This window comes from Nonomuraea sp. NPDC049141 (assembly GCF_040648415.1).
In the GTDB taxonomy this organism is placed as follows: domain Bacteria; phylum Actinomycetota; class Actinomycetes; order Streptosporangiales; family Streptosporangiaceae; genus Nonomuraea.
This window is the reverse complement of the sequence record NZ_JBEZDR010000011.1, coordinates 1-57671: the sequence shown is the minus strand read 5'-3', so window position 1 is coordinate 57671 and position 57671 is coordinate 1. Positions and strand designations below refer to the sequence as shown.

At 71.1% G+C, this 57671-nt stretch carries 46 protein-coding genes and 4 pseudogenes (1 of these 50 running past the window's edge); 34 read left to right on the top strand and 16 right to left on the bottom strand.

What is annotated here, in order from left to right; translation table 11 throughout:
- The 8 genes in view from AB0B91_RS31365 to AB0B91_RS31330 are tightly spaced (at most 17 nt apart) and all read left to right on the top strand, a layout consistent with a single transcriptional unit that may run on beyond the window.
- On the top strand, positions 1-1089 hold the 3' portion of the coding sequence (locus AB0B91_RS31365) for a S8 family serine peptidase (protein ID WP_358327181.1). The gene continues 951 nt to the left of window position 1, outside the view; only the last 1089 of its 2040 coding nucleotides appear in the window; its start codon lies off the left edge, out of view; the stop codon is at positions 1087-1089.
- A complete protein-coding gene (locus AB0B91_RS31360) occupies positions 1086-3026 on the top strand; it encodes a S8 family serine peptidase (RefSeq protein WP_358327179.1) in 1941 nt (646 codons plus the stop codon). The genes AB0B91_RS31365 and AB0B91_RS31360 overlap by 4 nt, the downstream gene beginning before the upstream one ends.
- Positions 3023-4996 carry a S8 family serine peptidase gene (locus AB0B91_RS31355; RefSeq protein WP_358327177.1) on the top strand — a complete coding sequence of 658 codons (1974 nt, stop codon included), beginning with the start codon at positions 3023-3025 and terminating at the stop codon, positions 4994-4996. Before AB0B91_RS31360 ends, AB0B91_RS31355 begins: the two co-directional genes overlap by 4 nt.
- Before the next feature lie 17 nt (positions 4997-5013).
- Positions 5014-9609 carry a DUF6603 domain-containing protein gene (locus AB0B91_RS31350; protein WP_358327175.1) on the top strand — a complete coding sequence of 1532 codons (4596 nt, stop codon included), beginning with the start codon at positions 5014-5016 and terminating at the stop codon, positions 9607-9609.
- Complete coding sequence (locus AB0B91_RS31345) at positions 9606-10790, top strand: kelch repeat-containing protein (protein ID WP_358327173.1); 1185 nt, start codon at positions 9606-9608, stop codon at positions 10788-10790. The genes AB0B91_RS31350 and AB0B91_RS31345 overlap by 4 nt, the downstream gene beginning before the upstream one ends.
- Complete coding sequence (locus AB0B91_RS31340; RefSeq protein ID WP_358327171.1) at positions 10787-13870, top strand: hypothetical protein; 3084 nt, start codon at positions 10787-10789, stop codon at positions 13868-13870. The genes AB0B91_RS31345 and AB0B91_RS31340 overlap by 4 nt, the downstream gene beginning before the upstream one ends.
- Positions 13867-19092, top strand: a complete 5226-nt coding sequence (locus AB0B91_RS31335) for a hypothetical protein (RefSeq protein WP_358327169.1) — start codon at positions 13867-13869, stop codon at positions 19090-19092. The genes AB0B91_RS31340 and AB0B91_RS31335 overlap by 4 nt, the downstream gene beginning before the upstream one ends.
- On the top strand, positions 19085-20881 hold the full coding sequence (locus AB0B91_RS31330; RefSeq protein ID WP_358327167.1) for a hypothetical protein: 1797 nt from the start codon (positions 19085-19087) through the stop codon (positions 20879-20881). The genes AB0B91_RS31335 and AB0B91_RS31330 overlap by 8 nt, the downstream gene beginning before the upstream one ends.
- A 306-nt stretch (positions 20882-21187) precedes the next feature.
- On the opposite strand, the gene AB0B91_RS31325 is transcribed toward AB0B91_RS31330, so the two are convergent.
- Positions 21188-22498 carry an MFS transporter gene (locus AB0B91_RS31325; RefSeq protein ID WP_358327165.1) on the bottom strand — a complete coding sequence of 437 codons (1311 nt, stop codon included), beginning with the start codon at positions 22496-22498 and terminating at the stop codon, positions 21188-21190.
- A gap of 133 nt (positions 22499-22631) precedes the next feature.
- Here AB0B91_RS31325 and AB0B91_RS31320 point away from each other — a divergent pair, with 133 nt between their 5' ends.
- Genes AB0B91_RS31320 through AB0B91_RS31270 form a run of 11 tightly spaced genes read left to right on the top strand, consistent with a single transcriptional unit; the run spans position 22632 to position 32774 of the window.
- Positions 22632-23426 (top strand): alpha/beta fold hydrolase, encoded by a 795-nt coding sequence (locus AB0B91_RS31320; RefSeq protein ID WP_358327163.1) that lies wholly within the window; start codon positions 22632-22634, stop codon positions 23424-23426.
- Positions 23427-23475: 49 nt separating this feature from the next.
- On the top strand, positions 23476-24438 hold the full coding sequence (locus tag AB0B91_RS31315) for a PDR/VanB family oxidoreductase (RefSeq protein ID WP_358327161.1): 963 nt from the start codon (positions 23476-23478) through the stop codon (positions 24436-24438).
- Between the two features lie 38 nt (positions 24439-24476).
- Complete coding sequence (locus tag AB0B91_RS31310) at positions 24477-25661, top strand: Rieske 2Fe-2S domain-containing protein (RefSeq protein ID WP_358327157.1); 1185 nt, start codon at positions 24477-24479, stop codon at positions 25659-25661.
- Entirely contained in the window at positions 25651-26502 is an 852-nt protein-coding gene (locus tag AB0B91_RS31305; protein WP_358327155.1) for an alpha/beta hydrolase, read from the top strand. The genes AB0B91_RS31310 and AB0B91_RS31305 overlap by 11 nt, the downstream gene beginning before the upstream one ends.
- Complete coding sequence (locus AB0B91_RS31300; protein ID WP_358327153.1) at positions 26492-26641, top strand: hypothetical protein; 150 nt, start codon at positions 26492-26494, stop codon at positions 26639-26641. The genes AB0B91_RS31305 and AB0B91_RS31300 overlap by 11 nt, the downstream gene beginning before the upstream one ends.
- A complete protein-coding gene (locus AB0B91_RS31295) occupies positions 26641-27951 on the top strand; it encodes a hypothetical protein (protein WP_358327151.1) in 1311 nt (436 codons plus the stop codon). Before AB0B91_RS31300 ends, AB0B91_RS31295 begins: the two co-directional genes overlap by 1 nt.
- Positions 27948-28889, top strand: coding sequence for a hypothetical protein (locus AB0B91_RS31290; protein WP_358327149.1), 942 nt, complete (start codon positions 27948-27950; stop codon positions 28887-28889). The genes AB0B91_RS31295 and AB0B91_RS31290 overlap by 4 nt, the downstream gene beginning before the upstream one ends.
- A gap of 2 nt (positions 28890-28891) precedes the next feature.
- Positions 28892-29740 (top strand): alpha/beta fold hydrolase, encoded by an 849-nt coding sequence (locus AB0B91_RS31285; protein WP_358327147.1) that lies wholly within the window; start codon positions 28892-28894, stop codon positions 29738-29740.
- Complete coding sequence (locus AB0B91_RS31280) at positions 29737-30780, top strand: LLM class flavin-dependent oxidoreductase (RefSeq protein WP_358327145.1); 1044 nt, start codon at positions 29737-29739, stop codon at positions 30778-30780. Before AB0B91_RS31285 ends, AB0B91_RS31280 begins: the two co-directional genes overlap by 4 nt.
- Complete coding sequence (locus AB0B91_RS31275) at positions 30777-32036, top strand: MmgE/PrpD family protein (protein ID WP_358327143.1); 1260 nt, start codon at positions 30777-30779, stop codon at positions 32034-32036. Before AB0B91_RS31280 ends, AB0B91_RS31275 begins: the two co-directional genes overlap by 4 nt.
- Positions 32037-32084: 48 nt before the next feature.
- The gene (locus AB0B91_RS31270) at positions 32085-32774 is read left to right on the top strand and encodes a TetR/AcrR family transcriptional regulator C-terminal domain-containing protein (protein WP_358327141.1); all 690 of its coding nucleotides are present in this window, start codon (positions 32085-32087) and stop codon (positions 32772-32774) included.
- Between the two features lie 29 nt (positions 32775-32803).
- Here AB0B91_RS31270 and AB0B91_RS31265 read toward each other — a convergent pair whose 3' ends face one another.
- From AB0B91_RS31265 to AB0B91_RS31255, 3 genes are read right to left on the bottom strand one after another with little or no spacing between them, the layout of a single operon-like run.
- Positions 32804-33325: a hypothetical protein gene (locus tag AB0B91_RS31265; protein ID WP_358327139.1), complete on the bottom strand. Its 522-nt coding sequence runs from the start codon at positions 33323-33325 to the stop codon at positions 32804-32806.
- A gap of 27 nt (positions 33326-33352) precedes the next feature.
- Positions 33353-33478: a hypothetical protein gene (locus tag AB0B91_RS31260; RefSeq protein ID WP_358327137.1), complete on the bottom strand. Its 126-nt coding sequence runs from the start codon at positions 33476-33478 to the stop codon at positions 33353-33355.
- A gap of 50 nt (positions 33479-33528) precedes the next feature.
- A complete protein-coding gene (locus AB0B91_RS31255) occupies positions 33529-33750 on the bottom strand; it encodes a Tn3 family transposase (protein ID WP_358327135.1) in 222 nt (73 codons plus the stop codon).
- Between the two features lie 57 nt (positions 33751-33807).
- Here AB0B91_RS31255 and AB0B91_RS31250 point away from each other — a divergent pair.
- Both AB0B91_RS31250 and AB0B91_RS31245 read left to right on the top strand, forming a co-directional pair.
- Positions 33808-34434: pseudogene (locus AB0B91_RS31250) on the top strand (Tn3 family transposase); the annotation flags it as partial.
- A gap of 221 nt (positions 34435-34655) precedes the next feature.
- Positions 34656-35453 carry a maleylpyruvate isomerase family mycothiol-dependent enzyme gene (locus AB0B91_RS31245; protein WP_358327133.1) on the top strand — a complete coding sequence of 266 codons (798 nt, stop codon included), beginning with the start codon at positions 34656-34658 and terminating at the stop codon, positions 35451-35453.
- A gap of 172 nt (positions 35454-35625) precedes the next feature.
- Here the strand turns inward: AB0B91_RS31245 and AB0B91_RS31240 are convergent, their stop codons facing one another.
- Both AB0B91_RS31240 and AB0B91_RS31235 read right to left on the bottom strand, forming a co-directional pair.
- Positions 35626-35859 (bottom strand): Tn3 family transposase, encoded by a 234-nt coding sequence (locus AB0B91_RS31240; RefSeq protein ID WP_358327131.1) that lies wholly within the window; start codon positions 35857-35859, stop codon positions 35626-35628.
- Between the two features lie 271 nt (positions 35860-36130).
- Positions 36131-36883 (bottom strand): DUF6461 domain-containing protein, encoded by a 753-nt coding sequence (locus AB0B91_RS31235; RefSeq protein WP_358327129.1) that lies wholly within the window; start codon positions 36881-36883, stop codon positions 36131-36133.
- A 331-nt stretch (positions 36884-37214) separates the two neighbouring features.
- Here AB0B91_RS31235 and AB0B91_RS31230 point away from each other — a divergent pair, with 331 nt between their 5' ends.
- Entirely contained in the window at positions 37215-37376 is a 162-nt protein-coding gene (locus AB0B91_RS31230; protein WP_358327127.1) for a hypothetical protein, read from the top strand.
- Between the two features lie 181 nt (positions 37377-37557).
- Here AB0B91_RS31230 and AB0B91_RS31225 read toward each other — a convergent pair whose 3' ends face one another.
- Positions 37558-38487 carry an alpha/beta hydrolase gene (locus AB0B91_RS31225; RefSeq protein ID WP_358327125.1) on the bottom strand — a complete coding sequence of 310 codons (930 nt, stop codon included), beginning with the start codon at positions 38485-38487 and terminating at the stop codon, positions 37558-37560.
- Positions 38488-38600: 113 nt separating this feature from the next.
- On the opposite strand from AB0B91_RS31225, the gene AB0B91_RS31220 reads away from it, so the two are divergent.
- Positions 38601-39014: a MarR family winged helix-turn-helix transcriptional regulator gene (locus tag AB0B91_RS31220; protein WP_358327123.1), complete on the top strand. Its 414-nt coding sequence runs from the start codon at positions 38601-38603 to the stop codon at positions 39012-39014.
- 110 nt (positions 39015-39124) lie between these two features.
- On the opposite strand, the gene AB0B91_RS31215 is transcribed toward AB0B91_RS31220, so the two are convergent.
- The gene (locus tag AB0B91_RS31215) at positions 39125-39652 is read right to left on the bottom strand and encodes a recombinase family protein (RefSeq protein ID WP_358327121.1); all 528 of its coding nucleotides are present in this window, start codon (positions 39650-39652) and stop codon (positions 39125-39127) included.
- A 446-nt stretch (positions 39653-40098) separates the two neighbouring features.
- Complete coding sequence (locus AB0B91_RS31210; RefSeq protein WP_358327119.1) at positions 40099-40395, bottom strand: hypothetical protein; 297 nt, start codon at positions 40393-40395, stop codon at positions 40099-40101.
- Between the two features lie 343 nt (positions 40396-40738).
- Here AB0B91_RS31210 and AB0B91_RS31205 point away from each other — a divergent pair, with 343 nt between their 5' ends.
- Entirely contained in the window at positions 40739-41584 is an 846-nt protein-coding gene (locus AB0B91_RS31205) for a sugar phosphate isomerase/epimerase family protein (protein ID WP_358327117.1), read from the top strand.
- 28 nt (positions 41585-41612) lie between these two features.
- On the opposite strand, the pseudogene AB0B91_RS31200 reads toward AB0B91_RS31205, so the two are convergent.
- The 5 genes and pseudogenes from AB0B91_RS31200 to AB0B91_RS31180 form a co-directional block, all read right to left on the bottom strand.
- Positions 41613-41912, bottom strand: a pseudogene (locus AB0B91_RS31200) (phosphotransferase); the annotation flags it as partial.
- A 35-nt stretch (positions 41913-41947) separates the two neighbouring features.
- Positions 41948-42058 (bottom strand): annotated as a pseudogene (locus AB0B91_RS31195) (phosphotransferase family protein); the annotation flags it as partial.
- A 73-nt stretch (positions 42059-42131) separates the two neighbouring features.
- A complete protein-coding gene (locus AB0B91_RS31190; protein ID WP_358327115.1) occupies positions 42132-43868 on the bottom strand; it encodes an iron ABC transporter permease in 1737 nt (578 codons plus the stop codon).
- A gap of 3 nt (positions 43869-43871) precedes the next feature.
- Entirely contained in the window at positions 43872-45029 is a 1158-nt protein-coding gene (locus AB0B91_RS31185) for an ABC transporter ATP-binding protein (protein WP_358327114.1), read from the bottom strand.
- Positions 45030-45126: 97 nt separating this feature from the next.
- Complete coding sequence (locus tag AB0B91_RS31180; RefSeq protein WP_358327112.1) at positions 45127-46188, bottom strand: extracellular solute-binding protein; 1062 nt, start codon at positions 46186-46188, stop codon at positions 45127-45129.
- A 135-nt stretch (positions 46189-46323) separates the two neighbouring features.
- Here AB0B91_RS31180 and AB0B91_RS31175 point away from each other — a divergent pair, with 135 nt between their 5' ends.
- From AB0B91_RS31175 to AB0B91_RS31160, 4 genes are all read left to right on the top strand, one after another.
- The gene (locus tag AB0B91_RS31175; RefSeq protein ID WP_358327110.1) at positions 46324-47145 is read left to right on the top strand and encodes a glucose 1-dehydrogenase; all 822 of its coding nucleotides are present in this window, start codon (positions 46324-46326) and stop codon (positions 47143-47145) included.
- 67 nt (positions 47146-47212) lie between these two features.
- The gene (locus AB0B91_RS31170) at positions 47213-47836 is read left to right on the top strand and encodes a TetR/AcrR family transcriptional regulator (RefSeq protein WP_358327108.1); all 624 of its coding nucleotides are present in this window, start codon (positions 47213-47215) and stop codon (positions 47834-47836) included.
- A gap of 30 nt (positions 47837-47866) precedes the next feature.
- Entirely contained in the window at positions 47867-47998 is a 132-nt protein-coding gene (locus tag AB0B91_RS31165; protein WP_358327106.1) for a hypothetical protein, read from the top strand.
- A 6-nt stretch (positions 47999-48004) separates the two neighbouring features.
- Positions 48005-48181 carry a hypothetical protein gene (locus AB0B91_RS31160; RefSeq protein WP_358327104.1) on the top strand — a complete coding sequence of 59 codons (177 nt, stop codon included), beginning with the start codon at positions 48005-48007 and terminating at the stop codon, positions 48179-48181.
- Positions 48182-48213: 32 nt separating this feature from the next.
- Here the strand turns inward: AB0B91_RS31160 and AB0B91_RS31155 are convergent, their stop codons facing one another.
- The gene (locus AB0B91_RS31155; RefSeq protein WP_358327102.1) at positions 48214-49254 is read right to left on the bottom strand and encodes an NADP-dependent oxidoreductase; all 1041 of its coding nucleotides are present in this window, start codon (positions 49252-49254) and stop codon (positions 48214-48216) included.
- A gap of 228 nt (positions 49255-49482) precedes the next feature.
- Between AB0B91_RS31155 and AB0B91_RS31150 the strand changes: the two genes are divergently transcribed.
- From AB0B91_RS31150 to AB0B91_RS31135, 4 genes are read left to right on the top strand one after another with little or no spacing between them, the layout of a single operon-like run.
- The gene (locus AB0B91_RS31150) at positions 49483-50655 is read left to right on the top strand and encodes a thiolase family protein (protein WP_358327100.1); all 1173 of its coding nucleotides are present in this window, start codon (positions 49483-49485) and stop codon (positions 50653-50655) included.
- Positions 50645-51055, top strand: coding sequence for an OB-fold domain-containing protein (locus AB0B91_RS31145; RefSeq protein ID WP_358327098.1), 411 nt, complete (start codon positions 50645-50647; stop codon positions 51053-51055). The genes AB0B91_RS31150 and AB0B91_RS31145 overlap by 11 nt, the downstream gene beginning before the upstream one ends.
- The gene (locus AB0B91_RS31140) at positions 51052-51840 is read left to right on the top strand and encodes an enoyl-CoA hydratase-related protein (protein WP_358327096.1); all 789 of its coding nucleotides are present in this window, start codon (positions 51052-51054) and stop codon (positions 51838-51840) included. Before AB0B91_RS31145 ends, AB0B91_RS31140 begins: the two co-directional genes overlap by 4 nt.
- On the top strand, positions 51825-54029 hold the full coding sequence (locus AB0B91_RS31135; RefSeq protein ID WP_358327094.1) for an acetate--CoA ligase family protein: 2205 nt from the start codon (positions 51825-51827) through the stop codon (positions 54027-54029). Before AB0B91_RS31140 ends, AB0B91_RS31135 begins: the two co-directional genes overlap by 16 nt.
- Before the next feature lie 8 nt (positions 54030-54037).
- On the opposite strand, the gene AB0B91_RS31130 is transcribed toward AB0B91_RS31135, so the two are convergent.
- Positions 54038-55147 (bottom strand): NAD(P)-dependent alcohol dehydrogenase, encoded by a 1110-nt coding sequence (locus tag AB0B91_RS31130; RefSeq protein ID WP_358327092.1) that lies wholly within the window; start codon positions 55145-55147, stop codon positions 54038-54040.
- A gap of 69 nt (positions 55148-55216) precedes the next feature.
- Here AB0B91_RS31130 and AB0B91_RS31125 point away from each other — a divergent pair, with 69 nt between their 5' ends.
- Both AB0B91_RS31125 and AB0B91_RS31120 read left to right on the top strand, forming a co-directional pair.
- On the top strand, positions 55217-56677 hold the full coding sequence (locus tag AB0B91_RS31125) for an aldehyde dehydrogenase (RefSeq protein WP_358327090.1): 1461 nt from the start codon (positions 55217-55219) through the stop codon (positions 56675-56677).
- Positions 56678-56793: 116 nt separating this feature from the next.
- Positions 56794-56980, top strand: a pseudogene (locus tag AB0B91_RS31120) (GTP-binding protein); the annotation flags it as partial.
- Positions 56981-57671: the final 691 nt, after the last annotated feature.

Genomic DNA, 57671 nt, shown 5'->3' with positions numbered 1-57671 from the left:
ATCAGTACGGGTTTCCTGGCCTTCAGCCTGGAGACCCTGCTGAAGGCGGCGAGCGACGAAGGTGCGCGCGTCCACAACCTGAGCTGGGGGACCGGCAAGGTGGCGGCCTACGACGTGATCGCCCAGGACGCGGACAAGTTCAGCTTCGAGCACGAGGAGCAGTTGCTGGTCGCGGCCGGCCAGAACGTGGAGGACGGGCCGGAGAACCTGCCGCCCGGGATCGCGTTCAACACGCTCTGCGTCGCGGCCACGAAAGCCTTCCCCGACCACATGTCGCGGGGAAACGGGGTGAACGGGCCGACGCCCGACGGCCGCCGCAAGCCGGACCTCATGGCGGTCGGCTGCGGCATCACCACCTCGACGATCCCTACGCCCCCTCCCAAAGGCCCGTTCTGCGACGTGGAAACGATCGCGTGCGGCTGCAGCGCCGCGACGGCGAACACGTCGGCCGCGGCCGCGCTGGTGCGCCAGTACTTCCAGAGGGGCTTCTACCCGGCCGGCGAACCGCGCCAGGACAAGGTCATCAAGCAGCCGTCAGGAGCGCTGATCAAGGCGGTGCTGCTCAACTCGACCGTCCGCATGACCGATCATCCCGGCTACCCGAACGACATCACGGGCTGGGGGATCATCCAGCTCGACCGGACGCTGTTCTTCAAGGACTCCTCCACCCGCAGGCTGATCGTCAAGGATGTCCCGAAGAGCGCCGGCCTGCGGATGGACGAGACGCGTACGTCCCAGTTCTTCGTCAACAGCGGCACGGAGCCGCTGAAGATCACTCTGGTGTGGGTCAACCGGCCGTCGTCCGACCAGAACATGCCGCATCCCCGGGTGGACGCCATCAGGTTCGAGGTGGAGGACTCCCAAGGCAACTTCTACATGGGCAACGACTTCGACGGGATCGCCGGGGTCTCGCGGAAGCTGGCCACGGCCCCGGCCAACCCGCCGGACGCGATCAACAACGTCCAGATGGTCATCGTGCAACAGCCCACTCCAGGGACCTGGAGGATCAGGCTGCGCCAGTCCGGGCACCGGGAGAAACAGCGCTACGCGCTCGTGGTCTCCGGTGACGTCCTCGTGGACGAGCTATGACGGGCCGGAGCCCCGACTTCCGGCTGCTGGTGGGGCCGGAGCCGTTCGATCCCGCGGAGCTCGCACAAGAGAGCGCGACCGCCGGGGCGCGGGCGACGGTTGTGCAGGTCGCGGCGTCGCTGAGCGAGCCGGACATCGCCCGGCTCAAGGCGGCGTACGGGCTGCGGCTGGACCGGTTCGTCCCGAATCTGGCCTACCTCGAACGGCTGGACACCGCGACCGCCGACCGGGTACGCGCGGACTTCCTGGTCCGGGCGGTCACCCCGTTCCCGCAGGCGTCCAAGCTCTCGCCCGACATCCCGGCGACTGGGCCGCTCACCCTGGTGGCGGTGCTGTTCGACGACTCGGACGCCGATGCCGTCACGGCGAGTCTGACCGCCATCGGCGCACACGACGTCGCGACGAGCGACGCCCGCGAGTTCGGCGGCAGGCTGCGCCTGGTCTTCGGGCTCGACGACGCGACCAGGCTCGCCCAGGTCGCGGCGCTGGACGACGTCACGTGGCTCGAACCGGCGCCCGCGGTCGAGAACCAGGACGTGCCGTCCGCCCAGACGCTCCAGTCCGGCGACCCGGCCCGGGGCACCGTGTGGGATCAGCACCTGCACGGCGAGGAGCAGGTGATCCAGATCATCGAAGAGGGCACGCTCGACCTCAACCACTGCTTCTTCGCCGACACCGCCCCGAACAGGCCAGGCCCGGGTCATCGCAAGGTACGCGCGCTGTTCAAAAGGGCCAACACCGCGCTCGACAGCCACTTCATGAAGGTCGCGGGCATCCTCGCCGGCGACGAGATCGGCAACTCCGGCCAGCACCAGGACCGCGGCGGCGCCTGGGCCGCGAAGATCGTCGGCAACGACAGCGCCGCGCTGCGCGACCTGGGCCCGGATCACCGCAGTGTCCACCAGTTCCTGGAGGACGGGAGGGGCGTCGGCGCGACCATCCACAACTTCAGTTGGGTCAACGCCATCACCGTCCGCTACGAGTCCACCGCCCGGGACGTGGACGCGTTCTGTTTCGCCCACGAGGAGCAGGTGGTGGTCGCCGGCGGGCCGAACACGCGGCCGAACGCGAAGAACCTGCCGCCCGGCATCGCGCTCAACGCGATCTGCGTCGCGGCGGCCAGGGCCCACCCCGGCCACATGTCGCGGGGCAGCGGCGTGGACGGGCCGTCGTTCGACAGCCGCCGCAAGCCGGACCTGATGGCCGTCGGCTGCGGCATCAGGACCTCCGTCCTGCCGCCCGCGCCGCCCCAGGGCCTGTACTGCGACACCGCCCTCCAGGCGTGCGGCACCAGCTTCGCGACGCCGAACGCGTCGGCCGCCGCCGCCCTTGTACGCCAGTACTTCACGCAGGGCTTCTACCCGAACGGCAAGGCCGAGCAGGACAAGGTCGTCAAGCAGCCGTCAGGCGCGCTGATCAAGGCGGTGCTGCTGAACGCGACCGTCGACATGACCGGCCACCCCGGCTATCCGAGCGACATCGAGGGCTGGGGGCTCATCCAGCTCGACCGGGCCCTGTTCTTCGAGAACGGCACGCGCAAGCTGATCGTGCACGACGTCCGGCGCGCCGCCGCCCTGGGGACGTCCACGACCCGCTCGTACGGCTTCACCGTCGACAACGCGGGCGAGCAGTTGAAGATCACCTTCGTCTGGACGAGCAAGGCGATGACCGAGGTGGCGCCGTTCACCCCGGACCCCATCCGGTTCGAGGTGGAGGACCCCGCCGGGGGCTTCTACGTGGGCAACGACTTCGACGTGCCCAACGGCGTCTCGCGGAAGCTGGCGGCGCCCCCGAAAGCGCCGCCCGACATCGCCAACAACGTCCAGATGGTCGTCGTGAACAACCCCGCTCCCGGCGCCTGGACGATCCGGCTCCGCCCCGTGCTCACGCGGGCGCCGCAGGGCTTCGCGCTGGTGATCACGGGGGGTGTGCGATGAGGAGTGAGGGACAGGACTTCCGGCTGCTGGTGGGGCCGGAGCCGTTCGATCCTGTAGAGCTCGCACAAGAGAGCGCGGCGGCCGGGGCGCGGGCGACGGTCGTGCAGGTCGCGGCGTCTCTGAGCGAGCCGGACATCGCCCGGCTCAAGGCGGCGTACGGGCTGCGCCTGGACCGGTTCATCCCGAATCTGGCCTACCTCGAACGACTGGACACCGCCACGGCCGACCGGGTACGCGCGGACTTCCTGGTCCGGGCCGTCACCCCGTTCCCGCAAGGGTCCAAGCTCTCCCCGGACATCCCGGCGACCGGGCCGCTCGACCTGGTGGCGGTGCTGTTCGACGACTCGGACGCCGACGCCGTCACGGCCGCGCTGACGACGATCGGTGCGCACGACATCGCCACGGTCGACGGCCGGGCGTTCGGCGGGCGGCTGCGGCTGCGTCTCACGTTGGACGACGCGGCCAAGGTCGCCCAGGTCGCGGCGCTGGAGGACGTCACGTGGCTCGAACCGGTGCCTGCGATCGTCGACGCGGACGTGCCCTCCGCCCAGACGACCCAGTCCGGCGACCCGGCCCGCGGCACGATCTGGGCGCACGACCTGCACGGCGAGGGGCAGGTGATCCAGGTCATCGAACGGGGCACGCTCGACCTCAACCACTGCTTCTTCGCCGACGCCGCGCCGAACAAGCCGGGGCCGGGTCATCGCAAGGTCCGTGAGCTGTTCAACCCGAGAGGGGCCCCGCCCCGCGACCACTTCATGAAGGTCGCGGGCATCGCGGCCGGTGACGAGCTGGGCAACTCCGGTCAGCACCAGGACCGCGGCGGCGCCTGGGCCGCGAAGATCGTCGGCCACGACGCCAACCTGATCCTCGCGCCGCCGGACAAGACCTCGCCGGACAAGGACCGCCGCCCGCGCAGCCTGCAGGAGCTGCTGGAGGACGGGAGGGGCGCCGGCGCGACCATCCACAACCTGAGCTGGAGCACCAATATCCGCTACGACGTCGCCGCCCGCGACCTGGACGCGTTCTGCCTCGCCCGCGAGGAACAGGTGGTCATCGTCGCCGGCGAGAACACGGGGGTGAGTCCGAAGAACGCCTCGCCCAGCGTGGCGTTCAACGCGCTCTGCGTGGCGGCGGCCAGGGCCCACCCCGACCACATGACGCGGGGCAGCGGCGTGGACGGGCCGTCGTTCGACGGCCGCCGCAAGCCGGAGCTGATGGCCGTCGGCTGCGACATCAGGACCTCCGTCCTGCCGCCCACACCGTCCACGGGCCTGTACTGCGACACCGCCGTCCAGGCCCGGTGCCACACCAGTTTCGCGACGCCGAACGTCTCGGCCGCGGCCGCCCTCGTACGCCAGTACTTCACGCAGGGCTGGTACCCCAAGGGCAGGCCGGTGGACGGCAACCGCATCCCCAGCCCGTCAGGAGCGCTGATCAGGGCGGTGCTGCTGAACGCGACCGTCGACATGAGCGGTCATCCCGGCTACCCGACCGACACCGAGGGCTGGGGGCTCATCCAGCTCGACCGCACGCTCTTCTTCGACGGCGCGGGCGCGAGCACCCGTTCGATGGTCGCGATCGACATCCCGAGCCGAGCCGGTCTGCGCATGGCCGAGAACCGCACGTACCGCTTCTTCGTCCATGACGCCCACGAGCCGTTGAAGATCACCTTCGTGTGGGCGAACCGGCCGCCGTCCGAGAACCAGACCACTCCCACCGTGCAGACGATCAGGTTCGAGGTCGAGGACCCCGCCGGGAACCTCTACGCGGGCAACGACTTCGACGTGCCCAGCGGCTTCTCCCGGCAGCGCAAGACCAGCCCGCCCGTTCCGCCAGACATCACCAACAACGTCCAGATGGTCGTCCTGCCGAGCCCCGTCATCGGTACGTGGATGATCCGGCTCCGCCCGTTCCTGAATCTTGACACCCAAGGTTACGCGCTGGTCATATCCGGCGGCGTGATCTAGACCGGAGGTATCCCGCGATGGCATTGTCCGTCGAATCCCTGATGCTCGAGGTGGGCAAGGCGTTCGCCCCTCTGGAGCAGCGGCTGCGCGGTGACGAGATCCCGCTGCTGTTCGCCGAGATCGGCCTGCCGGCGCCCGGCGTCGTGCTGGCCGCGCAACCCGTACGCACTGCCGTGGAAGGCGCGGCCACGGCGCTGAGCGGGCTGCCCCGCTCGCTGTCCGACCTGGCCGCGGCGATCGAGGCCGAGGACGCGGACCGGATCGCGGAGAGCGTGGCCGCGATCAGCAAGCTGGTCACGACCGTGGCCGACGCGGTCGGGGTGGTGGCCGGCGCGATCCGGGCGGCCGCGGCGGCGGCCGGGCCGAACCGGGCCGAGGTGGAGGCGTTCGCCGGTGAGCTGGCGGAGCGGCTGTTCGGCTTCGCGCTGATCACCTACCTCCAGGACAGGAAGCCGATCGTGGCGAACGTGCTGGAGCTGATCGGCGTCCTGGAGTCGACGCCGATCGCCGCGACCCCCGCGGCGCCCACGCACGTGCGCCGGGTGCTGCGCCTGGACCGGCTGAGCGGCTTCCTGCGCGACCCCGTCGCCACCCTGACCGAGCTCTACCGCTGGGGCGGCCCGGACTTCGACTGGGACCTGCTGCTCCAGCGCCTGTCGATCTTCCTCACCACGGTGTCGCACTTCGCCTTCCCGCAGCCGGGGCCGCCGCCGTTCCTGCGGGTCGCCGGCGTGGACATCGGCAGGACCGATGACCAGATCCCCGGCGTGGCGGCCACGCTGCGGCTCGACGCCAAGGACCATCTCGAGCTCATCGTGCCGGTCAACGACTCCGTGGCGCTGGTCGCGACGGCCGACGCGGCGATGGAGGCCGGGGCGGCCGTCGAGCTGCTGCCGCCCGCCGGCCTGCGGATCGTGCCGCCGTCCGGAGAGGTGCGCGGCTCGGTGCGGTTCGGCGTCCAGGCGCCGCCCGCCGCCGGCGGCCCGCCGCTGGTCATCCTCGGCACCGCGGGCAGTTCCCGCGTCGAGGCGCGCTCCCTGCGCATCACGGGCGGGGCGGACCTCGACTGGAACGCCGCCGCCGGCCGCGCCGAGGGCGAGCTGGTGCTGGAGGCCGCCGTCGAGGGCGGCAAGATCGTGCTGAACCTGGCGGACGCGGACGGCTTCCTCGGGACGATCCTGCCGTTCGGCTCCATCGAGCTCGACGCCGACGTGGGACTGTCCTGGTCGAGCGCGACCGGGCTGCGCTTCCGCGGCACGGGCGGGGTCGAGGCCGACATCCCGGTCGACCTCCAGGTCGGCCCGGCGGAGATCCGCTCGCTCCACCTCGGCCTGCGCCTGACCGACGACGGGGTCGCCCTGGAGGTGTCCGGCACGGTCGGCGCCCAGCTCGGCCCGATCGCGGCCGTGGCCGACAGGATGGGAGCGGTGATCAAGCTGTCGCGCGAGGACGGCGCCCTCGATCTCGACGTCGGCTTCAAGCCCCCCACCGGGGTCGGGCTGAAGATCAGCGCGAACGGCGCGTCCGGCGGCGGGTTCCTGTCCTTCGACCCCGACCGCGGCGAGTACGCCGGCGCGCTGGAACTGGAGATCGTCGACCTCATCGCGGTCAAGGGCATCGGGCTCATCACCACCCGCCAGCCGGACGGCTCGCCGGGCTTCTCGCTGCTCATCGTGCTCACCGCGGAGTTCCCCTCCGGCATCCAGCTCGGCGCCGGATTCACGTTGCTGGCCGTCGGCGGGCTCCTGGGACTCAACCGCAGGATGGACCTGCAGGCGCTCATCGAGGGCGTGCGGACCGGGGCGATCGAGTCGGTCGCGTTCCCGAAGGACGTGGTCGCGAACGCGCCGCGGATCCTGTCCGACCTCGGCCGGTTCTTCCCCGCCCAGCAGGGAACGTTCCTCATCGGCCCGATGGCCAAGATCGGGTGGGGCACGCCGCCCCTCATCACCGCCTCGGTCGGCCTGATCATTGAGGTGCCGGGCAACATCGCGATCCTCGGCGTCGTACGGGCCGCGCTGCCCTCTCCCGAGGACCCCCTGCTGCTCCTGCAGGCCCAGTTCCTCGGCGCGCTGGAGCGGGACAAGGGACGGCTGTGGTTCTTCGCCAAGCTCGTCGAGTCGCGCATCGTGGGGATGACCGTCGAGGGCGGGATGGGCCTGCTGGTGGCCTGGAGCGGCGACCGCGAGCTGATCGTGACCGTCGGCGGCTTCCATCCCGGTTTCCGGCCGCCGCCGCTGCCCTTCCCCACGCCGGCCCGGCTCGCGGTGGACCTGCTCAACCGGGGCGGGCAGCTCATCCGGGTGACCGGCTACTTCGCGCTCACCCCCAACACCGTGCAGTTCGGCGGCGGTGTCGAGGTGCGGCTGGGGTTCAGCTCGTTCGGGGTCGAGGGCCATCTCACCCTCGACGGGCTGATCAACCGCGACCCGTTCCGCTACAAGGCGCACAGCTCGGGGCACGTCTCGCTCAAGGCGTTCGGCGTCGGCGTGTTCAGCCTCAGCCTGGACCTCACGCTGGAGGGCCCGGCCCCGTGGCGGGTGCACGGGCGCGGCTCGATCGGCTTCCTGTTCTTCTCCATCTCCGCCGACTTCGACTTCTCCTTCGGCGAGGAGCTGGCGCTGTTCGTGCCGACGGTTCTCGGGCTGCCGCTGCTGGTCTCGGAGATCGCCAAGAACGAGAGCTGGGAGACCCGGCTGCCGGGCGGCGGCGTCCGTACGCTGGTCTCCCTGCGCAGCCTCCCGGCGGGCGAGGACCTGGTGCTGCACCCGCTCGGCACGCTCGTCGTCCGGCAGCGGGCGCTGCCGCTGGGCGTCCGGGTGGACCAGGTCGGCGGGCAGCCGATCACCGACGGGCGGCGCTTCACCCTCACCACGCCGCAGAACGGCGGGTTCGTCGAGAAGTCGGTCACCGGCGAGAAGTTCGCGATGGCCCAGTTCCAGAAGATGTCCGACGCGGCCAAGCTGTCGCGGCCCTCGTTCGAGACGCAGGACGCCGGGCTGGAACTCACCTCCGACCAGGGCAATCTCGCGACCGCCCGGGTCGTGCGCCGCGCTGTCCGGTTCGAGCTGCACCTCATCGACAGCGCCGCCGCGCAGCCGGCCGGAGTCGCGCTCGCAGCCGCCACCAGCGCGCCGGTACAGCGCTTCCACAGCGTCAGCGAGCCGGTGTTCGACGAGCTGCTGCGCGGTTCGAGCACCAGCCGGTCGGGGCTGTCGGCCCGGCAGGCCAGGCAGCGGCAGCCGTTCCTGGCCGAGGACACCGTGCGGGTCGACGAGCAGCGGTTCGTGGTCGCGTACGTGAAGAGCAACCGCCAGGCATTCCCCCCGAGCCGCCCGGGCACGACCACGCGCCGGGTGCCCTCGACGTTCCGCAGCCGCGCGACGGCCGAGGACGCGCTGGCCGGATTCGTGACGATCGACCCGAACCTGGCCGGGCAACTGCACGTGATCCCGGCGGCCGAGGCGGCCGTCACGCCGGGCGTGCCCGGCACGTGGTCACCCGCGGGCGTGCTGCCGGCACCGGTGTCCGAGGTGGACCTCGTGCCGCTGCAGAACGGCCGCGTCCTGATCGCCGGGGGCACCGCCCCCGACGGCTCGCCCATCCAGGTCACCCAGTTGTTCGACCCGGCGGGCGACTCGTGGTCCACCGGACCCGCGCTCGGGGCCGCGCGCAGGCGGCACGCCACCACGCGCCTGCCCGACGGCCGCGTGCTCGTCACAGGCGGGCAAGGCGGCGGGCAGGGCGGCGGGCAGGGCGGCGGGCAGGGCGGCGGGCAGGGCGGCGGGCACACGCCGCTCGCCTCCGCCGAGCTCTTCGACCCGGCCGCGGGCCGGTGGACCCCGGCTGCCGGCATGGCCGTCGCCCGCCACGGGCACTCGGCCACCGTGCTGGGCGACGGCCGGGTGCTGGTCGCCGGCGGCAGTGGCGCGCGGGACGGGCAGGAGGACGGCGCGCTCGCGTCCGCCGAACTGTACGACCCGGCGACCGCCACGTGGACCGCCACGGGAACGCTCAGCAGCGCCCGCACCGGCCACCAGGCGGTCCTGCTGGACGACGGCCGGGTCCTGGTCACCGGCGGCCTGCTCCCCACCGGCGCGGGCCGCGCCGAGCCGCTGGCCTATTGCGAGGTGTTCGACCCGGCCGGCGGCGAGTGGAGCACCACCGGCAGCCTCGGCACGGCACGGGCCGGGCACCAAGCCGTCCTGCTGACCGACCACCGGGTGCTGGTGACCGGCGGCGACCCTGTCGTGGCCGCCGACGGCACGCTGGACCCGCACAGCCTCGCGAGCGCCGAGCTGTACGACCCGGTCAGCGAGGTCTGGAGCCCGGCGCAGCCGATGCCGGACGGCGGCCGCTCCGGCCACCGCGCGATCCCGCTGCGCTCCGGCGAGGTGCTGGTGACCGGCGGCACCGGCGCGCCCGAGCGGAGCGCGGGCTTCCGGTCCGTCATCTCCTACGACCCCCGGTCCGGGACCTGGCGCACGCTGGGCGGCCTGCTGCTGGGCCGTAGCGCCCACGCCGTCGCCGAACTGCCCGACGACCGGGTGCTGGCCGCCGCGGGCGTGGCCGGCACCGACCCCACAGGCACCGGCGAGGTGCTGATCCCATGACTAACGAAGGAATGACCATCATGCCCAAAGCCACCGAGCCACCCGCCGGAACCTGGAAAACCGCGGGTGACCTGCCCACCCCCGCCGCCTGGCACGGCCAGCACGACGGGCCGGTGCTGCTCGTCGACGGCACCGTGCTGGTGGCCGGCGGCGCCGACGCGGCGGGCGGCTCGCTCGCCGACGCGGCCCTGTTCGGCAAGAAGCAGGGAACCGATCACGACACCTGGGACCGGGCCGACCCGATGGGCACGCCACGGCGGCTGCACTCGCTCACCCGCCTGGCCGACGGCCGCGTCCTCGCCGTCGGCGGCCTGAACGGCAGCATCGAACAGGGCTCCGCCGAGCTGTACAACCCGGCGACGGGACGCTGGACCCCGACCGGCGGGCTCATCACCCCCCGCTGGGGACACAGCGCGACGCTGCTGGACGACGGCAGCGTCCTGATCGCCGGCGGCAGCGCGTCGCGCCCCTCGGGCGGCACGGTCGCCCTGCGCTCGGCCGAGCGGTTCGACCCCGGCAAGGAGAAGTGGCGCTCCGCCGGCTCCATGAGCGACGCGCGCACCGCCCACACGGCCGTCCCGCTGCACGGCGGAATCGTCCTGGTCGCGGGCGGCGCCGCGCCGGTCGGCGCCCCCGACGACCCTGCGCTGGCGTTCTGCGAGCTGTACGACCAGGCACGCGACAGGTGGACGCCCACCGGCAGCCTGATCAGCGCACGCAGGCACCACCGCGCGGTCCGGCTGTCGGACACCAGCGTGCTCATCACCGGCGGCACCGCGCCGGGCTCGCCGGGCACCGCGCCGTACGACCCGTTCAGCCGGCGCACGGCCGAGGTGTACGACCTGGACACCGGCAAGTGGACGGAGGTGACCGCGATGCCCTCCGGGCGCGCGCTGCACCGCGCCGTCCTGCTGCCCGGCGGCCAGGTCATGGTGGCGGGCGGCGCGTCGGGCGATCGCGACGAGTCCGGCTTCCGCAGCGTGCTGGCCTACGACGTCACCGGTGACGCGTGGGCGTCCGTGCCGGGCCTGGTGACGGGCCGCTGGTCGTTCGCGGCGGTCGTGCTGGCCGACGACAGGGTGCTGGTCGCGGGCGGCGTCGCCCGCTCCGGGCTGGCCGCCGCCGACCCGGCGGCCGTCGAGCTCACCGCGACCTCCGAGGTGTTCGGGGAGACCTCGTGACCGCCAACGCCTACACCTTTCTGCCGTGGTTGCGTGCCGGGATCAACACCCGGATCACGGCGGATCCGGGCACGGCCGCGCGGGCCAGCGTCCAGATCCCGCTCACCGTCTCCGGTGAGGGGCTCGAAGGCGGCACGATCACCCACGACGCCGGGCGTCCCGTGCAGTTGTACGGGCCGGGCGACGTGGTCGGCGTGGACCCGCGGGCGATCTCGCGGACCGAGCCGCGGCCCGGCACCGCCAACGTGGAGCCGAACTTCCTTGCGCACATCGAGTTCGTGGAGGAGGACTTCGCCTGGCGCTACAGCCCCGCGCCGTCCGGGCCGTCGACCGCGCGCCTCACCCCGTGGCTCGCCCTGGTGGTGCTGGCCGTCGGCACCGAGTTCGCCGACGCTCCCGGCACGGATCCGCTGCCCGCCATCGACATCGTCGACCCGGGCCGTACGATGCCGCCCGCCGACCAGCTCGGCGCCTGGGCGCACGTCCACGTGAACGGCTCGCTGGCCGGGCCGGTGGTCACCGACAGCACGGCCGGCCCGCTGGCCGCCCTGGACACGGTGCTGACCACCGACCCGGACAGCGCCTGCTCGCGGCTGATCTGCCCGCGCCACCTGCGGCCGGAGACCGCGTACGAGGCGTTCCTGGTGCCGGCCTTCGAGACCGGGCGGCTGGCCGGACTCGGCTTCGACCCGGCCGGAGCGCCGGGCGCGGTGTACTCGAGCTGGGGCCCGCCGTACGCCAACCGCCCGGTCGGCAACCGCATGCCGTACTACCACCGGTGGGCGTTCCGCACCGGTACGGCCGGAGACTTCGAGTTCCTCGTACGCCAGTTGCAGCCCCGCCGAGCCGACGCCCGGGTGGGCGTCCGGGAGATCGACGTGCACGCCGGCCCCGGCTTCGACCTGCCCGGCATCCCCGACCAGGGCGGCGTGCTGCCGCTCGGCGGCGCGTTGCGCGTGCCGGAGAGCGTCGATCCGAGGGAGAACTGGGACCACTTCGCCGACCCGCCGTCGCCGTCCCCGCTCTACCCGCACCCGTTCGAGCAGGAGCTGGCCCGGCGCATCAACCTGGCCGACGACTTCCAGCACCGCACGTCGGGGCCGGACCCGATCGTCACCCCGCCCCTGTACGGCCGGTGGCACGCGCTCACCCCGCGCCTGCTGTTCGGCAGGGACGGCACACCGGTGTCCACGGAGGAGAGCCACAACTGGATACACCGGCTGAACCTGGACCCGCGCTTCCGCGTCGCCGCCAACCTCGGCGCGCAGGTGGTGAAGGACCACGACGAGGAGCTGATGGCGGCCGCCTGGGCGCAGGTCGGCGACGTGCTGGCGGCCAACGGCCGGATCCGGGCCGCCCAGCTCGCCCGCGAGGTCGGCCACGCGCTCCAGACCCGCCACCTCGAACTGCCGGCGGGCACGGCGCGGACCGCGGCGGCCGCCGCGCCTTCGGGACGCGCGCTCACCCTCACCGCCCCGGCCCACTCCCGGGTCACCACCCCCGTCACCGCCGCGAACTCGCTGGTGGCGGGGCAGGACAGTGAGATCGCCGTCGGGTTCCACGTGGCCGGCAGCCGGGTCGCCGCCGCGCCCGTCTCGCCCGCCATGCGGCGGATCATCCGCCCCGGCTCGCGGCTGATGCGCTCGCTGGACTTCCCGGAGGGGCGGCGAGCGGACGGCCTGCTGTTCCGCATGGACGACCCGGTCACCCCGGTCGTCGCCGCGCCCGTCAAGATCACGCCTGGCGCGCTGGTCACCCCGGCCGACGTCAACGCCGCGCTCCACCCCGACCGGCCGCCCGGCACGGACCCGGTCGACGTCCTCGCGCACAGCCCCGACTTCGTGCTCCGCACGCCCGGCGACCCCGTCACCCCGCACCCCGGCACCGCCGACAGCGCCGAGGCGACCCGGTTCAAGACCGCGCTGCGCGAGCTGCACCAGGCGATCGACGCCGGTGTGGCGGTCGGCCAGACCCCGCCGCCGAACGCGCTCGACCTGACCACCACCACGACGGCCACGCTCACCGGCCTGCGCTCGGACACGACCGTGCCGCGCGCGCTGCTGGACGGCTCCGTCAGCCTCCCGGAGCGCCTGCGGCCGTTCGCGGAGGCGTTCACCGAGGCCATGGCGTACCCGGTGTTCGACACGCCGATGTTCCGGGCGCTGCTCGGCAGCTCGCTCGACGCGTTCGTGCCGAACCTGAACCTGCTGCCGCAGAACACGCTGACGCTCCTGGACAACAACCACGAGTTCATCGAGTCGTACATGGCGGGGCTCAACCACGAGATGGCCCGCGAGATGCTGTGGCGGGAGTTCCCGACCGACCAGCGCGGCACCCCGTTCCGCCAGTTCTGGGATCCCCTCACCGCCCTGCCGGAGCCCGGGGTGTCGCCCGCGGACCGCCGGGAGCGCGACTACGACATCCCGCCGATGCACCGCTGGCCGCTGACGGCCAGGCTCGGGGAGAACTCCAACCCGCACGACGGGATCGTCCTGACTGTCAGGGGCGAACTGCTCAAGAAGTACCCGACCACCGCCATCTACGCGCACCGGGCCGAATGGCCGCCCGGCCCTGACGGCCTGTCCGACAAGTCGCAGCAGCGCCGCCTGGTCACGATCATCGGTCAGCCGACGACCGAGCAGATCCAGCTTCCCCGCTTCGAGGCCACCGTGGACCCGGACATCTACCTGATCGGGTTCGGCCTCACCGCCGACCAGGCGATCGGCGGTCCTGACGACCCCGGCTGGTTCTTCGTGCTGAAGGAACGTCCGGGCGACCCCCGCTTCGGCCTGGACGACCGGGACCTCGGCGCGCCCGCCGGGCCCATCGAGGTCTGGAACGACCTGACCTGGAGCGACGTCGACCCCGCAGGACGCGGGTTTCTCACGCTCGACCCCGCCGTCACCGTGCCGCTTGCCGGGCTGGACGGATCCGACGACGCGGGCAAGCTCGACCAGCACGACGAGGACGAGAACCTGCCGCTGTGGTTCAGCGGCCTGGGTTCGGCCGATCTCGCCTACATCCTCCTCCAGGTGCCCGTGATGGTCGCCGTCCACGCTCAGGAAATGGTGCCCCGATGACCGCGCTCAGCGACGCGTTCCCGGTTCTGCTCGCGCCGGTGCGGGTCGAGACCCGCTTCACCGCCACGGAACTGCTGGTCCGGATCTTTCCGGACGAATGGGCCGTGGACAAGTTCGAGTCCAAGCCCACCGACGCCGAGATCACCGCGATCGACGCGTACTGGACGGCCCGCTGGGCGGCCGGCGGCCGGGCCGCGCGGCTTCAGGCCGCCTGGCAGGAGCTGGCCACCCGGATACCGCCGGGCCGCGCGGCGTGGCTGCTGCGCGGCCGTACCCCGGCGAACCCGGCCGAGGAGCCGGCCGGGGCGGCCGACGACGCTGTGGTGCTGGTCATCCGGTCCGCCGCGGCTCCGGCCGCCAACAACCGGCAGCCGTCGATCGTCTATTGGAGCGCGGTGTGGCGGGCGCACGGCGACCGGCTGCGGTTGCGCCAGGCCGACGCCGCGCTGGTCGCCTCAGTCGGAACCGCCAGGGCCAACACCATCCGCGCCAACCGGCCGTTCGGGCTGGACGGCGCGCTGACGAGCCCGACCGACAACGTGATCGTCGCGTTCCTGGTGATGAAGCCGCCCGACCCCGGTACGACGGCGACGGACGCCTGGACGCAGGGCGCCAAGGCCGGCCTGCTGCCCGACCGGTTCCAGGTGCTCGGGTTCAACGGCACCCGCCAGGTGGTGTCGGTGACCGGCGCCACGGTGCCGGCCACGCTCGCGGTGAGCCCGGACCCGGGCTCCGGCGACCAGATCTCCGTCAACGAGCAGACCGGCGTCCTGCACGTGCCGGACGCGCAGCGCTGGCTCGTCGACTTCGACCGGGCCGTGGCCGTCGGCATGGGCGTGCGGATCCCGCTCACCGACGAGATCCGCGGGGGAGTGGAACGGCTCGTCGTGCTGGGCCTGCGCGAGCAGGCGGCGCCCACGAAGACGGCCGCCGACCTCACCGAGCTGATCAAGCGCCATCTGCGCGGCCCAGACGGGTTCGCCCTGCTGCCGCAGGGCACGCCGACCAACAACTCCGAGGTCCGGCCGGCCGGTCAGGACGAGGAGGACGCGGCCGCCGCCGCGCTGCGTTCCTCCCTGGGGATCGCCGCCGCGGCGGCGCAGGACTGGACGACGAGGACCGACGGCAGGCAGCTCACCGACCTGCTCGGCATCGACCCCGGCGTCCTGTCCGGCATGCCGAACGCGGACGGAACGGACCAGCGCGACGCCCGCGCGGCCAACACCGCGCTGTGGCCGGCGACGTGGGGCTCCTTCCTGCAGACGGCGCTGCACCCGCTGCTCGGCCCGGACGCCGTCGCCAAGACCCGCGACTTCTTCCAGAAGTACGTCTCCGGCCGTGGCCCGCTGCCCGTGGTGAAGATCGGGCGGCAGCCGTACGGGATCCTGCCCACCACCGCCTTCTCCCGGCTCGCCTTCCCGGACTCCGCGGGGCACCGGCGGGCACTCAACCGGGTCCTCACCGAGGCGGGCAAGGACTGGGCTGCCGCCGCCGCTCACGTGCCGCACATGGGCGACGGTGCGAGCGACGCGCACCAGCAACTGCTCGACCTGGTCGCGCTGCACCCGACGTCGGCCGAGTACCACCAGCGGTACGCGCAGAGCCTCGAGGACCTGTTCAACCGGGAGAACCTCGCCGGGCTCGGCGCCACCGTCGTGTCCACGGTGGAGCAGCTGGGGCTGGCCGCCCCCGTGCGCGCCCTGCTCAGCCGCTTCGGCGCGGACACCGGCCCCGGCCGCGACCCGGACCTGCTGCGACGGCTGTTCACCGACTTCCACCAGCCGATGCTGGCGCCGCTGGTGGACGACCGGCCGCTGTCGGAGAGCGCCCGCATCCGGCCGTACACCACCGACGGGCGCGACTATCTGACGTGGCTGGCCGCGCTGGCGCGTACCAGCCTGAACGGCATCCGGCTGGAGTCGGGCTTCGCGGAGGGGCAGCGTCCGGCGACGCTGCTGTACCTGCTGCTGCGGCACGCGATCCTGCTCGGCTGGGACGAGGCGGCCCGCGCGCTCACCACCGCGGCCGGCCAGCCGGCCGGGCCGCCTGTCGATCCGCCGTTCATCCACGTGCACCTGCCCGTGCCCGGTGAGGACGCCACCAGCGAGAGCCGCTTCAGGCTGCTGTACTCGCCCGCCCCGCTGGTCACGGGCAGCCCTGATCAACTGCTGGTCAACTTCATCCCGTCGGCGCTGAGCAAGCAGGCGCCGGACCAGCCGGGCCCGACGGCGGCGCTCGCCGACCAGGCCCGCGCGCTGGACGTCCTGGCCACCCTGCCGACCGCCCGCCTGGAACGGCTGCTGGCCGAGCACCTCGACCTGGCCACGTACCGGTTGGACGCGTGGCGGCTGGGCCTGGCCACCGAACGGCTCGCCGAACTGCGGTTCGCGCCCGATGGCACCGTACGGCCCGGCCTGCACCTGGGGGCGTACGGCTACCTGGAGAACGTACGGCCGCATGCCATCGACCGGCTGGAACCCGTCCCCCTCACCGGCCCGCTGGCGACGGTGTTCGCCGGAGCCCAGCCGCTGCTGCACGACCCGGAGAACGAGGGCTTCGTGCACGCGCCGTCGCCCGGCCACGCCCGTACGGCGGCCGTCCTGCGAGCCGGGTACGTCGCCAACGCCGACCGGCAGAGCCCAGGCCCCTTCGCGGTCAACCTCGGCGCGGACCGGGTCAGGCTCGCACTGTCGATCCTCGACGGGATGCGGCGCGGCCAGTCGCTGGGCGCGATGCTGGGTTACCGGTTCGAGCGTGGCCTGCACGACCGGAGCGGCCAGGCCGAGGTGGACAAGTTCATCGGGGGGCTCAGGCTGGCCTTCCCGCTGCGGTCGGGCAAGATCCCGCAGTCCGTAGCCGCAGATCAGGACAAGCCTAACGAGATCGGGCAGGTCGAGGCGCGCAACGTGATCGACGGCCTGGCCCTGGCCCGCCATCTGACCAGGAGCGGCGCGTCGCGCACGTACCCGTTCGGTCTCAAGGGTCTGCCGGAGGCGAACCCCGATCAGACCAAGGCGATCAGCGAGGAGGCCGACCGGCTGCTGGCAGCCAACGACGCGGTCGCCGACCTCGCCGTCGCCGAGGCCACACACCAGGCGCTGGGCGGCAACCCCGAGCGCGCCTCCGCGACCCTCGACGCCTACGCCAAGGAAGGGCTGCCACCCGAGCCCGAGGTGGTCAGGTCGCCGCGCAGCGGCACCACGCTCACCCACCGGTTCGGGCTGCGGCTGAAGGCCGGACTACACCCCGGGAACGGCGACACTCCCCGCGCGCAGGCGGAACCGGCCGTGGACGACTGGCTGCCGAGCCTGCTGCCGCGGGACGAATCCGTCGCCGCGCGCGTCACCTGGAGCGACCCGGTCAACGGCCATGCTCACGAGAGCGTGGTCACCCAGGACGACGTCGACCTCGCGCCGATCGACCTGCTGTGGACGGTGCGGCCGACCGACCAGGCGGCGATGACCGACCTGGACGACCGGATCATCGGCGTCGTCGTGAACAGGGAGGACCCGCGGCCGGACGCCGAGCTCACCATCCGCTACACCGACCGCGTCAACGGCAAGGTCACCTTCTTCGAGCTGTCGCCGCTGATCACCGCGCTGCGCACGCTGCTGACCACGGGCCGGCCGCTCAAGCCGACCGACCTGGTGCCCGCCTCCGGTCCCGTCACGCTCGACCGTACGCTGGACGACGCCGTGTCGGTGCCCAGGCAGCGCCCGGTCGCGGTCCGCGAGTCGCTCGACGACCTCGGCGACGACGTGGACGACCTGCAACGCGACCTCGTCCGGCTGTACCCGCCCGCCCCCGCGCAGCCGCGGCGCGACGACATCGTGGAGGACATCGACACGCTGCTGACCCGCTACGCCCGGCTGGTCACCACCGCGGCGGGGTTCGGCATGGTGCGCAGCGGCTGGGGCGAGGTGATCGCCTGGCGGCGCGGCGTGTTCTCCGAGGTGCTGGCGGCCGTCGCCGTGACGGCGGCCCGGATGGGACGCACGCTCGCGAAGGCGGACGCGCTGCTGGCCGCCTACGACGCGCTGCCTCGGCGCACCCCGGACGACGAGCGTTTCCGCAGGTTGCACGAGGTGGAGCCGCTGCTCACGACCGCGCCCGACCCCGACCCGCCGGACCGGCCCGACCGGTTCCGCAGCGCCATCGGGCGCCAGCGCGACATCTTCGCCCGGCGCCAGGACGATCTGGAGGACGTCGCCAGGACCGGCCGTACGAAGCTGAGCGGGCTGCTGGAGCAGGTCGGCGACCTGCTGCCGCTGACCGGACTCGACCCGGCCGGGCTGGACCTGACCCCGGTGCTGGACAAGGTCGTCGCGTTCGGCGCGGAGCTGCTGTCCAGGACGCGGGCGCTGCGCGAGGAGATCACCGCCCGCCTCGCCGCCGCCACCGCCGCGCTGACCAGCGCCGACAACGCCGTCACCGCGCCCGACCGCGCGAAGGCGACCATCGAGGCGCTGCGGGCGCTGCTCGGCCCGGACGCGCTGGTCGTACCGGAGTACACGCTGCCGAAGGATCTCGGCGACGACCTGCATGACGCGTTCGACGACAGCGACGACCTGGTCAGGCACCTCACCCGGGCGCCGATCTCCCGGGACTTCCCCGTCGACGACTGGCTGCACGGCCTGGCCCGCGTACGGGAGATGCCGCGGTTGTGGGAGCGGGTGACGCTGCTCAGCGACGCGCTCAGGAACGACGACCTCGAGGACATCGAGGACCGGGAGCCGCGGCTGCGGCCGATCCAGTTGCCCTTCGCGAACGGCGACCACTGGCTGGCCATGGAGCTCGCTTCGGGCGCCACGATCGACCAGGACCGGCTGCTGTTCACCGCGCACTACGCCGACGACCCGCCCGGCGGATCCGGGCCCGCCAGCGGCCTGCTGTTCGACGAGTGGACCGAGGTGCTGCCCACCGACCGGGAGACGACCGGCATCGCCGTGCACGCCGACAGCCCCGACTCCGAGCCGCCGCAGAGCATGCTGCTGGTCGTGCCGCCCGTGACCACCGGGTCGTGGCGGGCCGAGGACCTCGTCGCGGCGGTCACCGAGACGTTCGACCTGGCGCGTACGCGGCTGGTGGAGCCCTCGCAGCTCGACGGCACCGGGTACGCCCAGCTGCTGCCCGCGACCCTCCTGTCCGCGACCCGTCAGCCCATCACCATCAGCACCGATCTCGCCGTCGCCAACACACGATGGAAGGCCGACCATGAGTGAGCCCCGCATCGCCGACCTCCCCGCGGCGCTGGCCCATCGGGACTTCCCGACGGTGGGCCTGTGGAACCGCCTGGAGGGGCGTCCCCGTACCACCGACTTCGGCAGGGCGCTGTGTGCCGAGGTCCGTGACCCGCTGTGGCTGCTGGCGCGGCAGTGGCAGCTCGGCGAGTTCCGCGCCACCGACGGCGGCTCGCCGGTGACGGCCACGTACTCGGTCGTGGCCAGCCCGTTGACCCGCTTCCGCCCCGACACCGACCCGGTGAGCCCGCCGGGCGCGTTACCCGCCGGGCGTCCCTTGGAGACGGTGGTGGAGCGGCGGCCGCTGCCGTTCGCGTTCGGGGCCGAGCCGATCTCGTTCGACCTGCGGCTGTCGCTGGGCCGCCGCTGGCTGAAGCTCGTGGCGCGGGCCTCGCTCCAGCACAACCGCGAGGTCGCCGAACAGTACGTCGCCCGCTACCGCATCACCCTCCCCGACCCGGGCGCCGAGGCCGACGCCCAGCGCGTGGCGCACCCGGAGGTCTGGGCGGGCACGCAGGCGGTGGCCGGCCGCCGGATGGACGGCTACCTGCTGTACCAGCACGTCAAGGGTGGCGGAACGGCCGCCGACGGGATCACCGGGCTGCGCCGGCAGGACCGCGACGCGCTCAATGCCCTCGGCCCCCGCCTGATCGCCTGGTTCGACCAGCTCATCGACCAGCCGGGCGCGGTCAGCCCCTGGGACCCGCGACGGCTGGAGCACCGCTTCTCGGTCGCCGCGGCCGGGCCCGGCGGCGAGGCGGTGCTGTCCGCGCCCGAGTACCCGGGCGGCGAGCTGGACTGGCACGCGTTCTCGACGGCCCACAACGACACGCTCGGCGGCGCCGGTGCCACTCCGGCCGCGCTGAACCGCACCGTGTTCCCCACGCCCGCCCGGTTCACCGGCATGCCGCTACCACGCTGGTGGGCGGTCGAGGACGGCCGTACGAACTTCGCCGCCGTCACCCCCGACAGCACCGACCTGGCCCGGCTGATCTTCCTCGAGTTCGCGCTGGTCTACAGCAACGACTGGTACATCCTGCCGTGCGACGTGCCGACCGGCACGTTCGCGGCCATACAGGGGCTCGCGGTGACCGACGTGTTCGGCGCGCGCCGCTGGATCACGCCCGCGGGCGCTGGGGCCGCGCACGACTGGCAGCAATGGTCGATGTACGTCCACGGCGACGCGCCCGGCCTCCTGCTGCCGCCCGGAACGCCGAAGGTGGCCGACGGCCCGGCGCTGGAAGAGGTCCTGCTGGCCCGGGACGAGAACGCCAATATGGTGTGGGGCATCGAGCAGACCGTCCGCATGCCCACCGGCGACCCGCGCCCCGGCGCGGAGGCCGCCGCCGAGACCCTCGCCTTCCGCCGCCGGCTGCGCCCGCCGACGCGGCCCGACGACCCTCGGGCGGCCGTCGCGTACCGGGTGATGAGCTCGGTCCCGGAGCACTGGATCCCGTTCATCCCGGTCCACGTCCCCGGCGACAGCCGCAGCGTGCAACTGCAGCGCGCCACGATGCCCAGCGAGGTGGACGGCAGTCCCGTACCGGCCAGGACTGCCCTGCTCCGCGAGGGGTTCGACGCCGGGAACAGGTACTTCATCAACGAGGAGGAGGTCCCTCTCACGGGCACCCGCCTGACCGCCGCGTACAACCGCACCCGCACCCGGACCGGCCAGGTGATCGTCTGGCTCACCGTGCGGCGGGACACCGGCCGCGGCGGGCGCTCCAGCGGGCTGGCCTTCGACCTGCTGACCGACACAGCGCCCCAGTGACGTACGGGCCGCAGGACAGTCGCGCCGCCAAGCCGTTCCGCGACGTTTCCCGGGAAACCCGGCCCGACGCCCATTCGACGTCGCCACCGAGGCCGCGGAAGTACTCCAGGGCCTCCGCTCCGATGAGCGCTTCGGTGTAGTAGATCGCGGGGAAGTCTGGGTGGTCGAGCAGTCGCTTACCGCTGAGCGTCTCGGTCAGCAGGGCATGATCATCGATGTCGCGCTCCTTCTGGCCGAGGAGCGCGAACTCGCCTCCTGAGCGAACGGCGGGACATCGGGAAACCGATGCCCCGCCGTTTTCCTAGGTCACTCGGGCTGCGCCACGGAGACGGCGTGATCCGGCTCGCCGGCGGGCTCCTCCGGCACCCGCAGGAACACTCCCGCCACGAGCGTCACCAGGGACGCGCCCGCCATGTAGGCGGCGATGGGAATCCAGCCGCCGGTCGCGGCCAGCAATGACTGCGAGACGGCCGGAGCGATGGCGTTGCTGATGATGAGCCCGCAGGTGAAGGAGATGGACAGGCCGCTGAAGCGGACCGCGGACGGGAAGACGGCCGAGAAGTACGCCGGGACCACGGCGTAGTTGGCCGCGTAACCGACGAACAGCAGCGCGAAGCCGAGCAGCATCAAGCCGTACTGCCGGGTTTCCAGCAGCGCGAACCACACGAAGGGCAGCACGATCAGCGCGGCCGCGCCCCCCATGAAGACCGGCCGCACGCCGATCCGGTCGGACAGGCGCCCGAACAGCGGCACGCAGACCAGCACGACCACGATGGCCGGCAGGAGGACCGTGAGCATCCGGTCGCTGGGCAGGCCGAGGCCGGACTTGCCGTACGTGAGCGAGAAGACCGTGGCCATGGTGAAGGTCGTGCCCGCCCCGACGATCCCGAGCGCGACCAGCAGGACGGTACGCCAGCAGGTGCGGAACAGATCGACGACGGGCAGCCGCCGCACCTCCTGATGCCGTTTGACCTCGTCGAACTCGGGCGTCTCCTCGACCGCCATCCGCAGCGCGAGCCCGACCACCACCAGAACGGCGCTGAACAGGAAGGGGATGCGCCAGCCCCAGCTCCGCACGGCGCTCTCGTCCAGCACCAGGAGGAACGTGAGGTTGGCCAGCAGGAGCCCGGCGGTCGTGCCGGTGTTGACGAGCGAGCCGAAGAACCCGCGCCGGGCCCGGTCGGAGTGCTCCACGGTCATCAGGATCGCGCCGCCGTACTCGCCGCCGGCCGAGACGCCCTGCAGGATGCGGGCGGCGATCAGCAGCGCGGGCGCGGCGACCCCGATCTGGTCATAGGTGGGCAGCAGGCCGATCGCGAAGGTGGCGGCACCCATCAGCACGAGCGTCACGATCAGGATCGTCCGGCGGCCGACCCGGTCGCCGAAGTGCCCGAAGATCAGGGCGCCGAGCGGCCTGGCAACGTAGCCGACGGCGAAGCTGGACAGCGACAGCAGGGTCGCCACCAGCGGATCGCTCGCCGGGAAGAACAGGCCGGGGAAGACAAGGGAGGCCGCGATGCCGTAACAGGCGTAGTCGTAGTACTCGATGGTGGTGCCGATCCAGCTGGCGAACGCGGCTTTTCTGCGTTGGCGCGGGGTACTGATCGTGGCGGTCATGACGCCCTCCGTGAGGAGCAGGAAAGGGTGACCAGGTCACCTGGAGCTGGCCGTACTATGTACGGTTCTTTGAACGAATGTCAAGGGTTGCTCCGTACTTGACTTCGTACTATGAACCGTACATAGTACGAGCATGCCAGCCAGAGCGTACGCATCCACCCCTCACGGGCTCATCCACTACGCGGAGCAGGGCGAAGGCGCGCCCGTCATCCTGCTGCACCAGACGCCGCGTTCCTGGGACGAGTACCGGGACGTGCTGCCTCTGCTCGGTGTCCGGTATCGGGCGATCGCGATGGACACGCTGGGATTCGGCGCGTCCGACCGGCCGGCGCAGGAGTGGAGCGTCGAGCTGTTCGCGAAGGGGGTGCTGGCGCTGTGCGACGCCCTGGGGCTGGAGCGGGTGGCGCTGGTCGGCCATCACACCGGCGGGGTGATCGCCACCGAGGTGGCCGCCCGCGCGCCCGAGCGGGTCAGCGCCCTGGTGCTGTCAGGGGTGCCGTACGTGGACGCCGCCCGGCGGGCCGAGGTCGCGCACCGGCCGCCCATCGACGCGGTGACCCCGCGTCCGGACGGCTCGCATCTGCTCGACCTGTGGAACAACCGGCGGGCGTACTACCCCGAGGACGGCTCCGACCTGCTGAACCGCCTGGTGCGGGACGCGTTGAACGTTCTGGACCGGGTCGAGGAGGGGCACCTCGCCGTCAACGCCTACCGGATGGAGGAGCGCATCGGCCTGGTGCGCGCGCCCGCCCTGGTGCTGTGCGGGGAGCTGGACGAGTTCTCCAGGCCCGACATGGCCGCCCTGGCCGGGCGGCTGCCGGGCGCGCGGACGGAGTTGCTGCCGGGCACCGGCGTCCCGGCCGTCGATCACCGCCCTGATCTGTTCGCGGCGGCCGTGATGCGCTTCCTCGACCACCTTCTCCCGTAACTCAGTACTGCAAACCGTACAAAGTACCGTGCAATTCACGGAGGTCATCATGAACGACGACCCGGATGAGGGCGTCCTCGACCTGCGCGTCGAGCAGTTGCGCCGGGCGGCCGACGGGGTGCTGTCGGTGACCCTCGCTGATCCCGAGGGCGGGCTGCTGCCCGCGTGGGAGCCGGGCGCGCACATCGACCTGGAGTTCCCCGGCCTCGTCCGGGAGTACTCGCTGTGCGGCGACCCCGCCGACCGGTTCACCTACCGGGTCGCCGTGCTGCGCGAGCCGGACTCCCGGGGCGGCTCCGCGCTGGTCCACGACGAGCTGCGCCCGGGCGACCTGGTGGAGGTGGGCGGGCCGCGCAACCACTTCGCGCTGGTGCCCGCCGAGCGCTACCTGTTCATCGCGGGCGGCATCGGCATCACCCCGATCCTGCCGATGATCGCCGCCGTGGAGGCGGCCGGCACCGAGTGGCGGCTGGTCTACGGCGGCCGGCGCGGCGCGACGATGGCGTTCCTGGACGAGCTGGCCGCCTACGGCGACAAGGTCCAGGTCGTCGTCGAGGCCGACGACGGCCCGCTCGATCTCGCCGCCCTGCTCGGCACCCCGCAAGAGGGCACCGCCGTCTACTGCTGCGGCCCCGAGGGGCTGCTGAACGCGGTGGAGCGGCGCTGCGCGGGCGGCTGGCCCGAGGAAGCGCTGCACCTGGAACGTTTCAAGGCCAAGGTGTTCGACGTCGACCCGGCCGCGGAGCGGGCCTTCGAGGTCGTCTGCGCGCGCTCGGAGATCACCGTCCCGGTGCCGGCCGACCGCCCGATCGTCGACTGCCTGGACGAGGCGGGCGTGGCGGTGCCGACCGCCTGCCGCGAGGGCATCTGCGGAAGCTGCGAGGTCAAGATCCTGGACGGCGTCGCCGAGCATCGCGACTCGCTGCTGTCCCACGCCGAGCAGGAGGCGGGCAGGACGCTCATGGTGTGCGTGTCCCGGTCCCGCTCCGACCGGCTGGTGCTCGACCTGTGAGCGCCGTTCCCACCCCGAAAGGATTCTGGAGGTCCGCCATGGCCGAGCCCGCTCGTCGCCGTCCCCGCCGCGCCACCGCCACGGCCGTGAAGCCGCCGTCATCTCCCGGGCAGGACTGGTCGGCCTGGCCTGCCTACAACGACGCCGCCCTCGGGTTCCGTGACTTCTGGTACCCGGTGGAGTGGGCCGCGCGGATCGGCTCGAAACCGGTCCCGATCACCCTGCTCGGCGAGAAGATCGTCCTGATCAGGGACGGCGACGTCGTCCGGGCCCTGCACGACCGCTGCCCGCACAGGGGAGTGCCGCTGTCGCTGGGCCGCCGCCAGTTCGACGGCACCATCAGCTGCCCCTACCACGGGTGGACGTTCGACCTGGACAGCGGCCGCCTGGCCGCCGTGCTCACCGACGGTCCCGAGTCGCCGATCTGCGGCAAGGTGTCGGTGCGCACCTACCCCGTGGCGGAACGTCTCGGACTGGTCTGGGTGTACGTGGGTGACGGTGACCCGCCGCCCGTCGATCGCGACATCCCCGCCGAACTGACTCAGAACGTCTTCGTCATGGGCGGGCGCACCGACATCCGCGAGGGCAACTGGCGTTTCGCCGCCGAGAACGGCTTCGACGAGGGCCACGCCAAATACCTGCACAACACGGCGTTGTGGCGGCTGTTCAAGGTGATGCCCGCCTGGAACAAGACCCGGGTCGTCGAGTCGGACACCGGCGGCTGGATCACCCGGGTCCAGGACGAGGTCCACTGGGAGGCCGACTTCCCCGGATATGGCACCTGGAGCAACAAACGGTGGTGGAAACGGATGCCGCTGCCGGACGCCCCCGGCAAGGCCGCCGACGTCAACCCGGTCATCAAGAACATGGATCTGCCCGGCTTCGTGTCGATCCGCCTGCCAGGGCTGCTGCGCGTCGCCTATCCGCACTTCATCCACTACGAGTGGTACGTGCCGGTGGACGCGGACCGCGTGAGATATGTCCAGATCATGGTGCGGTTCGAGGACGGGCTGAAGGCCGCGCTGTTCAAGGCCAAGTACGTCAGCTGGATCCGCTGGCTGTTCCACGGCCAGTTCACCGCCCAGGACGCCTGGATGGTGGACGTGATGGACGCGCCGCCGGAGAAGCTGTACCGGCCGGACCTGTCCATCACCGCCTGGCGCCGGCTCGTCGAGAACGGCGACCTGAAGGTGCAGCGTCGAGGGGGTCCCCTTGCCCGCTGACCCGCCGCCCGGACGGGACGTCGAGGTCGGCGGGGTGCGGTTGCGCGTCACCGAGTTCGGCTCCGGCCCTCCCACGGTGCTGCTGCACGGTGGCGGGCCGGGCTGCACGGCCTGGACAGACTTCGCCCCGGCGACCGCGCTGCTGGCCGAGGGACGGCGGCTGATCCTCGTCGATCTGCCGCAGTACGGTGCCTCCGCGGCCCCTGCCATCAGCGGTCCCGCCGTGTCCTACCACGGCGAGCGCGTGCTCGGCCTGCTGGACGCGCTCGGGGTCGACCGGGCCGACTTCGTCTGCCAGTCGCTGGGCGGCGCCGTGGCGCTCGCGCTGGCCGCCCGGCACCCGGAACGGGTCCGGCGGCTGGTCGTGACCGGCAGCCAGCCGGTGCCCCCGCCATGTGGCGTCTGGTCCGACACCACGCTGGGGCCGCGTGCCCGCGCCGGCTACTACGGCGGCGAGGGGCCCACCTCGGAGAAGATGCGCGAGCTGATCGCGGACCTGGAATGGCATGACCCGTCTGGCCTGCCCGAGCGCACAGTCATGCTGCGGTACGAGGCCAGCGTCACGCCGTCCGCCCTGGAACTGGCCACCGACCCGGCCCGCCGTGGCGTCCCCGAAGACCTCACGGCCGACCTTCCCGCCGTACAGGCCCCCGTGCTGCTGCTGTGGGGCGAGCACGACCCGTTCGCGGGTCCCGCCTACGCGCACGCCCTGGCGGCCCGGCTGCCGCGCGGGGACGTCGCCGTGCTGGGCCGTACGTCCCACCATCCGGCCGAGGAGCGGCCCGCCGCGTACGCGGCGATGGCGCTCGCCCACCTGGAGAGGTCTTCCCATGTCACGTAACACCCTGCTGATCGCCGCCCTCACCTTCGGGATCGGGGTGGCCGTCGCCAAGCCGCTGCGCCGCGCCGCGAGCCAGGCGTTCCTGTACGCCACCGGCACCGTTGTGCGGAACGAGCGGCCCGCACCCGGAGGTCGCTGATGGACCCGAGACGCCGCGCCTGGGCCGAGGCGGCCTGGGCGAAGATCGACGACAAGCGGCTCACCGCGTTGATCGCCGGGATGGTGGACATCCCCAGCCCCACCGGCGAAGAGGGCCCGCTGGCCCGCTGGCTGGCCGAGCGCCTGCGCGAGGCCGGGCTGGCGGGCAGATACCAGCCGATCGACGACGACCAGGGCAACGCGGCCGGCCGGCTGCGCGGCGACGGCACCGGCCCCGACCTGCTGCTGTACGCGCCGATCGACACCCTCACCGTGGGCACCGAGGAGGAGGACGTCCCCCAGGTCGGCCCGGCGTTGCGCGACGACATGCGCCCGTCGGCGGTCGTGGACGGTGACTTCGTCATCGGCCTGGGTGCCAGCAACCCCAAGGGGCATGGCGCCGCGATTATCGCCGCCGCCGAGGCGGTGGCCACGGCCGGGATCCCGCTGCGCGGTGACGTGCTGATCGGGCTCGGCGCGGGCGGCATGCCCACCAACCGGCGCAACGTCCCCCAGGCCCGCCGCCACAACGCGGGCCAGGGCAACGGCTGCTCGTTCCTGCTCGAACAGGGCGTCCATGCCGACTACGCGGTCATCGCCAAGCCCGGCTGGACGGCGGCGTGGGAAGAGGTCGGGCTCTGCTGGTTCGAGGTGGTGGTGCGAGGCACCTACAGCTATGTGGGCAGCCGCCATCGGATGCCGTACCGCAATCCGATCGTGGACGCCGGCACCGTCATCGCCGGGCTGGAGGAGTGGTTTCCCGGCTACAGCGCGCGGCACACCGACGGGCTGGTCGCTCCGCAGGGCAACATCGGCGGGATCGAGGGCGGCTGGCGGCGTACGGCGTCGCTGTCCCCGGCGAGCTGCCGCTTCCACGTGGACCTGCGGATCAGCCCGCGTACCACGCCGATGCGGGCCAAGCGTGAGTTCGGCGCGGCGATCGACCGCATCCGGGCCGCGCATCCCGACATCGACCTGGACTGGGAGATGACCCTGGCCATCCCGGGGAGCCACACCCCCGAGTCCGACTGGATCGTGCGCGCCGCCAAGGCCGCATGGGAGGAACTGGAAGGACGCCCCCACGAGCCGATCCTGGGCAACAGCGGCGCCACCGACGCCAACATCCTGCGCCTGTGGGGCATCCCCACCGTCCGCACCGGAATGGACCGCATCGGCGAGGACGCCCCGATGGCACTGGACTTCCCCGCCGGGATGAACGTCGTGGACGTACGCCAGGCCCGCAAGCTGACCCGCGCCCTGATCCACACGATCGTCAACACCTGCACCCGCACCCGCGAGGAGATCGCATGAGTCAGATCGTTCTGGGGGTCGGGGCGTCCCACAGCACGCTGATGAACACCCACTGGGCCGAGGTGGATCACCTGCCGGGCGCCCATCGCTTCCGCGACGGCCTGGACGAGGCCCGCCGCCTGGTCGAACGGGAGCGGCCCGACGCCGTCGTCATCGTCGGCTCCAACCACTTCCGGGGCTTCTTCCTGGACATGATGCCGGCCTTCACCGTCGGCGTCGGTGAGGTGAGCGGTGCGGGAGAGGCGGGCACGCCCGCCGGGCCGTTGCCGGTCGACACCGGCTTGGCACGTCACCTGGTGGACACCCTGGTCGGCGACGGGTTCGACCCGGCGTTCTCGCTGCGGCTGACCGTCGACCACGGCATCACGCACAGCCTGCAATACCTGACGCCCGAGCTGGACGTCCCGATCGTCCCGGTCGTGGTGAACATGTTCGCGCCGCCGTTGCCCTCGCTGCGCCGCTGCCACAGCCTCGGCGCCGCGATCGGCGCGGCCGTACGCTCCGACGGCCAGGACAAACGGGTGGTGGTCATCGCCTCGGGCGGGCTGTCACACCGGCTGCCCTGGCCGAAGTGGTTCGACGCACTGAGCGACGACGACAGGTTCCTCGTCCAGGCGTGGCTGAACGGCCGCGACTCCTGGAGCGAGTACGAGGTCCGCCGCCGCCAGATCATCCGCGCGGCGGAAGCCGACATCAACCCCGCCTTCGACGACCGCTTCCTGAGCCTGCTCCGCGGCGGCGACCTGGAGGCGATCCTCGACCTGAGCGACGACGAGCTCACCGCGGAGGCCGGCAACGGCGCCCACGAGATCCGCGCCTGGATCGCGATGACCGCCGCCGTGGGCCGGGCCACCGGCCGGACCCTCGCCTACACGCCGATCGATGCCTGGCTCACCGGCATGGGCGTCGCGGCCCTGCATCCCTTCAAGGAGGATTGATCATGACCATCTGGAGCGATCTGACCGGTGTCGGCTACGCCGTCCGGTACGTCGACGTCAACGGGCTGCGCACCCGCGCCCTGGAGGCGGGCGACGGCGAGGCGGTGGTGTTCCTGCACGGGACGAGCGGGCATTTGGAGGCGTTCGTCCGCAACATCCCGGCGCATGCGGAGAAGTACGCCTGCCACGCCATCGACATGATGGGCCACGGCTACACCGACGGGCCTGATGAGCCGTACCGGATCCCCGGCTACGTCCGGCACGTGCTCGGCTACCTGGAGGCCCGCGGGATCGAGCGGGCCCATTTCGTCGGGGAGTCGCTGGGCGGCTGGGTCGCCGCGCGACTGGCCGCCGACCATCCCGATCGGGTGGGCCGCCTCACCCTGGTCGCTCCCGGCGGCAGCGTCGCCAACCCCGCCGTGATGGAAAGGATCAAGACCAGCACCCGGGCCGCGGTGCAGACCGACGACATCGACCTCACCCGCGAGCGGCTGCACCTGCTCATGCACGACCCGGCCGCGAACGTCTCCGAAGAGCTGGTACAGGTCCGGCACGCCATCTACCACCGGCCCGAGTTCGTCAAGGCCATCGGCAACCTGCTGTGCCTGCAGGAGATGGACAACCGCACCGAGGACCTGCTCACCCCCGAGCAGATGGGCCGCATCACCGCGCCCACCCTCATCGTGTGGGGCGCGCAGAACCCCTTCGGTGACATCCCGGAGGCGCACCGGATGAACGAGGCGATCCCCGGCTCCCGGCTGGAGATCTTCGGCGAGTGCGGCCACTGGCCGCAGCACGAGCACGCCGAACGGTTCAACGAGCTGAACCTGGCCTTCCTGGGGGAGTCATGACGGCTCCGAAGATCGGCATCCGCCTGCCGCCCTGCGTGCCCGCCCATCACCTGACCCGGACGGTCCGCAGGGCCGAGGAACTGGGCTTCGACCAGGCGTGGTTCCCCGACTCGCAACTGCTGTGGCGGGACGTGTTCACCACCCTGACCGCCGCCGCGCTCGGCACCGAGCGCATCGGGCTGGGCACCGCCGTCACCAACCTGGCCACCCGGCATCCCGCCGTCCTGGCCTCGGCCGCGCGCAGCGTCGCCGAGCTCGCGCCGGGCCGCTTCACCCTCGGCCTCGGCGTCGGCAACAGCTCCGTCGGGCCGATCGGGATGCGCCCGTCCACCGGTGCCGAGATCCGCTCGGGGTTCGCGCAGCTGCGCGCCCTGCTCGGCGGTGAGAGCTGGGACTTCGGTACGGCGACCTCCCGGTTGCGCGACCCGTTGCCGGTGCCGCTGTACTTGGCCGCCAGCGGGCCACGCAACCTGCGGCTGGCCGGTGAGATCGCCGACGGGGTCATCCTGCTCAGCGGCGTCTCCCCGGAGACCCTGGCCGGCGCGTCCGCGCGGGTCCGCGAAGGCGCCTCGGGGCGCGGCCCGGTCCCGCTGGTCGCCTCGGCGTTCTGCGCGGTGACCGACGATGTGGAACGAGCCGCCCGGCAGCTCAAGCCGATCTGCGCCGCGATGGCGCAGACCGGCGGCGCCAAGGCGCTGGCCCTGTCCGGTATCACGCTGGACCTTCCTGACCGGATCGACGGCGTCTATCCCGACCTCGTGCACGCAGAGGATTGGGACCGGGCCGTGGAGATCTGCTCCCGCTGGGTCAGCGATGCGGCCGCCGTCGCGTTCGCCCAGGCCTTCTGCCTGTTCGGGACGGCCCAGGAGATCCATGCGCGGCTGCGCGAACTCGGCGATGCCGGGGTGGACGGCGTCTACCTGCAGCACGTCGGCTCGTACGACCTGCCCGAGGAACTGATCGAGACGGTCGGCCGAGACGTCCTGCCCGCCCTGCGAGAGGACGACGTCCTACCGCCCGGCCGTCAGGCCGGCACGTGACGCTCCTGACCGACCTGGCCGCCCGGGCCGCACAGGCGCCACGGCGCGCGGACGCGGCGGCCCGGTCCCTCACCTCGCTCCACGTCCTGGACACCCTGGGCTGCGTCGCGGCCGGCGCCTCGCACCCGCTGGCCTCCGTGCTGCCCGCGCTCGGCGTCCCCGGCGGTGGCGGCACGCTGACGGTGACCGGGCTGCCCGGACGGCATCCGCTGCGCACGGCGGTGCTCGTCGAGTCGGTCCTGGCCCACGTGGACGAGTTCGACGCGCTGCACCCGGCCGCCGCGCTGGTGCCGCCCGCGGTGACCGTGCCCGCCGCGCTGGCGGTGGCCGAGCAGGAGGGGCTGCCCGGCCGGGCGGTCGTGGACGCGGTGCTGGCCGGGTACGAGACGGTCGTCGAGGCCGGGCTGCGCTTCGGCGGCCCCCGCCTCTACCAACGGTCCTGGTGGCCGACGGCCCTGTTCGGGGCGCTCGGCGCGGCGGCGGCCACCGCGTCCCTGCTCGACCTGGACGAGCGGCGCACGGCCCACGCGCTCGCCATCGCCGCGGCCGGGCTCGGCGGCCTGCTCAGCTCGGACGCCCTGGGCCTGGGCCACTACCTGCTGGCCGGTCGCGCCGCCGCCGACGGTGTAGAAGCCGCCTACCTGGCCCGAGCCGGCGCGACCGGCTCGCTCACCCTCCTCGACGCCCCCGCCACGGCCGCGCTGGGCACCACCCCCACTGATCCCCGCAAAACCGCCCTTCACCTGACGACCTGCGTCTTCAAGGCCTACCCCTGCGCCCGCCCCCTCCACGCCGCCCTGGACGCCCTCCAAGCCATGGACATACTGCTCTCCACAGCCCAGCGCATCGAGATCGAACTACCGGACCCCCTGATGCGCTTCGTCACGGCCGACCGGAACCCGCCCGGCCCCACCGAGGCGGCGGCCAGCGCCGCCTTCGCGGTGGGCACCCTGCTGTCCGGCGCGCCCGACGACGTGACCTTCTACCGAGGCCCGCTGCCCCCGGACGTCCCCGACATCGCCCTGCTGCCCGCCCCCGACCTCAACAGCGCCCTCCCGGACCACTGGAGCGCCCGCGTCACCGTACACACCGGCTCCGTCGTGGTCCGCGGAACCTGCGACCAGGCCGCCCCACCCACCGCCGACGCCGTCATCGCCAAGTCCCGCCGCCACCTCGGCGGCGCCGCCATCGAGCGATGCCTGGCTTTGGACGACCTACCTCTTGTGAATGTCGTACGCCGCATCGTCCCGTACTAATTGCCGTATCCTGTACCGGACAACCATTCTGGAGACAGAGGAGTCGACATGGCCCGCGGGGGTGCACGGCGTGGCAGCCGAGACCTCAGCCTGGAGAGCATCGTCAAGACCGCGCTGCAGATTGCCGACGACATCGGCCTGGAGGAGCTGACCATCCGCCGGATCGCCGCCGAGCTCGGCGTCGGCGCGATGACCCTCTACAGCTACGTACGCAACAAGGACGAGATCTTCGACGCGATGGCCGACCATGTCCTCGGCGGCATCCGCATTCCCGAGGCCGACCCCACCGACGCGGCCGCGGTGCTGCGCGCCGCGGCCACCGGCTTCCTCGACATGATGCGCAGGCACCCGAGCATCGTCCAGCTGATGACCAGCCGTGTCACCATCAGCAGCCACTCGATGGAAGGCGGCATGGAGGGCATCCTCGTCCGGTTCCTGGAGGCGGGCCTGACGCCGGAGACCGCCGTTCGCTGCTACTCCTTCCTGATCACGTACGCGCTGGGCTTCGCGGGCTACCAGCACCCCCGCCCATGGGGCCACGCGGACCGTACCGACAGAGCCGAGCTGCGCCGGCAACGCGCCCACTTCTACGCCTCACTGCCCGCCGACAAGTTCCCCAGCGTCGTCGCCATCGCCGACCACCTCGTGGACCTCCCGGCCGACGACCAGTTCGACTATGCGGTGGAATCGTTCATCACTTCGGTCCTGGCCGCGGAAGCCCAGAAGACGTCGGCCTGACAGGCGATACACCACCGAAACCGGTTGGATCAGCCCGGCCGCCCCCTTCCGCTCTCGGTCGTTGCTCGCCGTTCCTGCCCCCAGCCCCGCGCCTGGTCTCGGGTGAAGGCGCGGCCCGAGAACGGCGGCCGCGCCTGCCACTTGCCCTTTGGCCGCGCCGCCAGTTGGGCGGCAGACCAGACTCGGAGCAGAGCACGATGAACGAGAAACGCGCCATTGATGGCGCGGACGGTGACGCCGAGCCGGCGCCTCCTGGCTGAATACAGGTGGAACGCTGGTTCGCCCTGATCACCGACGATCTTCGACGGCGCGATACCGTCCAGCCACGCGTCGGTGTCGCCGAGCACGTCCACCTGATCCAGCCACGCCACCTGATCCAGCCACGCCACCTGATCCCGCAGCCGCGACCAGGTGGCCCGCTGGGCGGGCTTCTTGAGCCGGTTGAACGCCGATTTCCCATCCGGCCCGACGACGAGCAGACCCTCCATCCCGGGCCCGGGAACCTGAGTCTCCATGACGGGGTGGCCGATGACACCCTCAAGTTCATTCACCGGCGCGTCCTGACCTCACAGCCGCGTTCAGTCGTCATCCCATTCGGGCTCGTCCGGGTTGCGCAGCTCCCGCATGCCGGCAGGGCCGAGATCGGGCAGCGCGAAGGTGTAGGTGCCGATCACGTTGATGTGCCGGCGGCCGAACGGCGACAAGCGGGCGACATCCTCCTCCGCGAACAGGCAGCCCGCCTCCCGCAGAGCGCTCAGATGTAGCAGCGCTGGTATACCTCGCCCTTACGGCCGTGGAAGATCTTCCCCGCCAACGCGTGGCGGGATTCTTGCAGGTTGCGGATGCCCTTGATGTCACGCCGGTACGGTTCCTCCACCGCGTAGGTGAGGATGTGAAGCGTCTTGAAAATGCGGCCGTAGGCGGCGATCGCGTCCCCGAGCGGGGTGGGGTTGCCGTCGCGCTGCAGCATCCTCATCACGTCATAGGCGCGGATCCGGCCGGTGTAGATCGACACCACCACCCGCAGGATGTCGCCGGGATCGGGCAGATGGTCGTGCCGGGCACCCCGCGCGACTCGCTGCACATCCTGGACACCCTGCTGAACCTGGACGCCGGCGCGCGGCCGGAGATGGTCGCCACCGACAATGCCTCGTACACCGACATGGTGTTCGGGCTGTTCTCGCTGCTCGGCTACAACTTCTCGCCCCGCTTCCGGGACCTGGCCGATCAGCGGTTCTGGCGGGCCGAGCTGCCCGGGGTGGCCACCGGCGGGTACGGGCCGCTGGCCCGTACCCGGGTCAACCTGGGCAAGGTGGTCACGCACTGGCCGGACATGCTGCGGGTGGTCGACCCGGTGGACGACACCTACCGTCAGCTCACCGTCCAGGAGTCCAGGCACAAGCTCGCCCGCGACATCTGCCACGGCAAGCGTGGGCAGATCATGCAGGCCTACCGGACAGGGCAGGAGGACCAGCTCGGCGCGCTCGGCCTGGTGCTGAACGCCGCGGTGCTGTGGACCACCCGCTACCTGGACGCCGCCGTCGCCGAGCTGCGGGCCCTGCCCGCCGACCAGCGCGAGCACCAGGCGCTGGACGAGGACGTGGCCCGGCTCTCCCCGCTGCGGCACGCCAACCTGAACGTGCTGGGCCGCTACAGCTTCCGCGGCTCCACCCCGGCCGGCGGCGGCCTTCGCCTCGGCCGGGCTCTGGGCCGGGTCGAGGGCTTCCTCGTCCGGGGTGCAGCAGGCGGTGGTACCGCAGCAGGCCTCCTGTGCGCTGTCGGCGCTCTTTTCTCCGTGGTGGTGAGGGTCCGCCCGCGATGGCGGCTGTGAACCTCGATGTCCGATGTGTCGGAACGCAGTGATAGAGATTCAGGGTGACAATGACGCTCGAGTTCCCCGTTCTGCTGCGACTGATCGACGAACGGTCGACTGCCTTTCGCGCTGCGGTCGCCTCCGCGCCCAGCCTCGACGTACAGGTGCCGACCTGCCCCGAGTGGACGCTGTTCGATCTGGCGCAGCACATCGGCGAGGGGCGCCGCGACTGGGCCGCCACCGTCGCCGCAGGGCCTGCTCCGGCCAAGTCCGCAGCGGAGGGCGCCCCGGCTGCGCCTCGGGAGCGCGAGGCCCTGCTGGCCTGGTTGGCGGAGTCCACGGAGCAACTGCTGGACGCATTGCGGAAGGCCGGCCCGGATCGCGGTTGCTGGACGTGGTGGGGGACGTCGCAGTCGCCGCAGACCTCCGGTGCCGTAGCTCGGCACCAGCTCCAGCAGATGGCGGTGCACACGTACGACGCCCAGATCACCGTAGGTGCCCCGCAGCCGCTGCCGGACGAGGTGGCGCTCGACGGTGTCGACGAGTTCCTGTCCACCTGCGTCGCAACGACAAGTGCCTGGCCGCACAAGCCCGCTGCCCTCGACTTCCACGCCTCCGAGGGCCGCTCCTGGCGCCTCTCGCTCTCCGCCGACGGCGCACGGACCGCCCGCCTCCCCGGGCCCGGCACCATGCTGACCACCGCTGCCGGCCAGGACCCGGACGCGGCCGCCGCCTTCTTCTCCGCTCGGGGCACGGCCAACGAGCTGGTCCTCATCCTGCACGACCGTATCCCGATCAACTCCCTGAAGCTCGACGGCGACCGACGTCTCTTCGAGCAGCTCAGCGCCTGGGACCCGGATGAGTAGGACGTGACGATGCGCCACCTCGTACGCCCCGGGGCATGCCTCCCGCCAACGGCTACAACCACGCCGTGGTGGCCTCGGGGCCGCGGGGGAGCAGACTGTCACGGCTGCGAAGCGGCTGACCAAGGCGGCGGCTCACAAGCTGATCGGTGCGCCTGGTCGGCACCTGACGCCGTCAGTTCTCACCGCCGTCCTCGTCGTCATCGAGTCCCGCCGCGTCCGGGTCGCGCAGCGGGCGCAGGGTGCCGGCCGCCGGCTGAGTGGGGGTGAAGCTGTAGCGGCCCAGGACGTTGAGGTTCTTGTGCTTGAGCGGGGACAGCCGGGCCACGTCCCCGTCACGGATCTCATGACCCTCCGTGCGAAGCTGGACGACGGCGGCGTCGATGTAGCGGGTCGTCCAGAGCACCACGGCGTTCAGGACCAGGCCTCCTCGTCATCGAGGAAGAAGAACCGCTCCAGCTCGGGCCTCGTCGGCACCTCGGCGAGCTTCCCGTACGCCTCAGCCTGCTCATCAGTCAGAAATTCCACCGGCATGCGGCGGACGGTAGCCAGCCCCCGCCAGCGATCGAAGAGCTTCCGGAAAACCCCCGCAATAGCCCGATCGCCCGTGCTACACGACCAAGATCAAGTGCTTAGCGCCAACGGCTGTACCACTGGTCCAACCAGTCAGTACCGGAGGCTCATGGGGGGTAAGCGGCGCCGTGATCAGACTCAGGGCCGCTTACCGCTTTCAGCTGCTCGAGTAAAACACCGAGGCTCTTCCCGGGCTGAGGCTCTTGTGACGGTGGCAGGTCGGCGATCGCGCCCACCAGGAGTGGTCCGTCCAGCAGGTCGGCGGTGAACGTCACACCGGTGAGACGGGCCGCCATCGCGAACATCCGCGCGAGGCCGTGCTCGGACAAGCCGTCGTAGCGCTGGTCCCAGTCCTCGTCCGAGCCCTCCTCCAAAGGCAGGCCGAACTCGCGCATGAGGCCGGCAAGCCGGTCGGTGTCGGCACCAGAGCGACGCTCGGGAAAAGTCGGGTCGAAAGCCGTGATCACCATGCCGTCTGCGGCGTAGTGGAAATAGTTGCAGGCGTAGTTATGCCGTAAGACGGACACCACGTCGGTGCCGACCGACAGCCGCGCCAGTGTCGGGTCGTCCGTCCCCGACCAGCCGTACGGCTCCACCGCCGCGCACCCGTCGCCGGTGGCGACCACTCCGACATAGCCACCGCCGTCACCGCCGTCGGTCGCCACCGTGAAGTCGGAGACCGCCAGCCCCAGCTCGGCGAAGCTCATCTCCGTGCTCGTGCGGGCGCCGAACCGGCGCAGCACCTCGGCCGGGTCGAGCCCACGCACCAAGGTCACGCAATAGATCTCGCCGAGCAGGTCGCCCCGATCGCCGTACGGCGGTTGCAGCCAGCGGAACGGCGTCAGTGCATCGATTGTCATGGCGAGATCTTGGCAGGCCCTACCGACATAGTCAGGCCTACTTCGCCCTTCCGCGCGAACCTGCTGTCCGAGAGCCGGGCTTGTTGCCGCCGACATCACGGAAAGCCACTACCACGGCCCTCGGCATCGAGAACTCGCGATAGTCGAATAGGTGACTCCACCAGTACCAACGTCGGCTACCGCCAATATGCCGTTCGTCCTGCCCGGTGGCCGGGCTCCCCGGAGTGACAGCAGCTCAGCCGGGGGTGAAGCTTAGCGCTAACGGCTGTCCCGTTGATCCCCGAGGCCGGAGTACGCACGCACCATCAAGCAGGCCGTCCCGCATCAGCGGGTGATCTTCACCGACCTGCTCATCCAGTCCGTCCTCAAGGACCCCGCCTGGCAGCAGCGCCTGACCGACGCCGACAAGCGCGGCCTGTCGCCGCTGTTCTGGTCCAACGCCAACCTGTACATCGACATGGGCCGCCGCCTCGACCTGGGCCTCGCGGCCTGACCATCAGCGGCAGGTTCTTGGTCGCCGTCGTCCTGGCCGCTTGATCATGGCGTCCCGCACTGCCCGCGCGCGGCCGGCCGCGCCACGCACGTCAGGCCAGCGCGTGTCCGGTCAAATGCCTTCTAGTTGCGGCGTCACGACCCGCGAAGTACGGAGCCAGAACGCCCCTTCGGCTTCGGGCTCAGCCCAGATGCTTGTCGAAGAACTTGTCCAGACGCTCAACCACCTGCGCGATGTATTCGGGCTCGTCGTACATCTCGTAGTGGCGTGCGCCCTCGATGACGAGGATGTCCTCCGCCTCACGTGCCAGATGGGTCAGTTGCCGACCGTCTTCAAGAGAGCCGGTTGACCCGCCCTCGCCGGCGACGATGACCTGGACGGGCTGGGTCAGCAACTCGTCGGCGAGGTGGAACGCGTCGAAGCCCAGGATCAGCGCGTCGCTACGGTAGTGGCGGCGGTTGGTCGAGTGTTCGTGGCGGCCGCGCGGGGTCCGATAGTAGGTCACGGCCTGGAGCACGTCGATGTCGGTGACGCCGGCGGATTCCGCGTCCCGCACGGTGTCGGGGATCCACGGGTGCCGGACCGACTGTCCGCCGCGCGCTTCGGCGGTGGCCTGCCGAGCCACGTCCTTGAGCAGGCCCGCGACAGAGCCGGAGGCTGTCATGGCCGCTCGGAAGGCACGGCCGATATTGACCGGGACCACGGTGCCGACCGCCTTGATGCGGTGCTCGGTCATCGCGGCATTGACGGCGTAGCCGCCGCCGGCGCAGATGCCCAAGACCCCGATGCGCTCCGCATCCACGCGGTCCAGCGCAGTGAGGAAGTCCACGGCGTAGCGAAGATCGGCCACCCGTTCGGCGGGATCCTCCAGGTCCCGGGGCTCCCCGCCGCTCTGGCCCTGGAAGGCGGGGTCGAACGCGAGAGCGACGAAGCCTTTCTGTGCCAGGGCGCGGGCGTAGTTGGCGCCGATCTGCTCCTTCACGCTGCTGCCCGGCGTGGCGATGATCACGGCCGGGTGCTTCCGGCCTGTGTCGAAGCCCTCGGGGAGATGGAGGTTCCCGGCGAGCTCGAAGCTGCCGCGGGAGATGGATGCGGTCTGGATGGAAGCCATGATCCCGTTCCTGTTGTATCCTAGTACGGAAACAGTGCTAGTATAGTTACCGATGTTGTACGAAAATAAACTATATCAGGGATTGTACGATCTGGGGAAGGAGCGCCTGCGAGGTGAATACCGCCGCGCGGATCTGGGGGCTCAACCACCGGCTGCTGACCGCGGTCATGAACAGCTGCAGCGAGCAGCTCGACGAGCTGGGCCTGGACACCAAGGAGTTCTTCGTGCTCGGCGAGGTCGACGAATGTCGCTACCCGGCCGAACTCGCCGCCCGACTGATGATGCCCAAGGCGAGCGTGACGGTGTACCTACGCAACCTTGTGGCCAAGGGCTTCGTTCAACGCCAGATCGACGAGGGCGACCTACGCCGCCACCGCCTCGTGGTGACTCCGGACGGCAAAAAGGCACTCGATCGCGCACTGGCGACCCTGTCCGACAACTTCGAGCAGTGGCTCGCGAGACTCGAAGCGCAAGAGCGCGACGAGCTCCAGCGACTCTTGGAGAAACTTCTTCGGCATCAGCAGTGAGCCGCCACCTTGGACGGCCGGCCCTTCGGCCAAGGTCCACACCGTATGACGCGGCCCTTGACCAACAACCGAACGGCCAACGGCGATAGCGAGCCCCGGTTCGGGCGGAGTTACCGCCGTCCACCGTTCGGATGCGGGTGGCCCATCCCTCGATCAGGACTGAGGGGGCGGGATCCTCGGGTCGGCAGCAGATCGGCCAGTGCGGTGCGCACGGCGACTCGGCTCACCCCGTGCTCACGCGCGAGACCCGCGATCGAGGCGCCCTCGTCACGGAACGCCGCCCGCACTTCCTCAAGCTGATCTCCGGCGAGTGCGGGTGGCCGGCCGCGGTAGCGGCCTTCGGCTTCGGCCGCGGCGATCCCTTCGGCGGTCAGTTCGTTTTGCAGGTCGCGCTGGAACTGCCCGACGGCGGTGATCACGTTGATGATCAGGGCGGTGGTGGCGTCGTCGGCGGCCAGGTCGTGGAAGTTGGACAGCGGCCCCGACAGGACTCGCAGCACGACGCCGCGGGCCTGGCACCAGTCCCGGACGGCGTGGATGTCCATCAGGTCGCGGCGGAGCCGGAACAGCTCTGAGACGGTGAGGGTGTCGCCCGGGTGCGCCGCGGCGGCGACCCTGGCGAACGCGGGCCGCTCCAAGGCGGGAATCTTGGAGGTGGTCGCTAAACGATCCGCACCGGCGCTCCTCGGTAGTGCGGAGCCCCGTTCTATCTATCTGTCGGGAATCCTGTCGTCAATCAGCACCCGGATCGAATTGCCCGGCGGGGTGTTTCATTCCCTTCTGTCCGATTTCTCTTGGTCCCCTCGGCGGCCTTCGCATGGGTGTGTCGTCAAACCTTCTAATTCCGACACCCCACGGACAGACCGAAGACCGGCGGATCGGCTACCTGGCGGCTGGGGTCACGTTGGGAGCTGTCCTGTCTCGCTGAACTTGGCGTGCGGGCGAGGCTCTGACCTGCGGGACGCCAACTTGATTGAGACGCCGGGAAGTCCGTTTGTCTCAGGGAACATGGCGTGCCGGGCGGAATGTCGCAAACCACCTGGCGCGTGATCATGGAATGATGCCGTTCATGGTCGTGAGCCAGTCAGGAGGAGGAACAGGGGGCCGCGCTGGCGACGTGCGAATTCGGCCGTGTCGCCGTCAAAGCGATCGTGGCGAGTGGCGCATTCGTGTAGCGAGGTGATGCAAAGCCGGCCTGTGTCAGGGCGGTGACGTAGTCCTCGATGGTCCGGTGATACCAGGTGACGGTGTTACCCATCCAGTTGCGCTGGCGTGCGCCGGTGTGGAAGTAGTCGTCGTCGACGACCCAGTTAGTGCGCGCCTCGTTCGTGGTCCGGAGAGCATCATGGGAAGTGATCACTGGGTGGACGACCGTGATCACCAGTCGCCCACCTGGCGACAGAGAACGCCGGCAGGCCGACACAACGGCGTCGAGAACACCACGTCGGGCCGGCACTGCTCGGTCAGGCCGTGGCCCATGTTCGATGGTGGGATGGCGTGCATCGATCGGCCGCGTCAGATCATTGCCGGGCCGTGAACGCGGCGCTAGGATCGCCTAACTGAACTGAACTGAGGTCAGGCATAGGAGCGGCATATGGGCCCCTCTCACAGTGTCAGGTGCCCCGTGGCGGGCTCGCGGCCACACGTTGACCACCGCCGCCAACACGCAGGCCCTTCTCGATGTCATCTGAGCTTGCTCGTCCGGCCCTCGGCGAAGTGATCCCGTGCCTTACCTGACGTTCCCGACTGTGAACTGCCTGCGGATGCCCGATCGGGCGGGCGGCGAGCCCACCGTCCTGGTCAAGCTGGAGCGGATACTGGCTGGGGTGGCCGAGGCGGGCCACGGCCACGTCAGCGTCGATGGATTCACCGTCGGCGGCTACGACCATGATCGGCTCGCCGCGCTCCTGTCCCGCTACGGGCTCGAATGCTCCGACGTCGGTGTCCTGCGGATCGGGGAACCAGCCGCCACCGTCGCCGCAGCGCGGACGCTCGCGGACCGCGCGCGGGCCGTCGGCGCGAGGATCTGTGTCACCGCGGTCGACACCGACCCGGCCGCGGACGGAACCCGGGAGTTGCTGGCGCACTGTGCCGATCTGCTCGGCGAGGTCGGCGTGCGGCTGGCGCTGGAGTTCCTGCCGTATACAGGGCTGGCCACCCTCGCCCAGGCCCGGGAGCTGTGCGCGGCGGTGGGCTGGCTGCGGTGCGGCATGCTCGTCGACTCCTGGATGTTCTTCCGGGGCCCGAATTCCTGGGACGACCTGGAAGGTCTCACAGCCGACCAGGTCGCCTACGTGCAGATCGACGACGCGCCCGAGGCAGTTGGCAGCGATCCCGTATTCGAGAGCCGCCATCGTCGGGTACTGCCCGGGCAGGGCGCCTTCGACCTCACGACGTTCGTCGCGGTGCTGGAGCGGATCGGGTTCGACGGGCCGGTCAGTGTTGAGGTCTTGTCCGATCGGTTCCGCGACCTGGAACCGGTCGAACAGGGCCGTGCGGCAGCGGTCGCGGCGAGGGACATCTGGCCCCGGCTGTTTCATCAGGACCGATCAGCGGGAGACCCGGCCTGATCACCGACGCCGGCGCCGTGGCACGCGGTCACCACCCGCAGCAGTCGCCGTGCACGATCGAGGCCCTGACCGGCGGCAGCGTCGTCCGGCCGAACCCGCCGCCGACGCCCGCGTCGAGGGCGCGGTCCAGCCGACGGTGGAGGGTGTCCAGGTCGGGCAGGTCGCGGGTGGCGACGCGGTCCCACTGCCTGCGCCACAGCCGAAGCTGCCGCTCCAGGTAACCGGTGGGCCGGCCGAAGTCGCGCAGCCCCACCTGTACGAGGTCCAGCGCGTGCAGGTGGACCAGCGTGTCACCAGGGTCTCGGCACATCGCCGCGCGACCGCGGGCTCCAGCGCGGACGCGTCGTCGCCGTCGCGCAGCACGGTGCCGTCCACGTACGACATGACGGTGAACGGGACGCCCAGCACGTCCGGGTCCGCGCAGTCCCGCACCGCGCCCGCCACCGGGATGCCGGTCGGCCCCAGCGCGGCCATGTCCACCCCCGCGACCTCGTCGCTGATGTCGAACGTGTGGGGCACGGTCGTCTCCTTCCCGGAGCCGAGACGGTCAGAGCTTGTCGAAGACGTCGGGGCCGGCGGCGGCCATGGCCGCGAAGACACCGGCCGACGTCACCAGCGTCATGACCAGGGCGATGGCCGCGACCGTCGGATACGACCCGTTGGACCAGTAGTCGAACAGGATCGTCCCCATCACCTGCGTCGTGGGTGCCCGCACCAGCAGCGACGCGGTGAACTCGTGGGTGAGCAGCACGAAGATGAGCGCCGCCGCGCCCGCCAGCGTGGGCCGCATCAGCGGCAGCACGATCTCGGCGTTCGTCCGCAGCGGGCCGGCTCCGCTGGTGCGGGACGCCTCCTGGTAGGTGTCGCCGAGCGCCACCATCCCGGACAACTGCATCCGGGTGGTGAAGGGCAGCATCAGCGTGACGTACACCAGCACGATCACCTCGTGCGTGCCGTACAGGATGAACGGCTCGCGGCTGTACGTCAGCAGGAATCCCGCCCCGAACACCACGGCCGGGATCCCGAGCGGCATGGCCACGATGAAGTCCACGGCCGTCCGGACGGCCCGGAATCGTCGCCCCTTGAGCAGCAGCGTCGCGGCGATGAAGCCCACGGGCAGCGCGATGGCGACCGAGATGACGGAGATGGTGAGGCTGTTGACGATGGCGTCGGTGATGCCGGACTCGGCGAAGACGCGCCGGAAGTTGTCCAGGGTGAACCCGCTCACGTCGATCGTGCCGCTCCAGAAGGACGACAGCGACACGATCGCGAGTGCGCCCAGCGGCAGCCCCATGGCGATCAGGCCGTACAGGACGATGGCCACGACCGCGAGCCGCGACGGCCGCCCGCCGCCCTTGAACCCCTTGCCGCCGTGGGTGACGAAACGGCTGTGATCGCCGAGCATCACCTTCTGGCACAGGACGACCGCGATGCCGACGAGCAGCAGCGGCGACCCGATCGCCGCGGCCTTGCCGAAGTCCACGGGGCTCTGCGACACCGCGACGTACATGTCGGTGGTCAGCACGTTGATGCCGGTGGTACGGCCGAGCAGCAGCGGCCCGGTGAACTGGCCGAGCCCCAGCAGCAGCGCCACGAACCCGCCGTACACCAGCACCGGCCGCAGCAGCGGCAGCGTCACCCGGAAGAACACCCCGGTGGCCGACGACCCGCTGACCTGCGCCGCTTCGATTAGCTCGGAGTTGATTCCGGCGAAGCCCGAGCTGACGAACAGGTAGACGAACGCCGTCAGCCCGAAACCGGTGATGATCACGATCCAGGGCAGCGAGTAGATGTCGACCGGCCCCTCCTCCAGGTGGCTCCACCAGGGCAGCTGGCGCATCAGCGCGTTCAGGTAGCCCGGCCGGGGCGACAGCAGGAACGCCCAGCCGGTCACCGCCGCCACGGCCGGGACCACGATGGGCAGGATCGGCAGCGCGCGCAGCAGGCGCAGGCGGGGCGGGAGCCGGGTCGCCGCCCACGCGAGCAGCGTCCCGAGGACGAGCGCGATGACCAGCGAGCCCAGCGCCAGCCCCACGGTGGTGCGCAGGGTGACGCCGATCTGCGGGTCGTCGAAGGCGGCGGCGTAGCCACGGCCGCCGTCCTCGAACGCCAGCCACTGCAGGCCGATCAGGGGCGCGAGGACGAGGTAGCCGATGACGGCCAGGAAGGTGAGCGCGCCCAGCCACGGCAGCAGCCGCCGCGCGCGGGCCAGGGCCGTGGTGCGCGCCGGTGGCATGGTGGCGGGCACAGCCGTCGCGACGGGAGGGGCAACGGGGGCGGCCACGTCTCACGCCCCCACGGTGGTGGCGGTCGGGTGCACCTCGACGCGCACGCCACCGGAGTCGTAGCAGATGGCGGCCTCGGCGGGGAACCAGGCGGTGACCTGCTGGGCGGGCGCCAGGTTCCGGGCCCACTGGCTGCCGGTCAGCGCGGCGCGGGCCTGCAGACGGTTGCAGGCGACCGAGATGGTCACGTCCATGTGCCGGCCGCCGAACTGCGCGTCCACGACCTGCGCGGCGAGGCCGACGCCGCCCGCGGGCGGCTTCTGCCCGGCGGGTGCGAGCTGCACATCGTCGGGTCGCAGTCGTACGGCGATCTCGTCGTACGGGCGTGGCACCGGCAGCTCGCCGGCGATGTCCTGGGGCGGCTCGTCCCCCTGCGGGCTCAGGCCCCAGCCGTCGCCGTGGCGGCGCAGCGGGAGCCGGTTCGACATGCCGATGAAACCGGCGACGTACTCGGTGGCCGGGGCCTCGAACACCGTCTGGGGTGTGTCGAGCTGCTCGATCCGGCCGGCCCTCATGATCGCCAGGCGGCTGCCGAGGGCGAGCGCCTCGCTCTGGTCGTGGGTGACGAACACCGCGGTGAAGCCGAGCCGGGTGTGCAGCTCGTGCAGCTGGGCGCGGACCTGGTCGCGCAGCCGGGCGTCGAGGTTGCTGAGCGGCTCGTCGAAGAGCACCAGGTCGGGCCGGGCGACCAGGCCGCGCGCCAGCGCGACCCGCTGCTGCTGGCCGCCGCTGAGCTGGGCCGGGTAGCGGTCGAGCAGCGCCCCGCAGTCGACGAGCTCCGCGGTCTCCTCGATCCACTGCCGCGACTGCTCGCGGGCCACGCGCCGGGCCCGCAGCGGGTAGCCGATGTTGCGGCGCACCGTCATGTGCGGCCACAGCGCGTACGACTGGAACACCATCCCGATCCGCCGTTTGTTCGGCGGCAGGTTGAGCTTCCCGCGCAGGTCCAGGACCGTCTCCTCGCCCAGCGAGATGCGCCCCTCGTCGGGCGTCTCCAGGCCGGCCAGGCAGCGCAGCGTGGTCGTCTTCCCGCAGCCGCTGGGGCCCAGGAGCACCACGAACTCGCCCGGTTCGATCTCCAGTGACAGGTCGTCCACCGCGACGGCGGGCGGCTTGCCGGCGAATCGTTTGGTCAGACCCTCGATGCGCACGTGGGACATGGCGAAAATCCTTATGTGGGGAGATCGGACCAGGCAGGCGCCCGCGTGGCGCGGGTGCCTGCCATGGCGTCCATCGCTGGACGGAGCGGGAAGGGGGTTACTGGAAGAGTGACTTCCACTTCTTCTGGTAGGCGGTGACGGCCTCGGGCGTCAGCTTGGCCGGGTCCTGCAGCCGCACCTTGTCGTTGGTGATCAGCGTGCCGGGGATGTCCGGCAGCACCGCGCCGGCGGCCAGCGCGATCAGCTCCTGGCCCTTCGCGGTGACCATGAAGTCGGCGAAGAGCTGGGCCGCGTTGGGGTGCGTGCCGCTCTTGAGCACCATGCCGTAGAAGCGGGCGCCCCAGGCGCCGGTGGGGGCCATTTTGAAGTCGACCGGCGCGCCCTTGGCCTTGGCGGGGACCAGCGACGACGGTGCCACGAAGGCGCCGGCGGCGATCTCGCCGGAGGAGAGCGCCTCGGACATAGGCAGGGCGCTGGGGTAGATGCGCGGCTTCTGGGCGGCCAGCTTCTGCACGAAGTCGGCGCCGTAGGTCTCCTCCAGCCAGAGGTAGAAGTCGACGATGGAGGCCGCGGTGGGCTCGATGACGCCGATCTTCCCGCCGGACAGGGCCGGATCGAGCAGGCCGGTGTAGTCCGTCAGGCCCTTGGCGTAGAGCTTGGTGTTCCAGCCGAAGGTGAGCACCACGGAGTTGGTCTCGAAGTAGTTGCCCGGGTGGACGTACTTCTTGATGTCGTAGGCGCCCTTGCCGGTCAGCTCCGGACCGGTCGGCGCGAGGAAGCGGCCGTCCTTGGCGTACTTCTGCACCCAAGGCAGGCTCGCGCTGACGAACATGTCGGCGATGCCCTTGCCGGTCTGGAACTCTGTCTCGATCTTGACGCTGAGGTCGCCGTCGACGCCGCGGACCGGCTCGACGTCGATGCCCGGGTACTTCTTCTCGAAGGCGGAGGCCAGAGCGTTCAGGCGGTCCAGCGCCTGGGCGGAGTAGACGGTGATCTTGCCTTCCTTCTTCGCCGCCTCGATCAGCGCGTCCACGCCCGCCGAGGCGGGCACGGCCTGGACCTGCGTCTCGCCGCCTCCGCCGCACGCGGCCAGGGACAGGCTGGTCATCAGCAGCAGGACGACGGGCAGTGCACTGGGCCGTCGCGGGTGTGCTCGCATTCTGGGCTCCTCAGATGAACCGGCTCCCAGCTGAACCGACGTGCCCCCGTGCTGACTTCTTGCTGGTTTGTGGCCGCTGGCTTAGATTTCCTGGAAGTTACCAAACTGAACTCAGTTTTAGCAAGGGAGTAACCCATGGGCGCTCAGCTGGACGGCATGACCTTCGTGATCACCGGCGCGGCACGGGGCATGGGCGCCGCCACGGCGCGGATGGCGGCCTCGCGCGGGGCCGCCGTCGTCGTGGCCGACCTCGACGACGTGGCGGGCGCCCGTACCGTCGAGGAGATCACCGAGGCCGGCGGCAGGGCCCGCTACCAGCACTGCGACGTCACCGACGCGGACCAGGTGCGCGAGCTGATGCGGGCCGCGGCCGAGGCGTTCGGCGGGATCGACGTCCTGCACAACAACGCCGGCATTCACGAGACCATGCTCGGCGTCCCGCTCTCGATCGAGGAGATGCCGCTGGAGGCGTGGGATCGGGTGATGGCGGTCAACCTGCGTGGCTCCTGGCTGTGCGCGAAGTTCGCGGTGCCGTACCTGAAGGAGAGCACGCGCGGGCCGTCGATCATCAATTGCGGCTCCACCGGCTCGTTGGTCGGCGGGGTGTCGAGCCTGGCGTACGGGGCCAGCAAGGGCGGGGTCGCGCTGCTCACCAAGAACCTGGCGGTCGAGCTGGCCAGGTATGGGATCAGGGTCAACTGCTACTGTCCGAGCGCGACGGAGACCAGGATGGTGAGCGACTACCTGGACGCGGGGGACAACCGGGACGAACGACGGCGCATGCTGACCCGCACCCAGCTCGTGGGGCGCATCGGCACCCCGGACGACATCGCGGCCCTGGTCTGCTTCCTGGCCGGCGGGGAGGCGGCGTACGTCAACGGCGTGGTCTGGCTCGTCGACGGCGGCTCGCTCGCCTGGCGCGGCACGGTCGACACCCTCGGACTGGACACGGTCTGATCATTTCGCGGTATGAACCAACCTCAGTTCGGTAGACTACGACGCGATCATTCCGAGAGGAGGGGGCGTGGCGGGGAAGTCTATCGCTGACAAGGACGCGGGACCGCGATCCAAGCGCGGCGCCATCCTGGAGGCCGCCGTCGGCTACTTCGGAGAGTTCGGCTACGAGGCCACCAAATGGTCGGCCGTGGCCGACCGGGTGGGCATCAGCCAGACGTCGCTCTATCACTATTTCGAGTCGAAGGCGCACTGCCTGCTGACCATCATGCACCACGAGCTGCACCGCTCACATGAGCACTTCCTGGAGGCCGCGGCCGGCGTCGACCCGGCGGAGGGGCTGCGGGCCGCGCTGTCCGGCGCCTTCGACGTCACCCAGCAGGAGGTGCTGCAGATGCGCATCCTGCAGAACCACATCGGCCTGCTGGAGACCCCGCGCAGCTCCAAGCGCGAGGAGGAGGCCCGGCAGGCGGCCCGCGTCCTCGTCCACAACATAGAGGTGGCGTGGACCGGATTGCTGGAGCGCGGGATGGAGGCCGGGGTGTTTCCCCGGCGCGACCCGCACACCCTCGCCCAGGCCGTGCTGGGGCTGCTGGTCAGTGTCTGGCGGTGGTACCGCTGGGGCGGACGGCTCACCCTCAACGAGGTGCGCGACTTCTACGTCGGGTGCGCGCTGCGCATGGTCGAGAGCTAATGGAGAACTAACGGCTGGAGGTCCGCTGCGATGCGACTGACCGACTGCTACGCCTGTCTGGACGGGCCGGACCCGGAGAGCGGGCTCAAGCTCGTCGCCCCGGACATCCGCTTCCTGATCACGCTGCCGGGTGTCGTCTTCCCCTCCGATGGCGAAGGGTAGAACGCCGTGTACGACCTCGTCCTGCTCGCCTCCGGCCCGCCGGAGTGGAGCCATGAGCGGTTCATCACCTGGTGGCGCCGCGAGCACGCCGACCTGACCCGCCTGCTGCCTGGGCTGCGGCGCTGGCGGCACGTCGCCATCGACCGGGCCCTCGAACCCCAGCCAGTGAGACCCAGCCGGTGAGCCCTGACGAGGGCTCACCGGCTGTCGCCGTCTCAGCCGGCGGCGTCGATCCGTACCAGCGTCTTGCCGATGTTGTCGCCGCGCATCAGCCCGGCCAGCGCCACCGGCGCCCGCTCCAGGCCCTCGATGACCGTTTCCCGGTAGCGGAGGCGGCCCTCCCGGATCCACGCCCCCACCTCCCGCGTCATCTCGGGCAGCAGGTGGGCGTTGCTGCTGGCGCGGAAGCCGCGGATCGTCAGGTCGTTCGTCACCGCCAGCATGAGGTTGGACGGCCCCGGCGGCGGTTCGGGGGCGTCGTACTCGGAGATCATGCCGCAGATCGCCACGCGGCCCCCCTTGCGCAGCGCGCCGAGCGCGGCCTGCAGGTGGTCGCCGCCCACGTTGTCGAAGTAGACGTCGATGCCGTCGGGTGCCGCCTCGCGCAGCGACTCCGGGATGGAGCCGGCCCGGTAGTCGAACGCGGCGTCCAGGCCCAGCTCGTCCAGGAGGTAGCGCACCTTCTCAGCGGAGCCCGCGCTGCCGATGACGCGGTGCCCGCGGATCTTCGCCATCTGCGCCACGAGGGCGCCGACGCAGCCCGCCGCCGCAGAGACCCACACGACGTCACCCTCCCGCAGAGCGGCGATGTGGAAGAGCCCGGCGTACGCGGTGAGCCCGTTGGCGCCCAGCACACTGAGGTAGGCCTGCGCGGGCACGCCCTCGACGTCGAGCCTGGTGAGCGTGCCCACGCCGCCCAGAGCCTGGCCGCCCGCCTCGACGAGCGAGTAGTCGCGCCACCCGGAGGCGTGCCAGACGGTGTCACCCGGTGCGAACCCGTCGACGCGCGACGCGACGACCTCGCCGACCGTCATGATGCCGTCCATCGGCGCGCCGAGCGGGAAGGCCGGGAAGTAGCCCGGCGGCGACTTCTCCCTGAGTCGCAGCCGCAGTGCGGCGTCGGCGGAGGTCCACGTGTTGCGGACGAGCACCTCGCCCGGCCGCGGATCCCGCACGGGGACCTCGACGACGCGGAAGTCCGACGGACGGACCTCGCCGCGCGGGTACGCGACCGGCTGGACCTCATGGCCGATCATGGCCGCACGCCTTCGCGTGCCGCCCCGGCTGGCGGCAACTCGGTGGTCCTGCCGCACCTCTGGCCAGAGTTTTTCATGAACTGAATTCGTATCATGCGGTGTTCGGCCCGTCCATATCTGGTGGTCCGAGTGTGGAGCGGTGTACGTGGCGAGCGAGGCATACGTGCGGCCAAAGTTCTTGAATTGAAGTAGGTTTGATTTGCATGGACTTCGGATAGCTTCACGGTCGTGAAGGCGACACCATGGAAGACCAGCGCTACGATCGTCGGCCTCGGGATCACCGAGATGGGCAAGATCTACGGCCGGAGCGCCGCCGACTTCGCCGCCGAGGCGATCGCGCTCGCGCTCGCCGACGCAGGTCTGGACAAGACCGACATCGACGGCCTGCTGGTCAACGGCAACGGCAACGTCGACATGGAGCCGCGCCTGCAGATGACGCTCGGCTTCCAGGATCTCGCGATGCTCAACGTGATGAGCGCGGCGGGTTCGACCTCCGGAGCGATGGTGCAGTACGCCGCGCTCGCCCTCGATGCGGGCATCGTCTCCCACGTGGTGCTCGTCTACGCCGACGCGCCGCTGCGGCAGGACGTGGGCGCCGCCGCGGCCTACGCCCGCCGAGGCGCCTGGAACGGCATGAACGGCCTTCGCGCCGCGTACGGAGAGTTCGGCGGCAATCCGCCGTACGCGCTGGCCGCCCGCAGGCACATGCACGAGTACGGCACGACGAGCCGGCAACTGGGCGCGATCGCCGTCGCGCAGCGCGAGTGGGCGCGGCTGAATCCGCGCGCGCAGATGACCAAGCCGATGACTATCGACGACCACCAGAGCTCCCGGATGGTCGTCGACCCCTTCCACCTGTTCGACTGCTGTCTCGTCTCCAACGGGGCGGTCGCGGTAGTCATGACCACGGCCGACCGCGCGAGGCATCTCCGTCAGCCGCCCGTCCACCTGCTCGCCGCCACGCAGGCCGCGCCCGGAGACAACCAGCGGGCCGGCCGCGATCCGGGGATCGACACGGGCGCCCGGCGGGCCGGTGAGACCGCGTTCGCGATGGCCGGCATCACGCGCGACGACGTCGACGTCCTGCAGCTGTACGACTGCTACACCTACACCGTGCTCGTCACGCTGGAGGACTACGGATTCTGCGCCAAGGGCGAGGGCGGCGCTTTCGTCGAGGACGGCAGGCTCGGCCCCGGCGGCTCCTTGCCCACCAACACCGGCGGCGGGCAGCTGTCCGGTTACTACATGTGGGGCTTCACACCGCTCTCGGAGGCGGTGATCCAGGCGCGGGGCCAGGCGGGCGAGCGGCAGGTCGGCAGGAACGACATCGTGCTCGCGAGCGGTAACGGCGGCGTTCTCAACTACCACTCGACGACGATCTGGAGCAAACATGCCGCCTGAAGCCGCCGCACAACGGCCGATACCCGTGCCTGACGAGGCCAGCGCCCCCTTCTTCGAGGGGGCCGCCAGGGGCGAGCTGATGCTCCAGCGCTGTGGCTCGTGCGGAGCTTTCATGTGGCCGGTCAAGCCGCGCTGCGTGGAGTGCTTCTCGGGCGAGGTGCGGTGGGAGCCCGCGAGTGGCCGGGCTTGCCTCTACAGCTTCGTCGTGGTGCACCAACGCTATCCGGGCTTCGAGGAGTCGTACGTCGTCGCCACCGTGGAAACCCCCGAAGGGGTCCGCTTCAACACCAGCGTCGTCGGCGCCGCTCCCGGCGAGCTGAAGATCGGGATGCCGCTCGAGGTCGTGTTCGAGCCCGTCTCGGCCGACGTCGTCGTGCCGAAGTTCAGGAGGGCAGCATGAGCTACGAGTTCGTACGGTACGAAAAGCGCGGTCGCGTCGCGTACATCACCCTCAACCGCCCCGAGGTGATGAACGCGCTCCACCTGGAGGCGCACCTGGAGCTCAAGGAGATCTGGGAGGACTTCCGCGACGACCCCGAGGTCTGGGTCGCGATCCTGACAGGCGCCGGCGAGCGGGCGTTCTCGGCGGGCAACGATCTCAAGGCGACGGCGCAGCGCACGGCCGCCGGGGGCGAGGTCCAGGGCAACGCGCGACCGCCGTTCGGCCGGATCACGCGCGACTTCGACTGCCCGAAGCCGATGATCGCCGCGGTGAACGGCGTCGCCGTCGGCGGCGGCTTCGAGATGGCCCTCGCCTGCGACATCGTCATCGCGGCCGACCACGCGCGGTTCGGGCTGCCGGAGCCGCGGGTCGGGCTGTTCGCGGGCGCGGGCGGCATCCACCGGCTGGCGCGGCAGGTGCCGTTCAAACACGCGATGGGGCTGCTGATGACCGGCCGCATCATCAAGGCGGAGGAGGCGCACCGGATCGGGGTCGTCAACGAGGTGGTGCCGATCGCGGAGCTGATGGCGACCGCCGAACGCTGGGCCGCCGAGATCCTCCAATGCTCTCCGCTCTCGGTACGGCTGACGAAGGAGGCCGCCTTCGACGGTCTCCTGCACAGCGTCGACGACGCGTTCGAGCGCGATCACACCCGCCGCGAGACCCTCCTGGCGTCGGCCGACTATGTCGAGGGCCCCAAAGCGTTCACCGAGAAGAGAAAGCCGCAGTGGACGGGCCAGTAGGGGAGAGCGCGCCCGGCGCCTCGCGTGACGTCTCCGCGCGCCTTCGTGCGCTGCTGTCGCCGAAGAGCGTGGCCCTCGTCGGCGCCTCCGACCGGCTGGGCTGGTCCACCGGCTCGTTCGCCAACTTCGCGCGGCTCGGCTTCGAGGGCTCCCTCCACCTGGTCAACCGCAACGGCGGTGAGGTGCACGGCCGCCCATCCGTCACGAGCTGCACCGAGATCGGCGAGCCCGTCGACCTGGCTCTCATGCTCGTCGGCGCGAACGCGCTGCCGGTGGCGTTGGCCGACGCCGCGGCGGCCGGCATCCGCTCGGTGGTCGTGCTCGCCGCCGGATTCGGTGAGACGGGCCACGAGGGCGTACGCGCCCAGCAGGAGCTGGCCGAGCGCTGCCGCGAGCTCGGCCTCATGTGTGTCGGCCCCAACTGCCTCGGGTTCGTCAACGTCGTGGACCGGGCGCCCGCCTGGTCGGGGCCGATGCCTTCAGTGGCTCCCGGCGGAGTCGCGGTGGTGTCCCAGAGCGGAGCGACGGCCTACACGATCGCGTCGTTCGCCGCCACGCAGAACATCGGGCTCAGCCACGTGATCTCGACCGGCAACGAGGCCATGGTCGACACGGTCGACATGGCCGCGGCCGTGCTCGAGGACGACCGCGTGCGCTCGGTGGCCATGTTCATGGAGTCGATCCGCGACGTCGGGAGCCTCCGGCGGCTGGCCGCGCGGGCGGCAGAGCTCCGCAAGCCGATCGTGGTGATGAAGGTCGGCACGAGCGCCCTCGCCGCCGAGATCGCGCTCACCCACACGGGCGCGCTGGTCGGTGACGACCGGCTCGTGGACGCGGCGCTGCGGCAGTTCGGCGTCGTCCGCGTGGGGTCGTTGGAGCAGCTGGCGATCACGGCGGGGCTGCTCGCGCGTACCGGACCGCTGGTGCCCGGCGGGCTGGGCGTCGTGTCGATCTCCGGGGGCGCCTGCGACATCATCGCCGACCGGGCCGAAATCGCCGGGGTGCCGCTGGAGCCGCTCGCCGAGGAGACGCAGGAGCGCCTGTCGCGGTTACTCCCTTCCTACGGCGCACTGCGCAATCCGCTCGACATCACGGGCGCCGCGTCGGAGAACCCCCAGCTCTTCGCCGATGCCCTCGCCGTGTTCGCCGACGATCCCTCCGTGGCGCTGCTCGCCGCCGTCTACGTCCTGCCGACGGAGCAGCGCTCCGAACGCATCAGGCACAAGGTCGAGATGATCGCGAAGGGGCTGCGCGCCGCCGGAGGCCGTGGCGTCCTCATGGACCAGACCTTCGACACGATCAGCCCGCACACCGCGGCCGAGCTGGAGCGGATGGGGGTTCCCCACGCCCTCACCGGTCTGCGCGACTCCATCGACGCGATCGGCGCGGCCATGCGCTGGTCGGCCTGGCTACGCCGACGACGCATGGCGACGCAAGCCGAGACCGGCCCGCAGGCCGACGGCCATGACGGCCCGTCACGAGAGGAAATCGGCGGCACGTGGCCATCGGCAGTGGCCGGCCCGCCCCCGGAGGCGGGCGATGGCCCGTGGTCGGAGGCGCGGGGGCTCGGGCTGCTCGCCGAGCACGGAATCCCCGTCGTCCCGTGGCGGGCGGCGGCCACCCGGGAGGAGGCCGTCGCGGCGGCTCGCGAGCTCGGGTATCCCGTCGTGCTCAAGGTCGTGTCGCCGCAGATCCTGCACAAGAGCGACATCGGTGGCGTCGCCCTGGGTCTGCGCACGGACGCGGAGGTGGGCCAGGCGTTCGACCGGGTGACCGCCGCGGGCGCGCGCGTGGCCGGCGCGCACGTCGAAGGGGCTCTGGTCGCGCCGATGCGCGCCGGCGGGCTGGAGCTGATCGTCGGACTGGTTCGCGACGCGCACTGGGGGCCGACGCTGGCGGTCGGGTTCGGTGGCGTGTGGGTGCACGTCGCCGACGACACCAGCCTGCGGCTGCTGCCGGTGGACGAGAGCGACGTACGTGACATGCTGGGCGAGCTTCGCGGCAAGGCGCTGCTCGAAGGCGTTCGCGGGTCCGCGCCCGTCGACCTCGACGGGCTGGTGCGGGTGATCGTCGACTTCGCCCGGATGGCCGGACGGCTCGGGCCCGGGCTGGCGTCGATCGAGATCAACCCGCTCAGGGTCGACGGCGCCGAGATCGAGGCGCTCGACGCCGCCGTCCTCTGGCTATGAGAGACGGCCTACTGGTCGAAGACGAGCACGGGCTTGATCGTTTCGCCGGACTCGGCGTCGCGCACGGCCTGTTCGACGTCCTCGAAGGGGTACGTACGGATGAGCTTCTCCACGGGGAGCAGGCCGCGCGCGTGCAGGTCCAGGAGCTTGGGGACGAACTCGTGCGGGTCGGCGTCACCCTCGATGCTCCGGCGCAGGGACCTGCCGCCGGAGAGCCGTTCCATACCGAACGTGAACGGCGGCGTGTCGACGCCGAGCGCGACGCACGTGCCCCGCGTCGCGAGACAGTCGAGCGCCTGGAACAGGACGTCGACGATCGCGGTCGTCTCGATCGAACCCGTCGCCCCGCCGCCGGTGTGGTCGCGAACGGCCTCGACCACGTTCTCGGCCTTCGGATCGATCGTGGCGGAGGCGCCCAGCTCGACCGCCAGCCGACGGCGGCTCTCCACCGGGTCCACCACGATCGTCGAGACGCCGAGCGCCCGCGCCGCCATGACCGCCGAAAGCCCCACCCCTCCGGCTCCGAACACGACGAGCGAGGAGCGCTCGTCGAGGTCGAGCACGTTCATGACGGTGCCCGCCCCCGTCTGCACGCCGCACCCGAACGGCGCGACCACGCTGGGGTCGACGTCCGGGCCGACCACCACCGCATTGTCCTCGTAGGCGAGCGCGTACGTGGCGAAGCTCGACTGTCCGAAGAAGGAGCCGTACACGGCCCGGCCGCCTGCCCGCAGGGTCGTCGAGCCGTCCGGCCGGACCCCGCTCGCGTTCAGCGCGCCGAACCGGCGGCAGTAGTACGGATGGCCGGCGGCGCATTCGGGACACGCGCGGCAGCTCCGGTAGCTCAGCACCACGGTGTCACCCGGCCGGACCCTCGTGACGCCGCAGCCCACCCGCTCGACGATGCCGGCGCCCTCATGCCCGAAAACCACGGGAGAGCGTTTCTCGTTGCCCGGGATGCGCGGCCAGACCCGTCGCATGCTCAGGTCGGTGTGGCAGACGCCACAGGCGGCCAGCCTTACCAGGATCTCGTCCGCCCGAGGCTCGTCCAGCTCGACGTCCTCGACGGTGAAGCCGGGCTCGCCGGCGTGCGCGATGATGGCTCTGGCGTCGATCACGGCCTCCTGGTGACGGGACAAAACCCTAAAAGCCTGCCGACTTTTAGGACATTGTATTAGGAGTCGTACATGGGTGCCGAGCAGGTCGTACGTGATTTTCTTTACGTGGACGGCGAGTGGGTCGAGCCGGAGAAGGGCCGTACCACTGATGTGATCTGTCCCTTCACCGAAGAGCCGATCGGCCGCGCGGCGCTCGCCGGGCCCTCCGACGTCGATCGCGCGGTACGCGCCGCGCGCGCCGCGTTCGACCACGGCCCGTGGCGGCACACCACGCCCCCCGAGCGCGCCGAGGTCCTGCGCCGTGCCGGCCGCGGGATCGAGGCCCGCTCGGAGGAGTTCACGCGGCTGGCGGCCCTGGAGGTCGGATCCCCGATCCGGGACGCGGCGCAGCAGGTCGCAGCGGCGAAGATCTTCCTCGACTGGCATGCAGGCCAGGCCGAGACCTACCCCTGGGAGGAGGACCGGCCGGGCGCCTTCTCCAGCCTGCTCGTCCGGCGCGAGCCGGTGGGCGTCGTCGGCGCGATCGTCCCGTGGAACTTCCCCCTCGGCCTGACCATGCCCAAGCTGTGCCCGGCACTGCTCACGGGGTGCGCCGTCGTGCTCAAACCGGCGGAGGAGACGCCGCTCTACGCGTTCCTGCTGGCCGAGGTCTTCGAGGAGGCCGGGCTGCCGCCGGGTGTCCTGAACATCCTCCCGGCCGACCGGATGGTGAGCGAGGAGCTTGTCAGGCACCCGCTCGTGGACAAGATCAGCTTCACCGGCAGCACGCGGGCGGGGAGCCGGATCGGTTCCCTCTGCGGAGAGCAGATCAAGCGTTTCGCGCTCGAACTCGGTGGTAAGTCCGCGGCGATCGTCCTCGACGATGCCGATCTTGAGACGGTGATACCACGGCTCGCTCCCGAGACGATGCGCAACAACGGCCAGCGCTGCGTCAACCAGACGCGGGTGCTGGCGCCCCGGAGCAGGTACGACGCGGTCGTCGAGGCGCTGGCGGCAGCGATCGGCGGCTTCCGGGTCGGCGACCCCAGCGACCCGGCGACGGACGTCGGCCCGCTCATCAGCCACGCGCAGCGCGAACGCGTCGAGGGCTACATCGCGGCGGGACGGGCCCAGGGCGCCAGGCTGGTCGCCGGCGGAGGCCGGCCGGGCGAGTTCGCACGCGGCTACTTCGTCGAGCCGACGGTCTTCGCCGACGTGGACAACGGCATGACCATCGCCCAGGAGGAGATCTTCGGCCCGGTCGTCGCCGTGATCCCCTACGACGGTGAGGACGAGGCGGTCGCGATAGCCAACGACTCGGCCTACGGTCTGTCCGGAAGCGTCTGGAGCGGCGATCACGAGCGGGCGCTGAGACTGGCCAAGCGGGTGCGCACCGGCAGCATCGGCGTCAACCAGTCCAGGCTCGACCTCGGCGGGCCCTTCGGCGGCTTCAAGCGCTCCGGCCTGGGCCGGGAGTACGGACTCGAAGGGATCGACGGATACGTCGAGCTCCAGCAGGTGACCTGGCCCGCCGACGGGAGAACCGGTTGAGCCCGGAGCGGCCCGGCTACTGTTGTCGCGACGACAGCCACCGACCGAAGGAGATGCCCGAGAGGCAGGGAGCGTTCATGTCCACCCAGATGAAGGCTTCCACGGCATGACGCTTCGTGCGAACGCTGAACCTAGGGATCCTGGCGCATGTAGACGCCGGTAAGACCAGCCTGACCGAGCGGCTGCTGTTCGCCGCCGGTGTCATCGACGAGATCGGCAGCGTCGATGACGGCAGCACCCAGACCGACTCCCTCGCGCTGGAAACGCCGGCGCGGCATCACGATCAAGTCCGCCGTCGTGTCCCGCTCGGAAACATGGTTTCGTACTGCGAGCTGGGGTTTTGCTGCATGATCAGAGCGGTGGCTGGGACCATCGCGAGCGATCTCGGCTTGACCGATCGTTATCGAGTTCGCCAGTACCTTGACGTCTAAGTTCTGCGCACCCGCATGGCCAGGTCGAATCCGAGCAGCGTCCAGTACGTCCGTGATCCGTCCTTTGGCACAGGGGTTTGAGGGTCCGCATGCCCGCTCCGGTGCCGCAGCACACATCCAGTGCTCTGACATTCAAGATGTACACATCTCGGGGGAGGAGCCCAGCACTCGACCGCCGTCTTATGCGTTCGTCGGCGCGTTCCAGTCGTCACAGCAACAGGTTCACGGGCGAGCTCGGCGTCCCCAGCCCGGGAGAACGGCACCGATGTCGATGGCTATCCCGGTCTGGGGCGTCACGACCACCCGGATGGTCGACATGCTCGTCGGTGAGCGACTGCCACACATCGGTTGACCGATCACGTTGTAATTAATCTACAATGTAAAGGCGGTGAGCGAATGTAACTTATTCATTCGTAAACCCACGAACAAACCATCAACAAGTCCAGCCACAGCGCACACTGAGCTCTCAGTGGGCGTTTAGGCATGGCTCGTTGGCATGTGCCCGCTTTGTGGTCGCAGGCTTTTGGGCTCTTCGTCCTATAGGTATAGATTTGCTCATTCCT

Bases quoted from the DNA above. Each gene is read 5' to 3' on its own strand.
- AB0B91_RS31360 (WP_358327179.1), top strand. From the start codon at position 1,086: ATGACGGGCCGGAGCCCCGACTTCCGGCTGCTGGTGGGGCCGGAGCCG.
- AB0B91_RS31355 (WP_358327177.1), top strand. From the start codon at position 3,023: ATGAGGAGTGAGGGACAGGACTTCCGGCTGCTGGTGGGGCCGGAGCCG.
- AB0B91_RS31350 (WP_358327175.1), top strand. From the start codon at position 5,014: ATGGCATTGTCCGTCGAATCCCTGATGCTCGAGGTGGGCAAGGCGTTC.
- AB0B91_RS31345 (WP_358327173.1), top strand. From the start codon at position 9,606: ATGACTAACGAAGGAATGACCATCATGCCCAAAGCCACCGAGCCACCC.
- AB0B91_RS31335 (WP_358327169.1), top strand. From the start codon at position 13,867: ATGACCGCGCTCAGCGACGCGTTCCCGGTTCTGCTCGCGCCGGTGCGG.
- AB0B91_RS31330 (WP_358327167.1), top strand. From the start codon at position 19,085: ATGAGTGAGCCCCGCATCGCCGACCTCCCCGCGGCGCTGGCCCATCGG.
- AB0B91_RS31325 (WP_358327165.1), bottom strand. From the start codon at position 22,498: ATGACCGCCACGATCAGTACCCCGCGCCAACGCAGAAAAGCCGCGTTC.
- AB0B91_RS31320 (WP_358327163.1), top strand. From the start codon at position 22,632: ATGCCAGCCAGAGCGTACGCATCCACCCCTCACGGGCTCATCCACTAC.
- AB0B91_RS31315 (WP_358327161.1), top strand. From the start codon at position 23,476: ATGAACGACGACCCGGATGAGGGCGTCCTCGACCTGCGCGTCGAGCAG.
- AB0B91_RS31310 (WP_358327157.1), top strand. From the start codon at position 24,477: ATGGCCGAGCCCGCTCGTCGCCGTCCCCGCCGCGCCACCGCCACGGCC.
- AB0B91_RS31300 (WP_358327153.1), top strand. From the start codon at position 26,492: ATGTCACGTAACACCCTGCTGATCGCCGCCCTCACCTTCGGGATCGGG.
- AB0B91_RS31295 (WP_358327151.1), top strand. From the start codon at position 26,641: ATGGACCCGAGACGCCGCGCCTGGGCCGAGGCGGCCTGGGCGAAGATC.
- AB0B91_RS31290 (WP_358327149.1), top strand. From the start codon at position 27,948: ATGAGTCAGATCGTTCTGGGGGTCGGGGCGTCCCACAGCACGCTGATG.
- AB0B91_RS31285 (WP_358327147.1), top strand. From the start codon at position 28,892: ATGACCATCTGGAGCGATCTGACCGGTGTCGGCTACGCCGTCCGGTAC.
- AB0B91_RS31280 (WP_358327145.1), top strand. From the start codon at position 29,737: ATGACGGCTCCGAAGATCGGCATCCGCCTGCCGCCCTGCGTGCCCGCC.
- AB0B91_RS31270 (WP_358327141.1), top strand. From the start codon at position 32,085: ATGGCCCGCGGGGGTGCACGGCGTGGCAGCCGAGACCTCAGCCTGGAG.
- AB0B91_RS31255 (WP_358327135.1), bottom strand. From the start codon at position 33,750: ATGAGGATGCTGCAGCGCGACGGCAACCCCACCCCGCTCGGGGACGCG.
- AB0B91_RS31245 (WP_358327133.1), top strand. From the start codon at position 34,656: ATGACGCTCGAGTTCCCCGTTCTGCTGCGACTGATCGACGAACGGTCG.
- AB0B91_RS31235 (WP_358327129.1), bottom strand. From the start codon at position 36,883: ATGACAATCGATGCACTGACGCCGTTCCGCTGGCTGCAACCGCCGTAC.
- AB0B91_RS31225 (WP_358327125.1), bottom strand. From the start codon at position 38,487: ATGGCTTCCATCCAGACCGCATCCATCTCCCGCGGCAGCTTCGAGCTC.
- AB0B91_RS31185 (WP_358327114.1), bottom strand. From the start codon at position 45,029: ATGTCCCACGTGCGCATCGAGGGTCTGACCAAACGATTCGCCGGCAAG.
- AB0B91_RS31180 (WP_358327112.1), bottom strand. From the start codon at position 46,188: ATGCGAGCACACCCGCGACGGCCCAGTGCACTGCCCGTCGTCCTGCTG.
- AB0B91_RS31175 (WP_358327110.1), top strand. From the start codon at position 46,324: ATGGGCGCTCAGCTGGACGGCATGACCTTCGTGATCACCGGCGCGGCA.
- AB0B91_RS31165 (WP_358327106.1), top strand. From the start codon at position 47,867: ATGCGACTGACCGACTGCTACGCCTGTCTGGACGGGCCGGACCCGGAG.
- AB0B91_RS31155 (WP_358327102.1), bottom strand. From the start codon at position 49,254: ATGATCGGCCATGAGGTCCAGCCGGTCGCGTACCCGCGCGGCGAGGTC.
- AB0B91_RS31145 (WP_358327098.1), top strand. From the start codon at position 50,645: ATGCCGCCTGAAGCCGCCGCACAACGGCCGATACCCGTGCCTGACGAG.
- AB0B91_RS31140 (WP_358327096.1), top strand. From the start codon at position 51,052: ATGAGCTACGAGTTCGTACGGTACGAAAAGCGCGGTCGCGTCGCGTAC.
- AB0B91_RS31125 (WP_358327090.1), top strand. From the start codon at position 55,217: ATGGGTGCCGAGCAGGTCGTACGTGATTTTCTTTACGTGGACGGCGAG.